The sequence below is a fragment of the Bacillota bacterium genome, from assembly GCA_013178415.1.
Taxonomy (GTDB): Bacteria; Bacillota; SHA-98; order Ch115; family Ch115; genus Ch115.
This window is the reverse complement of sequence record JABLXA010000003.1, coordinates 57,672-115,342: the sequence shown is the minus strand read 5'-3', so window position 1 is coordinate 115,342 and position 57,671 is coordinate 57,672. Positions and strand designations below refer to the sequence as shown.

The 57,671-nt window shown below is 51.1% G+C and carries 45 protein-coding genes (1 of these 45 only partly in view); 29 read left to right on the top strand and 16 right to left on the bottom strand.

Annotation, left to right across the window (positions count from 1 at the left end; all coding sequences use genetic code 11):
• The 6 genes from HPY52_03510 to HPY52_03485 form a co-directional block, all read left to right on the top strand.
• Window positions 1-1,853, top strand: partial view of a DEAD/DEAH box helicase gene (locus HPY52_03510; GenBank protein ID NPV79333.1) — the 3' portion only. It extends 124 nt beyond the left edge of the window; only the last 1,853 of its 1,977 coding nucleotides appear in the window; its start codon lies off the left edge, out of view; it ends in the stop codon at window positions 1,851-1,853.
• Complete coding sequence (locus HPY52_03505) at window positions 1,837-2,715, top strand: ComF family protein (GenBank protein ID NPV79332.1); 879 nt, start codon at window positions 1,837-1,839, stop codon at window positions 2,713-2,715. The genes HPY52_03510 and HPY52_03505 overlap by 17 nt, the downstream gene beginning before the upstream one ends.
• A gap of 124 nt (window positions 2,716-2,839) precedes the next feature.
• A complete protein-coding gene (locus HPY52_03500) occupies window positions 2,840-3,340 on the top strand; it encodes an Lrp/AsnC family transcriptional regulator (protein NPV79331.1) in 501 nt (166 codons plus the stop codon).
• A complete protein-coding gene (locus HPY52_03495; GenBank protein ID NPV79330.1) occupies window positions 3,330-4,325 on the top strand; it encodes an ABC transporter substrate-binding protein in 996 nt (331 codons plus the stop codon). The genes HPY52_03500 and HPY52_03495 overlap by 11 nt, the downstream gene beginning before the upstream one ends.
• Window positions 4,326-4,465: 140 nt before the next feature.
• Window positions 4,466-5,440, top strand: a complete 975-nt coding sequence (locus HPY52_03490) for an ABC transporter permease (protein NPV79329.1) — start codon at window positions 4,466-4,468, stop codon at window positions 5,438-5,440.
• Window positions 5,441-5,446: 6 nt separating this feature from the next.
• Complete coding sequence (locus tag HPY52_03485; protein ID NPV79328.1) at window positions 5,447-6,253, top strand: ABC transporter ATP-binding protein; 807 nt, start codon at window positions 5,447-5,449, stop codon at window positions 6,251-6,253.
• Between the two features lie 53 nt (window positions 6,254-6,306).
• On the opposite strand, the gene HPY52_03480 is transcribed toward HPY52_03485, so the two are convergent.
• Window positions 6,307-7,344, bottom strand: a complete 1,038-nt coding sequence (locus HPY52_03480) for a Gfo/Idh/MocA family oxidoreductase (protein ID NPV79327.1) — start codon at window positions 7,342-7,344, stop codon at window positions 6,307-6,309.
• A 459-nt stretch (window positions 7,345-7,803) separates the two neighbouring features.
• Here HPY52_03480 and HPY52_03475 point away from each other — a divergent pair, with 459 nt between their 5' ends.
• From HPY52_03475 to HPY52_03410, 14 genes are all read left to right on the top strand, one after another.
• Entirely contained in the window at window positions 7,804-8,085 is a 282-nt protein-coding gene (locus HPY52_03475; GenBank protein ID NPV79326.1) for a zinc-binding protein, read from the top strand.
• A 191-nt stretch (window positions 8,086-8,276) separates the two neighbouring features.
• Window positions 8,277-9,080: a basic amino acid ABC transporter substrate-binding protein gene (locus HPY52_03470; GenBank protein ID NPV79325.1), complete on the top strand. Its 804-nt coding sequence runs from the start codon at window positions 8,277-8,279 to the stop codon at window positions 9,078-9,080.
• Between the two features lie 90 nt (window positions 9,081-9,170).
• Window positions 9,171-9,875 (top strand): amino acid ABC transporter permease, encoded by a 705-nt coding sequence (locus HPY52_03465; GenBank protein ID NPV79324.1) that lies wholly within the window; start codon window positions 9,171-9,173, stop codon window positions 9,873-9,875.
• Between the two features lie 69 nt (window positions 9,876-9,944).
• Window positions 9,945-10,484 (top strand): ribosome-associated translation inhibitor RaiA, encoded by a 540-nt coding sequence (raiA, locus tag HPY52_03460; protein NPV79323.1) that lies wholly within the window; start codon window positions 9,945-9,947, stop codon window positions 10,482-10,484.
• A gap of 266 nt (window positions 10,485-10,750) precedes the next feature.
• Window positions 10,751-13,438, top strand: a complete 2,688-nt coding sequence (gene secA, locus HPY52_03455; GenBank protein ID NPV79322.1) for a preprotein translocase subunit SecA — start codon at window positions 10,751-10,753, stop codon at window positions 13,436-13,438.
• Window positions 13,439-13,494: 56 nt separating this feature from the next.
• Window positions 13,495-14,629 (top strand): peptide chain release factor 2 gene (prfB, locus tag HPY52_03450; GenBank protein NPV79321.1). Its coding sequence is split into 2 segments (ribosomal slippage): window positions 13,495-13,563 and window positions 13,565-14,629, totalling 1,134 coding nucleotides; the frame shifts between segments, so codons are not numbered across the junction.
• Window positions 14,592-15,344 carry a DUF2993 domain-containing protein gene (locus HPY52_03445; GenBank protein NPV79320.1) on the top strand — a complete coding sequence of 251 codons (753 nt, stop codon included), beginning with the start codon at window positions 14,592-14,594 and terminating at the stop codon, window positions 15,342-15,344. Before prfB ends, HPY52_03445 begins: the two co-directional genes overlap by 38 nt.
• Window positions 15,344-17,404, top strand: a complete 2,061-nt coding sequence (locus HPY52_03440; protein ID NPV79319.1) for a hypothetical protein — start codon at window positions 15,344-15,346, stop codon at window positions 17,402-17,404. Before HPY52_03445 ends, HPY52_03440 begins: the two co-directional genes overlap by 1 nt.
• Window positions 17,405-17,408: 4 nt before the next feature.
• Window positions 17,409-19,406 carry a polysaccharide pyruvyl transferase CsaB gene (csaB, locus tag HPY52_03435; GenBank protein NPV79318.1) on the top strand — a complete coding sequence of 666 codons (1,998 nt, stop codon included), beginning with the start codon at window positions 17,409-17,411 and terminating at the stop codon, window positions 19,404-19,406.
• A 291-nt stretch (window positions 19,407-19,697) separates the two neighbouring features.
• Complete coding sequence (gene ftsE / locus HPY52_03430; GenBank protein NPV79317.1) at window positions 19,698-20,378, top strand: cell division ATP-binding protein FtsE; 681 nt, start codon at window positions 19,698-19,700, stop codon at window positions 20,376-20,378.
• Window positions 20,375-21,253 carry an ABC transporter permease gene (locus HPY52_03425; protein ID NPV79316.1) on the top strand — a complete coding sequence of 293 codons (879 nt, stop codon included), beginning with the start codon at window positions 20,375-20,377 and terminating at the stop codon, window positions 21,251-21,253. Before ftsE ends, HPY52_03425 begins: the two co-directional genes overlap by 4 nt.
• 17 nt (window positions 21,254-21,270) lie before the next feature.
• Window positions 21,271-22,521, top strand: a complete 1,251-nt coding sequence (locus tag HPY52_03420; protein NPV79315.1) for a peptidoglycan DD-metalloendopeptidase family protein — start codon at window positions 21,271-21,273, stop codon at window positions 22,519-22,521.
• A gap of 102 nt (window positions 22,522-22,623) precedes the next feature.
• Complete coding sequence (locus HPY52_03415) at window positions 22,624-23,919, top strand: S41 family peptidase (GenBank protein NPV79314.1); 1,296 nt, start codon at window positions 22,624-22,626, stop codon at window positions 23,917-23,919.
• A gap of 20 nt (window positions 23,920-23,939) precedes the next feature.
• Window positions 23,940-25,202 (top strand): PDZ domain-containing protein, encoded by a 1,263-nt coding sequence (locus HPY52_03410; GenBank protein ID NPV79313.1) that lies wholly within the window; start codon window positions 23,940-23,942, stop codon window positions 25,200-25,202.
• Window positions 25,203-25,215: 13 nt separating this feature from the next.
• On the opposite strand, the gene HPY52_03405 is transcribed toward HPY52_03410, so the two are convergent.
• Window positions 25,216-25,620, bottom strand: a complete 405-nt coding sequence (locus HPY52_03405; protein NPV79312.1) for a nucleotidyltransferase domain-containing protein — start codon at window positions 25,618-25,620, stop codon at window positions 25,216-25,218.
• A gap of 344 nt (window positions 25,621-25,964) precedes the next feature.
• On the opposite strand from HPY52_03405, the gene uvrB reads away from it, so the two are divergent.
• The 5 genes from uvrB (at window position 25,965) to HPY52_03380 (ending at window position 35,325) form a co-directional block, all read left to right on the top strand.
• Entirely contained in the window at window positions 25,965-28,019 is a 2,055-nt protein-coding gene (gene uvrB / locus HPY52_03400) for an excinuclease ABC subunit UvrB (protein ID NPV79311.1), read from the top strand.
• Between the two features lie 18 nt (window positions 28,020-28,037).
• Entirely contained in the window at window positions 28,038-30,908 is a 2,871-nt protein-coding gene (gene uvrA / locus HPY52_03395) for an excinuclease ABC subunit UvrA (protein ID NPV79310.1), read from the top strand.
• Between the two features lie 12 nt (window positions 30,909-30,920).
• A complete protein-coding gene (gene uvrC, locus HPY52_03390) occupies window positions 30,921-32,858 on the top strand; it encodes an excinuclease ABC subunit UvrC (protein ID NPV79309.1) in 1,938 nt (645 codons plus the stop codon).
• Between the two features lie 229 nt (window positions 32,859-33,087).
• Window positions 33,088-34,878 (top strand): translational GTPase TypA, encoded by a 1,791-nt coding sequence (gene typA / locus HPY52_03385; GenBank protein NPV79308.1) that lies wholly within the window; start codon window positions 33,088-33,090, stop codon window positions 34,876-34,878.
• Between the two features lie 108 nt (window positions 34,879-34,986).
• The gene (locus HPY52_03380; protein NPV79307.1) at window positions 34,987-35,325 is read left to right on the top strand and encodes an alpha/beta-type small acid-soluble spore protein; all 339 of its coding nucleotides are present in this window, start codon (window positions 34,987-34,989) and stop codon (window positions 35,323-35,325) included.
• Window positions 35,326-35,417: 92 nt separating this feature from the next.
• Here the strand turns inward: HPY52_03380 and HPY52_03375 are convergent, their stop codons facing one another.
• A complete protein-coding gene (locus tag HPY52_03375; protein NPV79306.1) occupies window positions 35,418-36,260 on the bottom strand; it encodes a hypothetical protein in 843 nt (280 codons plus the stop codon).
• Between the two features lie 447 nt (window positions 36,261-36,707).
• On the opposite strand from HPY52_03375, the gene HPY52_03370 reads away from it, so the two are divergent.
• Window positions 36,708-37,910, top strand: a complete 1,203-nt coding sequence (locus tag HPY52_03370; protein ID NPV79305.1) for a pyridoxal phosphate-dependent aminotransferase — start codon at window positions 36,708-36,710, stop codon at window positions 37,908-37,910.
• Window positions 37,911-38,009: 99 nt separating this feature from the next.
• Here HPY52_03370 and HPY52_03365 read toward each other — a convergent pair whose 3' ends face one another.
• A complete protein-coding gene (locus tag HPY52_03365) occupies window positions 38,010-39,491 on the bottom strand; it encodes a glutamate--tRNA ligase (protein ID NPV79304.1) in 1,482 nt (493 codons plus the stop codon).
• Between the two features lie 309 nt (window positions 39,492-39,800).
• Here HPY52_03365 and HPY52_03360 point away from each other — a divergent pair, with 309 nt between their 5' ends.
• Window positions 39,801-41,291 (top strand): hypothetical protein, encoded by a 1,491-nt coding sequence (locus tag HPY52_03360; protein NPV79303.1) that lies wholly within the window; start codon window positions 39,801-39,803, stop codon window positions 41,289-41,291.
• Between the two features lie 106 nt (window positions 41,292-41,397).
• Here the strand turns inward: HPY52_03360 and HPY52_03355 are convergent, their stop codons facing one another.
• The 7 genes from HPY52_03355 to HPY52_03325 all read right to left on the bottom strand — a co-directional run bounded on the left by HPY52_03355 (window position 41,398) and on the right by HPY52_03325 (window position 48,294).
• A complete protein-coding gene (locus tag HPY52_03355) occupies window positions 41,398-41,775 on the bottom strand; it encodes a carbohydrate-binding protein (GenBank protein NPV79302.1) in 378 nt (125 codons plus the stop codon).
• A 274-nt stretch (window positions 41,776-42,049) separates the two neighbouring features.
• Complete coding sequence (locus HPY52_03350) at window positions 42,050-43,333, bottom strand: stage II sporulation protein P (protein ID NPV79301.1); 1,284 nt, start codon at window positions 43,331-43,333, stop codon at window positions 42,050-42,052.
• Between the two features lie 82 nt (window positions 43,334-43,415).
• Complete coding sequence (locus HPY52_03345; protein NPV79300.1) at window positions 43,416-43,961, bottom strand: LemA family protein; 546 nt, start codon at window positions 43,959-43,961, stop codon at window positions 43,416-43,418.
• A gap of 19 nt (window positions 43,962-43,980) precedes the next feature.
• Window positions 43,981-45,282 (bottom strand): amidohydrolase, encoded by a 1,302-nt coding sequence (locus HPY52_03340; protein ID NPV79299.1) that lies wholly within the window; start codon window positions 45,280-45,282, stop codon window positions 43,981-43,983.
• Complete coding sequence (mtnP, locus tag HPY52_03335; GenBank protein ID NPV79298.1) at window positions 45,275-46,060, bottom strand: S-methyl-5'-thioadenosine phosphorylase; 786 nt, start codon at window positions 46,058-46,060, stop codon at window positions 45,275-45,277. The genes HPY52_03340 and mtnP overlap by 8 nt, the downstream gene beginning before the upstream one ends.
• Window positions 46,061-46,432: 372 nt before the next feature.
• Entirely contained in the window at window positions 46,433-47,086 is a 654-nt protein-coding gene (locus HPY52_03330) for a tetratricopeptide repeat protein (GenBank protein NPV79297.1), read from the bottom strand.
• Window positions 47,086-48,294, bottom strand: coding sequence for a pyridoxal phosphate-dependent aminotransferase (locus tag HPY52_03325; GenBank protein NPV79296.1), 1,209 nt, complete (start codon window positions 48,292-48,294; stop codon window positions 47,086-47,088). Before HPY52_03325 ends, HPY52_03330 begins: the two co-directional genes overlap by 1 nt.
• A gap of 124 nt (window positions 48,295-48,418) precedes the next feature.
• Here HPY52_03325 and HPY52_03320 point away from each other — a divergent pair, with 124 nt between their 5' ends.
• Window positions 48,419-50,728, top strand: coding sequence for a copper-translocating P-type ATPase (locus tag HPY52_03320; GenBank protein ID NPV79295.1), 2,310 nt, complete (start codon window positions 48,419-48,421; stop codon window positions 50,726-50,728).
• Window positions 50,729-50,777: 49 nt separating this feature from the next.
• Here the strand turns inward: HPY52_03320 and HPY52_03315 are convergent, their stop codons facing one another.
• The 4 genes from HPY52_03315 to HPY52_03300 form a co-directional block, all read right to left on the bottom strand.
• Window positions 50,778-51,242, bottom strand: a complete 465-nt coding sequence (locus tag HPY52_03315; GenBank protein NPV79294.1) for a QueT transporter family protein — start codon at window positions 51,240-51,242, stop codon at window positions 50,778-50,780.
• Entirely contained in the window at window positions 51,242-52,255 is a 1,014-nt protein-coding gene (locus HPY52_03310; protein ID NPV79293.1) for an ATP-grasp domain-containing protein, read from the bottom strand. Before HPY52_03310 ends, HPY52_03315 begins: the two co-directional genes overlap by 1 nt.
• A gap of 199 nt (window positions 52,256-52,454) precedes the next feature.
• Window positions 52,455-52,643: a ferredoxin gene (locus HPY52_03305; GenBank protein ID NPV79292.1), complete on the bottom strand. Its 189-nt coding sequence runs from the start codon at window positions 52,641-52,643 to the stop codon at window positions 52,455-52,457.
• 199 nt (window positions 52,644-52,842) lie between these two features.
• The gene (locus HPY52_03300; protein NPV79291.1) at window positions 52,843-54,534 is read right to left on the bottom strand and encodes a nucleoside kinase; all 1,692 of its coding nucleotides are present in this window, start codon (window positions 54,532-54,534) and stop codon (window positions 52,843-52,845) included.
• 164 nt (window positions 54,535-54,698) lie between these two features.
• On the opposite strand from HPY52_03300, the gene HPY52_03295 reads away from it, so the two are divergent.
• Window positions 54,699-55,853, top strand: coding sequence for a tetraprenyl-beta-curcumene synthase family protein (locus HPY52_03295; protein ID NPV79290.1), 1,155 nt, complete (start codon window positions 54,699-54,701; stop codon window positions 55,851-55,853).
• Window positions 55,854-55,910: 57 nt separating this feature from the next.
• Here the strand turns inward: HPY52_03295 and HPY52_03290 are convergent, their stop codons facing one another.
• Window positions 55,911-56,918, bottom strand: coding sequence for a polyprenyl synthetase family protein (locus HPY52_03290; GenBank protein ID NPV79289.1), 1,008 nt, complete (start codon window positions 56,916-56,918; stop codon window positions 55,911-55,913).
• Between the last annotated feature and the right edge of the window lie 753 nt (window positions 56,919-57,671).

Sequence of the window (57,671 nt, the reverse complement as noted above, 5' to 3'; positions counted from 1 at the left end):
CCCTGGCAGGCCCCTTGCCTTTGGCTCATGCCATTTTCATTTCCGATTGCTTGAGGCCCGCAATTGAAAATGAACCCCCTGTCAAATTCTATCTGTTTATTTCCAAAATGTTGAATAAGTTGAAACTCAAGAGCAACCTTTTAGGCAATGAGGCCGGCTGCGGGGCCAGACTAAATGGCGTTGTGAGGCATATACGGAGGGATGTTCTGGGGTACCTGACACACCTGGGGTACGATCCTGGCAGGTATTTAATTCCGGCCACTCTGTGCGGTTCTCCCTTGCAGATCGGCTCCAGTCTGTCATGCTTTCATCCATCGATCCTACTCAGCGAGGATAATATCTCGGAGATTTTAGGCCCACTTGAGGGGAGGATCCTCTTTCTCCGTGAAGTGAAAGGGGCGCTTGATAGGGCCGGCCTGGTTATCAACGCCGCTGTTATAGATGCGCTTCAATTGGCATGCCTTATGGGCCTGGCGGATTTCATCCCGGCCATCAGTGTGGGGCCTGTTGGCATGGCCAGGTGTAATCGGTGTGGCGAGACTCACAGGATCATTGAAACGCAATGCGCTAGATGTGGTAATTCCCATTGTCTTATGTGTCTTGAGTGCAGCTCCATGGGCGTATCCAGGATGTGTGAACCCCTTTTCATCGTGAAACGACAGGGGGATAGTCAGGCGGGCCGCGAGAAGTGCAGCTGCAAGGAAGACCAGATGGGGACCCGGCCATCATGCGAGCTTGCGCGGTTCAAACTACCATTTAGCCTGACTGGGCCTCAGGAGGCTGCCTCTCTGGCCCTCGACGATTTCATGCGCAGCGGTAGCCTGAAAGAAAGCCTCGTATGGGCGGTTTGCGGGGCAGGGAAGACTGAGGTTGCATTCCGCGCTATATCACGGGCAATCTGTGCCGGGGGCAACGTTCTTTACTGCGTCCCAAGAAAGGATGTGGTGAGCGAACTCGCTCCCCGAATCGCAGAAGCTTTCACCAGCATTCAGGTAGCCGAGCTGCATGCCGGAGCTCATAAGGACGTAAGGGGTATCAGCCCGGTTGGCATAACAGTGGCGACCACCCATCAGGCTATTAGATTTTATCAGGCCTTCGATCTAGTAGTCTTGGACGAGGCTGACGCTTACCCATATGCAGGAAGCAGGATGCTGCATCATGCAGTCCAGAGGGCGGCGAGACCAGATGGCAAGATAATCTACATGACCGCAACTCCTTCAGCCGAGCTTCAGAAAAGGGTTATTTCCGGGGAAATATTCCTGGTGAAGATACCAGCCAGGCATCATGGCCACCCAGTGCCCGTTCCAGAGATAATATACCTTAATCTTCCAGGAGATCCCGACTCGAGAAATGATATGGCTATCTCCAAGACGATGCGGATCCCTGGCAAGGTGTTGGAGACCATAGAAGCATCTCTGCCCGCCAAACTGTTCATATTTGTCCCTACCATTCGTCTCACTGAGGCGATCGGACCCAGCCTGCAAAACGCCATCTCACGGTCACGCCTGCGCGGAAAGGCCTCCGTAGCATGGATACATAGTGGGGATGAGAGCAGAGAAGAAAAAATACGGCGCTTCAAGTGTGGTGAGATCAATATATTGGTCACTACCACAATCATGGAAAGGGGAATCACGGTGCCGGGTGTAAATGTCCTGGTCCTCTACGCTGACTATGAGCGAATCTTTGATGAGGGGACCCTGATCCAGATGGCTGGAAGGGTTGGTAGGACCATAGAATTCCCTGCGGGAAAGGTATGGTTTGCGGCAAAGGCGGTTTCGTCCGCGATGAGAAAGGCGATACACGCTATTTCATCTATGAATGAGGAGGCGCGAAAGCTTGGGCACATTTGGTAAAGATTTGTGGCGGGGCATAGTCTCATTGGTTATGCCCCAATCCTATTGCTTGTTGTGTGGAGAGCCTTTCGGCCCGATGGACTTTTCTCTGGAGGGAAGACAGATTTGCCATGCATGTCTCGAACAGATACCTTTTGTGGTGCCCCCCATGTGTCAGAAATGCGGAAGACCACTCAGGGGCAATGATGAAGGAACCAGGCTGAACAGTGATCCTGAGAAGCCTGGGCTCAGGGGCAATGATCAAGGGGCCGAGGGCGATAGAGGGAAGAAGCCGCGGCCGAGGGCGGCGTTGCTTTGTTCAGAATGCCGAAGGCATGGCCGGATCTTCCAGAAGGCGAGAGCTGTAGCCGTATATGATGGCATAGTGAAAGAGCGGATTCATGATCTGAAATATCGTGGGGCCCTTCACGTGGGAGAGGCCCTCGGACTCCTCATGGCCAGATGCCTGGAAGGGGATTTGCGGCTTCTTGCTTCGGATATGATCGTGCCGGTTCCGCTCAGTCCTGAAAGAATGAAAACGCGTGGGTACAATCAGTCTGAAATTTTGGCGCGCAGCCTTGGCAAAGTTGTGGGGATCGGGGTTGTCACAGATGCCATGGCTCGTGGTGATGGCGTGATGTCCCAGAGCCTCCTCAAAGGGAATCAGAGGAGGCGCAATCTAGGTGATGTCTTCGAGGTTGTCAGCCCTTCCCACGTGGCAGGGCGGAGCGTTTTATTGGTAGACGATGTGCTTACAACAGGAACCACAGCCAACGAGTGCTCAATGGCTTTGCTAAAGGCGGGCGCCCGTTCGGTCTCAGTTGTGGTAGCAGCTGTGGGGATTCTACAGTCCGATTGGTATGGAAAGAATTTTGTCCATTGATCTAGCAGGAGGCGTTCACATTACGTCGAAATCGAGTATAATATGTAAGAAAAGCATAAATGCAGGGGGGTATTTATGACGAAATTCGTATATGGCAATGAATGATGGTCACGGGGGGATGGGATTGAGCGAATCAGGTGCAGCGCTAGATGAGCTTGATAGGGAGATTTTAAAATTTTTGCTTAGGGATGGCCGGACCCCGTACACGATGATCGCCAGCGAGTTAGGGGTGGCTGAGGGAACAGTGCGTAAGCGCGTCGCCAGGATGATAGAAAATGGGATCGTGAAGGTGGCCGCCGTAGTTGATCCCTCTCGGCTGGGCATGAACTTCATCGCGATTGTTGGAATCAAGGTCTCCGGGGATGACCCGGAAGGGACGATAGAGGCGCTGGGGCGGCTTCCTGAGGTCAGGTATATTGCAGTTTGCACCGGTTCTCATGACCTAATCGCTGAGGTAACAGTCAAATCAAATGAGGATTTATTTTACTTTCTGACGCGCAAGTTGAGGCGCATCCCTGGTGTTGTAAGTTCAGATACCTCGCTAGTTCTAAAGATTTGCAAGCAAAGTTACACATGGAGCGGTGGCTTAGGCTTAGAAGGGGAGGCTCAAAGAAATGAATCATAAAATCATAGCGGGAAGACTAGCTGGGACAGCCATTACTATTCTAATGTTGGTCGTCAGCTTGTTATTCGTGAGTCTTGGGGCGGGCGCAGCCAAGCAAATCAAGATCGGCATTTCGCAGATCGCCGAGCATCCGGCTCTTGACGCGGCTCGCAAAGGATTCGTCGATGGGCTCGCGGAGGCGGGCTATGTAGAAGGCAAAAATCTGGTGATTGATTTCAAGAATGCTCAGGGCGACCTGTCCCTGGCTCAGACGATCGCTCAGAAGTTTGTAAGCGATAAGGTGGATTTGATTCTGGCTATTGCAACGCCATCGGCTCAGGCAGCCGCCAATGTGACCAATAAGATACCGATTCTGATAACAGCCGTTACTGACCCCTTGAAGGCTGGTCTCGTGAAGGATCTGGCGCACCCCGGGACCAATGTCACCGGCACTTCAGATCTCAACCCGGTATCTGAGCAATTTGAGCTGCTGTTAAAGATTGTGCCCAGGGCGAAACGCATTGGGATCATATACAATGCCGGTGAGGTGAATTCAGTAGTCCAGGTGGAACTCGCGGAAGCGGACGCAAAGAAGCGCGGGCTTACGATTATCAAGGCAACTGCCAGCAACACCAGTGGGGTTTATGAAGCTGCTCAATCCCTGGTCGGGCGTGTGGACGCCATCTATGTGCCGACTGATAACACTGTGGTTACCGCCCTGGAATCTGTCATCAAGGTGGCGGAGCGAAACAAGATTCCCGTGATAGCGGGGGAAGAGAACTCTGTCGACCGTGGTTGCATCGCTACGGTAGGAATAGATTACTACAGGCTCGGAAAGCAGACTGCGGCCATGGCCGTTGAGGTCTTGAAGGGAAAGAATCCGGCAGAGATGCCGATCCAGTATCAAAAGGAAATGCGATTGGTGATCAATGTTTCAGCCGCGAAGGCAATGGGCGTGAATCTTCCAGAAGCGCTTGTCAAGAGCGCCGATAAAGTCATAAAATAGGGGATAGCATTTCTCTGTAGTGTAGTGAGCGCTGGTCGCTCGACCTTGGTCTATGCCCGGATCGCGTTTGATCAATCCTTGACATCGGGTATTCGAGATTTGGGCCGAGCGGCCAGGCATGAAATGAGGTGTCTTCGACGATCGAGTTAGTTCGCACCGCGTTGGAACAGGGCCTTGTTTATGGTATCCTCGCTATAGGCGTTTATTTGACATTCCGGGTATTGGATTTTCCAGACCTTACTGTTGATGGCAGTTTTCCACTGGGGGGAGCGGTTGCGGCGACCCTCATCGTAGGGGGATCCGATCCTTTCATCGCTACATTCGTCGCGGCATCATCGGGTTTTATAGCGGGGATCACCACAGGGATTCTCAATACAAAGCTCCGGATATCAGGATTGCTCAGCGGCATTCTGACCATGACCGGACTCTATTCGGTAAACCTCAGGGTAATGGGGCGGGCTAATGTCGCCCTTCTACGCCAGAAAACGGTGCTCACCATGGTTGGTGACGCGGGGTTGCCCGAGGATGCCTGTGCGCTTGCCGTATTCCTTATAGCGGCAGCTATTCTCTCATACTTGATCGTCGTCTTTCTACATACCGAAGTAGGCCTGGCTCTCAGAGCGACCGGCGATAATGAGAGGATGATCCGCAGCCTCGGGGTTGATACAGATTCCATGAAGATCCTGGGGCTGGGCCTTTCCAACACTCTTGTGGCTCTTTCTGGCGCGCTGGTGGCGCAATTTCAAGGGTTTGCTGATGTAGGCATGGGTATCGGAATGGTGGTCGCCGGGCTGGCATCGGTGATCATCGGCGAGGTAGTCGTGCCTCCACGAACAGTCGCTAGAGCTGTGGTAGGCGCAGTGGCCGGCTCCATCGTTTATCGATTTGTCATCTCGTTTGCTCTCAGGGCTGGTTTTGCGCCCACGGATCTCAAGTTGGTGACAGCCATAATGGTCGTCATTGCTCTTGCCGCTCCTGGGTCTGCTCTCGCGCCTGCTCTGAAACGACATATCAGATTGAATAGATCAAATGCCAGGGGTGTATCAGGTTCTGGTGTTTCAGGCGTTTCCAACGCGGATAATGGTAGTGTAAGGGTAAATCAGGAGGCGCGTTAGATGTCAATGCTAGAAGTCGTGAACCTCAGCAAGGTCTTTCATACCGGTGGCAGCGACACGACAAATGGTGAGAAGGTCGCTGTCAAGAATGTGAATTTCAGTCTCGAAGAGGGCGAATTCGTTACGATAATTGGAAGCAACGGGGCTGGAAAGTCTACGCTTCTCAACATTATAGCAGGGGTCTATTACCCTGATGCTGGTGTCATGAGGCTTGACGGCGTCGATATCTCACGGGTTCCTGAATATAAGCGGGCGAGGTTCATGGCGCGGGTTTTCCAGAATCCAGGCCATGGCACCGCAGGATCCATGACGATAGAAGAAAATCTGGCAATGGCAATGAAGCGGGGTAAGCGGCGCGGGCTATCCAGGGGAGTCGTATCTGCTGACAGGAAGTTATTCCGAGAATATCTCGCCCTTCTTGGCCTGGGGCTCGAAAAGCGCCTTTCTGACCCGGTACACCTCCTTTCGGGCGGTCAGCGGCAGGCCTTGACCCTCCTGATGGCGGCCATGACCAGGCCGAAACTATTGCTGCTGGATGAGCATACCGCATCACTGGACCCAAAGACTGCCGAACAGATTTTGAATCTCACTTGCCGCATCGTGAAGGAGAACAATCTCACCGCCCTCATGGTGACCCACAATCTCCGACATGCGCTCGATGTAGGCACAAGGACATTCATGATGCATGAAGGTGAAGTGATCCTCGACGTGTCCGGGAAAGAGCGAAAGGGCATGACTGTGGAGGATCTGCTCGACCAGTTTGCCAAAGTAAGGGGAGAGCAGCTGGTAGAGGACCGATTGCTCCTGGCGTGAGGGGTACGACTCTCCGCCTCCAAGTGACGGAGGCCCCGTCACCTCCATCGGTGTTAAGATATTCGGACCTCCCGGCCTATTTCCGCGCTCTTTAGAACAGCCTCCATCATTTTCTGGACGATCAGACCATGCCGTAGCGGGGCCTCACACGGGACCCCGTCGAGGATGCAGTCGATAAAATGTGCAGCGATCGCGTCCCATGCTTCCGGGCCTTTAGGAATATTAACGGTGATGTCCTGGGGAGCTCCATTTTCAGTGCGATAGAGGGTAAGCGGTGATAATTTCGCGCCAGCTTCGGTTCCAAAGAGCACGATCTGGAATTCTTCCGGCTGGTGTGAAGCCCAGAAGCTCTCCACCTGAACGCCGATACCGCCTTCAAATAGAATAAAGCCGCCTGCATAGTCGTCTGCCGCATACTGTGTGTAGACCTCCTTGGGAGGCACCTTCCAATCCCAGTAGCCGAGGCCTCTTGGACCAAATTTCGCGCCAGATATAGCCAGGGCGCTGATAGGCTTCGGCATCCCCAGAAGCCACCAGACGGCATCAAGTACATGTACACCCATATCACGGAATGCTCCGCCGCCTGCCTGGATGAAGCCCAGATTCCAGGCTGGTATGCCGCTTCGCCTGACACTCAGGGCCCGTGCGTAATATAGCTCGCCGAAGAAACCATTCTGCGCAAGTTTCCCCAGGTAACGGCATGGGGCGTCAAATCTCGTGCTCAGCGACATCATATTTACTACCCCGGCCGCCTCAGCCGCCTCTACCAGTTCCGCAGCTGCTCTCTCCGAATCCGCCAGGGGTTTTGTCACCAGCACATGCTTTCCGTTGCGCACGGCCTCCAGAGCGATAGGAACATGCCACTGGTTCGGAGTGCCTACGAACACCGCATCAATCTCTGGATCTCTGCACATTTCCTTGTAATCAGTATACATTTTCACGGGCTCAGGAAGCTCTTTCGCAAAGTCCTTCATACGCTCTTCTACTAGATCGCAGAGCGCTACTACACGGCCTCGCGGATTTCGCGCGATGGCACGGGCATTGGGCCTGCCGATTCCCATTCCTACGATAGCTGCCCTCACTACATCCATGAGACTATCGCCCTCCCATTAGGCTGAATGTAGGACTCTCCATAAGGTGATTTCGCTCCATATAGATGTTCTCCTTCTATAGAGCTGACCATTGCTACATCCGCTCTCGCTCGAGTCAACCAAAGGAGCTCCTCATATGACCTCGAGAATACGAGAATACAAATAATTCTTGCCTTTCGGCGGGGAACGCTGTATAATAACGATGGTAAGTCTTGTTCAATCCTGCGATCTTGTTCAATCCCGCGACCGGGGCTTACATCGGTCGCGGACGGAAAGGCCAGGGTGGCGGCTGACAAGAGGTCAGAGCTATAGTTCCTGAGCCCTGCCGGCTTGAGGGCCCTGCAGTAAAACGGGCAGACTGTCCCCACGACTTCACGGATACCGTCTGCGGGCAGAAGTAAGAGCAAGACTAGCTCGGGTGAGCAAGGACCAAGATCCGGAAGCGAGGGGATAAGTCCAGTGGAGTTTAAGGATAAAGTGCTAAAGTGTCGCGATTGCGGGGCTGAGTTTGTGTTCACTGCTGGCGAACAGCAATTTTATGCAGAGAAGGGCTTCCAGAATGAGCCTACACGCTGCAGAGATTGCCGTTCAGCCAGGAAGAGAGGCCGCAGCGAGGGTGGGCCCAGGGAAATGTATACAGTCACATGCTCTGCCTGTGGCCGCGAAGCCCAGGTCCCGTTCAAGCCGCGGAATGATCGTCCTGTTTACTGCAAGGATTGCTTTGACTCGATGAGAGGGTAGTCTTCCGAGTAGTAGGCTCCAAGTGTCTGGGGACAGTCAGGCGTGACGTTCGTCACGCCTTTTCTTCTGTTTTTCATATCCGGCGTTTCTGTGGGATGCATTTTTATGGATATAATTGATAACCTTCCTCAGGGTAGTGTATAATTATGCCGCACGGTTTTTATTAATGACCTGAGGAGGTACAATAATAGATGAAACGCAATGCGATTCTCTTGATTGTGGTCGCAGCCATCGTCCTGATCGCCGTCGGCCTGGCCGTCAGGAAGCCTGCGCAGGAGCAGGCCGCGACCGGGAAAGCCGGGGCGGATTTGCCAGTCCTCAAAGTTGGCACCGATGCCGCCTTCCCTCCTTTCGAATTTCAAGACGAAAAAACAGGTGAGATCAAAGGATTTGATGTAGACCTTATCACTGCCATTGCCCAGGAAATGGGCATGAAGGCCGAGATAATCAATACCGCGTGGGATGGAATAATACCAGGTCTTTTGAATGGAAATTATGATGTCATCGCCTCTGGGATGACCATCACAGATGAACGCGCACAGAGCGTAGATTTTTCCGATCCATACTTTACCGCTGGTCTTGTTATCGCTACTCTCGCCAATAATGATAGCATCAAGACCCCGCAGGACCTTGCTGGTAAGAAGGTCTCTGTTCAGATCAACACCACAGGTGATCTCTTCGCATCCAAGATGAAGGAGCTGGGCGAAGTCAAGAGGTTCAACCTTGTGCCTGATGCTTTCCTGGAACTCAAAAATGGTGGCGTGGATGCCTGCATAATGGATCTTGCCGTAGCCAAGGATTTCGTGAAACAAGATAATTCCTTCAAGATCGTCGGTAATCCAATTACAGTTGAGTACTATGGATTTGCGATACGTAAGGGTCGTGAGGACCTCCTCAAAAATATCAACAGGGCGCTTGCCACTCTCAAGAGCACAGGCAAATATGACGAGATCTACGCCAAATATTTTGAGGCGGCCGCCGAAGAGAGCAAGTAAGAAGTTTAGTTGGCCTCATCAGGAGCGTAGCGTGTCCTCGGAGGCAAATCAGGGGTTCGCTACGCTTCGTTGTTGCCACTTGGGAGGTGTATGGCGGGGGTGTCGTCGATTCTAGATGTAATAGGCCGCCTTCTACCCGCATTTAGAGTAGATATAATACAGAGGTCATTGCTTTTCTTGCTTCAAGGCGCCTGGATGACATTGCGCCTTACCACGCTTGCGGTATTTTTCGGAATCATAATAGGTACTTTCGTAGGCATAGCAAGGGTCTCAAAAGGTCGACTCATCTCGCTCCTGGCCGCTGTCTACGTGGATTTTCTGAGAGGGACGCCCCTACTAGTGCAGATTTTCCTGATTCATATGGGGCTGCCGCAGCTTATAGGTTCTCCTGTGCCTCCCTATATTTCTGCCCTTTCTGCGCTTAGCATCAATAGCGGCGCCTACGTGGCAGAAATCATACGAGCTGGTATCCAGTCCATTCACAGAGGCCAGATGGAAGCGGCGAGGTCCCTGGGGATGTCCTACGCTCAGGCTATGCGATATGTCATCCTGCCGCAGGCCTTCAGGCGAATTATACCACCTCTTGGGAACGAGTTCATAGCCTTGCTCAAGGACTCTTCTCTCGTATCGGTGATAGCTATGGAGGAACTCGTGAGGAAGGGCCAAATTGTCATCGGGCGCACGTTCAGGCCTTTTGAAATATGGACCATGGTTGCCATCATGTATCTAGTGATGACAGTGAGCATCTCGAGACTAGTTGCCTTTACTGAGAAGAAATTACATATTCCTCACTGAACAGGATTTCTGGGTTTCATCCAGAAATACTATTAATAAATGGCATCATGCAAAGGGGACTGATGCTGAATGGAAATAATATTCAAAGGCAAGAATCTGGAACTCACTCCGGCGCTGAAGGGGTATGCCGAAAAGAAGGTTGGCAAGATCCAGAAATTCTTTGAAAAGGCGATCGTGGGGGCTAATGTGGTCTTTAGTGTCGAAAAGGGACTCCATACCGTGGATATAACCGTGCAGGTGGATGGGCTCTTGCTGAAGGGTGAAGAGACCACCGGAGACATGTATGCCTCGATCGATGGCGCCGTGGATAGCATCGAGCGACAGATTCGGAAATATAAGACGAGGATCAATCGGAAACTGCGCCAGCTTGGCACCAAATTGGTGGAATCTGCTTTGAATGAGGCGAACGAACAGGGTGAGGCAGAGGAACCGCGCATCGTGAAGACAAAACGCTTCGCCATCAAGCCGATGTCCGTGGAAGAGGCTGTAATGCAGATGGATCTCCTCGGGCATGACTTCTTCGTCTTCTCCAATGCTGAGACAGAAGAGGTGAATGTCGTATATCGTCGTAGGGACGGAAATTACGGCCTGATCGAACCGGAGTTTTAGCAAGAACCTTTTGACGGTCGCGTTGAAAGCGCCTGGTAATATTTTCAATGAAGCCTCGCTGGCTCAAGGAAGCCGCGGGGCTTCATTCTTTTGGCGATAGCATGTCAAATGCTGAATGCGGGTTCATAAAGCCAGGTTGCCGGTGTGGCATGGAACCTAGCTCCATGTTATAATGAGAAAGGTCGAGATTGGTCTTAGAATTTGAGGCCATAGACTCCACGCCCGGAGGCAGGGGCCTCTGCATGGCGAAAGGATGGTGATGGCACATGTTCGGGTTCGTCAAGAACCTTTTTGACTTTAATAGAAAAGAACTCATTCGCCTTCAGGAAAAGGTCCGGGAAATAAACGCCCTTGAGCCGGAAATCTCCCGTCTTTCTGATGAGGAGCTGGTTTCGAAGACAGATGAATTTCGGGAGAGGGTGGCGAATGGCGAATCACTTGATGATCTCCTGCCGGAGGCATTTGCCGTGGTGCGGGAGGCTTCAGTGCGTACATTGGGAATGCGCCATTTCGACGTGCAGCTCATGGGCGGCATAGTTCTCCATGAGGGTCGCATCGCTGAGATGAAAACTGGCGAAGGCAAGACCCTTGTCGCAACGCTCCCTGTTTACCTCAATGCTCTTGAGGGCAAGGGAGTTCATGTGGTCACGGTCAATGATTACCTCGCCAGACGCGATGCTGAATGGATGGGCGCCATCTACCGGTTTTTGAAACTCAAAGTAGGCGTAATTACGCACGACCTGGATGTGGAAGGGCGAAAAGAGGCATATGCAGCCGATATCACCTATGGGACGAATAACGAATTTGGTTTCGACTACCTGAGGGATAACATGGTGCTCCGCAAGGAGGACATGGTCCAGCGATCCTTGAATTATGCCATTGTTGATGAGGTAGACAGCATCTTGATTGATGAGGCCAGGACGCCGCTCATCATCTCGGGACAGGCTGAAAAGCCCACTGATCTTTATTATAAATTTGCAAGGATCGTCACCCGTTTGAGGCCTGAAGAAGACTATACCGTGGATGAAAAAGCCAAGACTGTTGCCATAACGGAGGCCGGGGTTGCCAAGGTCGAAAAGATGCTCAATGTTGACAACCTGTATGATGACGCCAATAACGACCTTGCCCATTACTTGAACCAGGCGCTCAGGGCCCATGCCCTCATGAAGCGGGACAGGGATTATGTGGTGAAGGATGGCAAGGTCATCATCGTGGATGAATTCACAGGCAGGCTCATGTTCGGGAGGAGATACAGCGATGGGCTGCACCAGGCGATCGAGGCTAAGGAAAATGTGAGGATCGAGCGGGAGAGTCAGACCCTTGCATCTATAACTTTCCAGAATTATTTTAGAATGTATCGCAAGCTTGCTGGAATGACTGGAACCGCCGCCACGGAAGAGGAAGAATTTAGGAAGATATATGGCCTGGATGTGGTTGTGATTCCGACCAACGCCCCTATGATAAGAGTAGATCATCCTGACATGGTATACAAGACGGAGCGAGCCAAGTTTGCTGCAGTAGTAAAGGAAATCGTGGAATTGCACAAGAAAGGGCAACCGGTGCTGGTTGGGACGATTTCCATCGAGAAATCGGAAAGGCTGAGCGCCCTCTTGAGCCGGGAAGGCGTGCCGCACCAGGTGTTGAACGCAAAGTACCACGAAAAAGAGGCCGAGATAATCGCGCAGGCAGGAAGACTTGGGGCCGTTACGATAGCCACGAACATGGCAGGACGCGGTACAGATATCGTCCTGGGAGGCAATCCAGAGTATATCGCCAGGCAAAAGCTTCGCAGCCTGGGGTATGACCCATCGGTGATCTTCGCTGCCACGGAGCGGGGCCCATCAAATGTCCCCGAAGTTCTCGAGGCGCGTGAAAAATACAGGGAGATCCTGGCCGAGGTCAAGAAGGAGACGGATGCGGAACATGAGAAGGTAGTGGCCCTCGGCGGGCTTCATATCATTGGCACCGAGCGCCACGAGAGCAGGCGCATAGATAATCAGCTTCGAGGCAGGGCGGGTAGGCAGGGAGACCCAGGGTCTTCAAGGTTTTATGTTTCGCTCGAGGATGACCTCATGCGCCTCTTTGGCGGAGAAATGATAACCAAGTGGATGGAGCGCCTCGGATGGGAAGAAGATGTGCCCATCGAGCATCCCAGGCTGTCGCGTAGCATAGAAATGGCGCAGAAGCGGGTTGAAGCCCGGAACTTCGATATACGTAAACAGGTACTTGAATATGACGATGTAATGAACAAGCAGAGGGAAGTCATATACAAAGAGCGGCGCCGTGTCTTGGAAGGCACGGACCTTAAGCCGGTGATCCTCGATATGATACATGAGGTAATCAAGGGCCTGGTAGATGCCTATGCCGGCGAGAAAGTTCATCCTGATGAATGGGACCTCGAGGGGCTCTTGAATCAGCTTGAAATCGTATTCGGGTTCAAGTTCAATATGAGTGAAGAGCAGCTTAGATCCAGAGGCCGTAATAGTCTCCTCGCCGACCTCTATGAGATCGCGCGAACTGCCTATGATGAAAAGGAAAAACTCATCGGGGCTGATGAGATGCGCGCCCTCGAGAGGTTCATAATGTTGAGGATCGTGGATGCTAAATGGATGGACCATCTGGAGGCCATGGATGATCTACGTGAGGGAATAGGCCTGCGGGCTTATGGCGAAAGGAACCCGCTCATTGAATATAAGATGGAAGCTTTTGATCTGTTCAATTCCATGATAGCTGGTATACGGGAGGATACAGTCCGCTGGGTGTTCAGGTTCAATCCCGCCCAGACTGCGAGACATCCTGTGGAGAAGCCCAGAATTGCAGTCGTGACCAATAGGGATGAAGATGAGGGACATCCGAAGCCGGTAAAGCGGAATGTCAAAAAGGTGGGCCGAAATGATCCATGCCCATGTGGCAGTGGTAAGAAATACAAAAAATGCTGTGGTAAGACAGCGTAGTCAAGGAGTTTATATTATTTGGAGCAAGAAGGATAAAATCAGGAGGTGGTTTGGCTATGTTGAGCGAAATCAAACCTCAGGTTGAGGAAATAGCGGACAGATTAGGAGAGATGAGGGAGTATCTTTGACATCGCGGGCAAGGAGCGCAGAGTCGCGGAGCTTGAAGAAGTGGCTTCGCGGCCGGATTTTTGGAACGATCGCGACCAGGCGCAGCGGGTGCTGCAGGAGATGAGCTCCCTCAAGGGATCCGTAGACCGTGTGAGGGGACTTGAACGCCGGGTCGAGGACCTGAAGACCCTGTTGCAGCTCGGTATCGAAGAGGGAGATGAGAGCCTGGAGCCTGAGATCCGTCAGGATCTGAGAGATCTGGCGAAAGAAGTGGATGCTCTAGAGCTGTCATCCCTCTTGAAAGGGGAATATGACGGGAACAACGCCATTTTGACCATACACCCGGGCGCCGGGGGAACAGAATCCCAGGATTGGGCGGACATGCTCCTCAGAATGTACCTTAGATGGGCAGAGCGCCGGGGATACAAGACGCAGATCGTTGATCTGCTTCCAGGTGATGAGGCTGGGATCAAGAGCGTTACAGTAGTCGTATCTGGAGAAAACGCCTATGGCTATCTGAAGGCCGAAAAGGGGATTCACCGACTGGTTAGGATATCCCCATTTGACGCAAATTCGCGGCGTCATACTTCTTTTGCGTCTGTGGAAGTCATCCCCGAGATCGATGATAATATTGAGATAGACATTAATCCTGAGGATTTACGGATAGATACCTATCGCGCTGGCGGCCATGGCGGCCAGTATGTGAATAAGACAGACTCTGCGGTGCGGATCACCCATATACCGACCGGGATTGTGGTTCAATGCCAGAATGAGCGTTCACAATACAGCAATAGGCTGACTGCGATGAAACTTCTGCGGGCTCGTCTCTTCGAGCTTCATCAGCAGGAACAAAATAAGAAGCTTTCGGAGATCCGGGGCGAGCAACGAGAGATCGCATGGGGCAATCAAATAAGATCTTATGTATTTCACCCATACTCGATGGTAAAGGACCACAGGACCGGCCTTGAGAAGGGGAATGCACAGGCTGTAATGGACGGAGAGATCGACGAATTCATTGATGCGTTTTTGAGAGGCAGGAAAAACGTTGGCACTGAATTTAGAGCATCCGAGGCGGGATCATAGGGGTCCTGGCGGACCTGTCGCGAGGTGGATAGCGATTTCCATAGCAGCAACCGTCCTTGCCTTGTGTCTCGCATCTGAGGCCCTTTTGCCTCAGATGGCCGGACGAGCCATAGAAATGGCCTTTCGGAACAACGTCAATAGAGATGCTACCATTCAAGTTGAAATAAAGACATTCCCTGCGGTCCGCATGCTTGCCGGTCATGTCGACCATCTGACAGCGGATATTTCACGTCTGGTTCTAAATGATCTGAGAATCAAACGGATATTCCTCGATGCTCAAGACATTGATCTTGATGTACAAAGGGCACTCCTGAAGAAGAAGGTTGACTTGAGGAGAATTGACCGGGCATCGGTCACGGTGGTGTTGGATCAGGACGATATCAACAGGTATATAAAATCAAGAGGGGGATTGCTGAGCCTCGTGAGGGTAGAACTCTCACGAGGCAAGGCTGAGCTCATTGGGGAGTATCCGATCCTTGGCAAGACTTTGACGGTGTCTGTCAATGGGCATTTTGCCGTAGAGGGAGCGACACGTGTGAAGTTTGTCATAGACAAAGCCCATGTAGAGAAATACCTCATACCGAAGTTTATACAAAGGGAACTCACAAAGAATCTGGATCTTTCCATAGATCTTCAGGGATTGCCCGTCCCGTTTTCTATCCATGATGTCCGGATAGAGCAGGGCGCCATCTATGTTTTTGGAGGAAAATCTTGATGAGACGCTATATATGGGTGATCGTGATCATAATCTCCCTCATGTTCGCTGGTTCGGTACTATTCAAGAGGTCGGCCATCGAGAGCGGCAACCGGACTGTGGAGCTGGTCCTCGATTTGGATAGCGCGCGCGCGTTTTGCGAGGAAAATGATTATGACCTTCAAACCTTCCTTCGAGAGGTGAAGGGGGCTGGCGTGAATTCCCTCGGATTGACGGAAGAAACGTTGGCGGATCTTGTCGACCAGGGAGATGCGGTCGTGTTGAGTGGCTCTGAGGTTATGACGTTTGAGCGGCTAGGCAGATTGGCACACCCTTTGCTCGCTTGGTTGGTCAAGAATAACAAGATAGTGGCCGCCAATACCTATGTATTCTCTGCAGATAAAGAGTCATACAACGATCTCAAGGACGCTCTTATGATTCGCCTCGAGGGAAAGCGTCTAAAATCATGGGAATCGGACGGGCTTGGCGTAATAGAAATCGCCCAGAGGAAAAATCTCTCCCTGAGGTTCAATCTAGGCTTATCCAGGGATGAAATAGAGATGGCGAAGGCCGCGGGGCTCGGGATAATCCCTAGATTTACGAATGCTCGGGGAGTAACCCCAAAGGTCATAGAAGGCTTCATAAGGCGTGCCGGACAGCTCGATCCGTTCAGTGTCGTTCTTTTCAATGGCACTCAGGTGGCAGGGTTTCCCGATCACGTCAAGGATGTGGCATCAGTTTTAATGGCAAATGGGATCGCCTTTGGCCGTATCGAGTTTGCGAAGCAGCAGGGCGATGCTGAGCTTGCATGGTTTATGACCCCGGAACACATCATCCGGGTGCACAGTATCACAGCCAATGAGATTCCTAAATACATGCCAGAGTCGGCAAGGGAGCGCTTCATCCGGGCGGCTCGTGAGAGGGGGATGCGCATCCTTTATATTCGTCCTCTTACGCAATTTCCGCCATCGATAGATCCTGTGAAAGGCAACATCGAATATTTCGGTTCCATTGCCCGGTCTCTGGAGGGTGAGGGTTTTCATATAGGGATCGCCCGGCCTTATTCTGCTTTTGACTCGCGCTTCATCATATTGTTGGCTATATCGCTTGGGGCGCTCGCGGGTGGTATCTTGCTATTGGAGGCATTCCATCCCCTTCCCGCATGGGCACAAATGCTTCTATTCGGCATAGGCATTCTGGCTTTTACAGGTATATATCTTTCTTTCTCCTCTACTCTCACCCGCAAAATCGTGGCCCTCGGCGCTGCCATCGTATACCCGAGCCTCGGAGCCATATCCGTCATAGAGGCTGGTTGCCGGGCAAATCGCCGTCATGCCGGGAATGATCCTTTCGGTGTTGGAAAGGATGGCTATTCCTTCGGGGGGGCCGTTGTGCGCGCCATCTCTATCTGGCTCTCAGCCTGCCTTATGACAGGCGTCGGGGCGCTCATCGTCGCATCCATTCTATCAAATCTGAATTTCATGCTTCAGCTGGATCAATTCGCCGGGGTAAAATTCATGCATATCCTTCCCATCTTGATCGTGGCCTTTTACATGTGGAGGAAGAAAGATGCCTTCTACGAAAGAGAGGAGCGCGGGCAATTTGGGCTAGCGGACTTTTTGAATAAGCCTATACTTATGTGGCATGTCCTGGCGGCGGCGCTCGTTTTGGTGTCCGGGGTGATATATGTGGGAAGGACAGGTAATTCCTTTATTCTTCCAATATCAGGGATCGAAGAGACGATGAGGACCACCCTCGAACGAATCTTTATTGTAAGGCCTCGAACGAAGGAGTTTCTGATCGGGCATCCAGCCATGATCCTTGCAGCTTTGTTGTTCGCGAAGGACGGCTTGCGAAAGAACTGGTTGGCGGCAGTGGCTCTGCTGGTAGGGACCATAGGGCAATTGTCTTTCGTAAATAGCTTTTCGCACTTGCATACCCCCATCATTGTCACCATCATGCGGACTTTTTGGGGAGCTTTTATAGGCTGTGCTGGTGGGGTCGTGATTTCGGTCATCTACTTGTTTCTTTCAAGAAATGTCCGGCAGGCCACATCACGAAGATTGAGACTGGAAGGGTAGAAGGATGCCAGAGGATAGGGAGAAAGGGCTGAGTATGGGGGATCATAAGTTCGTCATATCCGGTTACTATGGCTTTGGCAATTTAGGGGATGAATGTGTCCTTCAGGCTATAATCTCCCATCTCCGCGAGGCGTCACCCGGTTGCGAGATCCTAGTATTATCTGGCGATCCTGATGATACTCGGAGAGCATATGGAGTAAGATCTATCCACAGGTACGCCGTAAGGGGCATTGCTAGGGAGCTCGAGACAGCCTCGCTCTTCATCAGTGGGGGCGGGAGCCTGTTTCAAGATGTGACCAGCTTCCGTTCCATTTGGTACTATCTCGGCATGGTGGGGCTGGCACTGTCTCTTGGAGTGCCTGTAATGGTCTATGCGCAGGGGATAGGGCCATTCAGGTCCCGAATCAGCCAGATTGTGACGCGCAGGTTCTTGAATCGCTGTGATGTCATCACTGTACGTGACGAGCAATCCAGAAAGGCACTCGACGCCCTGGCCATCAATCGACCTTCGATCCATGTGGTGGCAGACCCTGTTTTCGGTCTAGATTTCAGAGAACTTCAGATCCGGGCGGATTGGCGACCGGACCGGCTGGGCGGGCGGCCGGGTTCGAAATTCAGGATAGGCATAGCGCCAAGGGAATGGAATGGGTCTGGACGTTATAGGCGCGCCATAGCTGAGGCAGCAAGTCGTCTCATTAAGGACTTTGATGCTGATTGCGTTCTCATGCCATTCCATCATGCTGTAGATGACAAGATATGCCATGAAATTTCAGCTGAAATTACGGGGAAAAGCGGTAAGCCTGCGCCGGTCAGCCAGTGCAGATCTCCGGAAGAGGTCATGGCGAAGATTCAGGAGTTGGACCTGCTCATCGGGATGCGCCTCCACTCTCTCATAATGGCCGCGAATTCGGGCACTCCTTTCATAGCGATTTCGTATGACCCCAAGATAGAAGCCTTAACAGCGGAGCTGGGCTGCGGTAAGCCTCTCAAAGTGGATGATGTCTCATCTGAACAGATATATGATGCTGCCGCAGCTGTTTTGAACCAACGGGGAAAAGAGCCAGGCGGCGCCCCCGGTTCAGCGGAACCAGAGAATGGGCGTTTTCCGCTGGCAAATGTATGCTTTCCACGTGAAGACGTGGTCCTGGCGCTCCGGGAGAAAAGTCGGAAATCTGCAGTCCTAGCCGTGGAAACTGCGCGAAAGAGAAAGCCAGGCACGGTCTATATATTGGGTTTCCCTGTTGATTCCATCGATATGCGGGAGGCGACGGAACGTGCAGGGGAGATGGCCCGGCGTGATGCCGTATCTCATGTCGTTACCATGAATGCTGAGATATGTATATTAGCCAGAGGTGATCAGGAGCTTGCCCGCATCATAAGGGCAGCTGATATGGTCACTGCAGATGGCGCGGGCGTCGTGTGGGCCGCTCGCCTTTCCGGTTGGCCGGTTCCAGAAAGGGTAGCCGGCTATGACTTGATGCTTTCCATCATGCATGCCCTGCCTCAGTGGGGAATGGGTGTGTATCTTCTTGGGAGCGCGCCAGAGGTCGTTGAATCCGCTAAAAAACGCCTAGAGGAGAATATCCCCGGCCTTCGCGTCCTAGGAGCGCATCATGGTTATTTCAAAGGAGAAGATGCAGAGGAGGATGTCTTATGTTCCATGTGGAACAGTGGCGCCAGGGTCTTCTTCGTGGCTATGGGCGCTCCGAAACAGGAGAAATGGATCGACAAGATGCGGTCCGCAGGCAAATTGCCCCCTGGCCTGTATATCGGTGTAGGTGGGGCCTTCGATGTGGTCGCCGGGATCAAAAAGAGGGCCCCATTATGGATACAAAGAGCTGGCCTGGAATGGCTCTATCGTGTCCTGTCTGAGCCCGCTAGGATACGGAGAGTATGGAATCTGCCCCGATTTATGTGGGCTGTGATGATGCATGAGGCATTGAGGCTATGCCTGGGGCTTAGACTGAGGCGCGACAAGTCAACTGGTGAAGCGCGGCGATAGTGCAAAAACTCGTTGATGGCAATTCCGCGCTGGATGCTTTCGACTTCCAACCGGGAGTTGGGCGCGAAATCCTTTCTAGTGGGGTGAGGATTCACCCAAATGCGATTTCAATCTATTGGAAGTAAGGTCATGCAGGGTTTTGTAACATGTTATCGAAGTATGCAATTTAGAGGAAAAAGCTTCAGGGAAAAGGCTGAAACTATCGCAAGCCGCTCCGGGCCCGGAGGTATGGTCCGGGCCAGATGAGAGTGGATATCGGAAAATAATCGGACAAACTGGAGTGTTAGTCTGATGATTCGCATGAATCGAGTTTCAAAAGTATATCCAAACAAGACAGCCGCACTGGTGAATGTCGATCTTTCTGTCAGGGATGGAGAATTTGTGTTCCTTGTCGGGCCCAGCGGAGCGGGGAAGACGACCTTCCTAAACCTTTTAGTTCGTCATGTACTCCCAACGACGGGACACGTGATTATAGATGGCAAGAACATTTGTCGGCTCAAACCATGGGAAGTTCCTTACTTGCGCAGGAGGATCGGAATGATCTTTCAGGATTTCAAGCTGCTTCCCAATAAGACAGTATTTGAGAATATCGCCTTTGCTTTGAGAGTGATGGAAAGACCGAATTACGAGATCTGGAAACGCGTGTCAGATGTTTTGCGCCTGGTGGGGTTACAAGATAAGGCCAAGGTGCTGCCGCAAAATCTGTCTGGAGGAGAGCAACAACGTGTCTCGATCGCCAGGGCCATTGTGAAGCGGCCTGACATTCTGCTTGCTGATGAGCCTACCGGCAACCTAGATATTGACACCTCCTTCGGCATCATGGAATTGCTCGAGGAAATAAATCGAAATGGCACTACGGTGATCATGGCTACCCATAACAAGGCTATTGTAGACAGGATGAAGAGACGCGTGGTTGAGATTGACCACGGGCGAATAGTTAGGGACGAGGATGGGGGCGCCTATAAAGGATGAGATTCCACACTTTTGGTTATTACATATCTGAGGCTTTAAAGGGCGCCCGGCGCGGCATCAGTCTTATGTCACTCAGTACAATAGTCGCTTCTTTCTTTATCCTCGGTTCACTGGCTCTGGTCTTTGTGAATCTGGATTATCTTTCCCGATCTCTGGTGTCGCGTGTTGAGATAAGGGTCTTCCTGAAAAATGGACTCAGCCCATCTCAGATCAAGAATCTTCAGTCTAAATTAGAGGCCTTGCCGGAGGTGAAGTCATTGGATTTCATCTCAAAAGATGAAGGTCTAAAGGCCCTCAAGGCGCAATTGAAAGATAAACAGTTTTTGTTTGATGTGCTAGAAGAGAATCCCCTTCCTGATGCCATCGATATTAAACTTAAGGATCCGAGAAAGGCAGCTTCCCTGGCAGGGACCATTGAAGCATTTGCCGGAGTGGAGTCAGTAAACTACGGCAAGGGATTCGCAGAGGCACTTTTTGCTGCTACCAGATTCATCGGTGTCATAGCAGTCGCATTCTTTGCCATTATGACATCACTCCTGGTATTTATCATAGGAAATGCAGTCAGATTGAGCATTTTCTCTCGTCGCCGCGAGATAGAAATAGCTCGTCTGATTGGAGCAACCGATTGGTTTATCAGATGGCCTTTCATCTTGGAGGGGATAATTATCGGAATGTCAGGCGCTGCCATATCCTGTCTTGTATTATATGCAGGTTACCAGGCATGTCTTAGATACCTTAATTCTGGAGCGCCCTTCATCCCGGTCGTTACAGATCGCCTGATCATCGGATTGACCTGCCTGGGGCTCGTGGGGATAGGGGCGTTGATGGGCGCGGTGGCCAGCTGGGGCTTTACAAGAAGATATCTTAAGGCATAAAGATTCGGAGGAAAAAGGTGTTCACCAAAAAGATACGGTTTGCAGCGAAAAGGTCTCAGGATACGGCTTTTCAATCGACCCCATTATTTGGGTCTATTCTGCCTGTCTTCATATTCCTATTACTGGTTCTCCTCTTATCTTCAAACGCTCTTGGAGCTGATGACCTTTCAAAGAAACAGAGCGAATTAAAATCCGTTAACTCTAAGATTGCCGCCACCAAAAATCTCGTCCTGAAGATAAGAAACCAAGAAAGAGGAGTGCTGGCTGAGCTTGATAGAATAGAGAAGGAGTTGGACAAGTCAGAGGCTAGCCTGAGAAAGCTCGACCTGCAGCTGGACGCTGTCAGCAAGGATATCTTTGCCGCGGAGAGGCAGCTCAAATTGGCGGAGGCGGACCTTGCATCCAAGAAACGCGCCCTATCCAAGAGGCTGTCCATATTTAGCAGCAGGCTCCGGGCATTATATATGAATGGCCCCTTGAACTATCTGGAGCTCTTGATAGGAACTCGCAGTTTCACTGATCTGATAACCCGTGTTGATATGATCTCCCGCTGTCTTGAATATGATGCGAAGATATATGGTGAAGTGCGCGCCGAGGCAGAGTCTATCAAGGTGCAGATGGCCGAGATAGACCAACGCAGGTCTGCCCTTGTGGAAAAGCGAAAGAACCTGCAAAAGATAGAGGCAAGGATCGCTCAGGAACATAAGACCCTTGAAAATCAGCGCAGGGAGCGCGCCAGGGTGTTGGCGCGAATTCAGGGAGAGAGAAAGAATTATGAGCAGGCCCTTGATGAACTTGAGGCTATGTCCAACCAGCTTGCCAGGGTCATAAAAGAATTGCAGGATCAGCGCGCCAGGTCAGGTAAGGTAGAGATAAAATGGTCCGGTGCGTTTGTCATGCCTGTGAGAGGGAGGATTTCATCAGATTTCGGCAATAGAATGCATCCAATTCTCCACCAGGCCCGCTTTCATTCAGGGATCGACATAGCGGCTCCCCAGGGTTCTCCCGTAGTGGCCGCGGCAGATGGCACAGTGATCTACAGCGGGTGGATAAGCGGCTATGGTAACACCGTGATCATTGATCATGGTGGGGGGCTCTCAACTCTATATGGGCATAATTCAGTGCTACTTGCATCTAATGGAGATTGGGTGAAAAAAGGGCAGCTGATAGCGAGGGTTGGAGCAACGGGCCTTGCAACCGGACCTCATGTGCATTTTGAGGTGCGGGAGGAGGGTGTCCCGGTGAGCCCATGGAAATGGTTGAGATAGAGAAAACGAAATGGCTGCCGCGGTAGTCAAGTTTGAAAGGTGTTGACCGCAATAATGAACCTGGTTGATAAGATGGTCGGGCGGAAAAGACGCTTTCGCCTCATGGCCCTAGCAATAGTGATCGTCATTCTTTGTATTGCTCTTCCCTCTCTAAAAGCTACTATGGCTGGAGAATCCCATGCGCCCAAGGAAAATGCTGAAAACCAGCAGGGACGGGCCTCTGATGCCACAGCTATCGAGGTGATCCTGAGTCTGGAGCGGTACTATATCGATAAGGTTGACACCGGCAAGTTGGTCAAGGCATATCTAAAGAACCATTCCATTCCTGAAATGCTGGCGACGCTAGGAGATCCCTATACTCGATACATGAATCCGCGAGAATTCCTGACTTTATTGGAGGATGCGAAGGGAGAGTTTGACGGTATAGGTATTACTGTGGGACTGCGTGACAATATGCTGACGGTGATCGCCCCTCTCGAAGGCACTCCAGGGTATAAGGCAGGGCTAAAACCCGGGGATCATATAGTCACGATCGATGGAAAATCAACAAAAGACATGGCCCTTGACTATGCAGTAAGCTTGATGAGAGGCAAGAAGGGCACGCAGGTGATTCTTGGCGTTGAACGAAAGGGCGAAAAAGGAACACTTACATTTAAAATCATACGCGACACTGTCAAGGCTCCTCCACCGGTCGAAGCCAAGATGCTGGACAATAAGATAGGATATGTGATTTTGGCCAACTTTGAAGGAAAAGATACAGCCGCGGAAATGCGAAGTGCCATCGAAAAGCTGGAGAAGGAAGGTATGCAGGGCTTGATACTTGACCTTCGATTCAATGGCGGCGGGCTCCTTGAGTTGGCAGTGCAAATAGCGCAGATGTTCATTCCCGAAGGAAAGCCGATAGTGCATACAATAGATAGGGATGGTTTGAAACAGACGACCTATGCAGGCCCTGGCAAACGATTTTCCCTCCCCATGGTGGTGTTGGTAAATGAATATTCGGCAAGCGCATCTGAGATCCTGAGCGGCGCCCTGCAGGATCTGAAGGTCGCCGATCTGGTGGGCACCAAAACCTTTGGCAAAGGAGTGGTTCAGATAATCCAGCCATTAAGTGACGGTTCTGGATTGACCATAACAGTGCAGCGTTATCTTACCCCTTTAGGCAGGTCGATTCACGGCACCGGGCTCAAGCCTGATATTTATGTTGAGCTGCCGGTCCCAGATAAGTCGTCGGATTCAGGGGGTTCATCCACTCCGAAACAGATCAAAGATACGCAACTCGAAAAGGCAAAGCAGGTCCTCCTCAAGAAGATCCAGGAGGAACGCGAAAAGCAGCCTCACCTCAAGAAGATCGAGGCGGGACATAAGGGGGTGACCAAGTCTAGGCCCGCGGCATAGATCGCTGGTCTGGCTCTTGAATGTTTCCCTTTGGAAAGATCCTGCTGGCAATGTTCATGGTGCTGCCAAGCGTAATCTTTAATTACTTTTTCTGGATTGTCATCTTTCTCGTGGGGATGCAGTATGCTCGTGTCGCGAAATTACAGGAGAGGATGCTAGGAATTACCTCTATATCACCCATGAGAATGACAATTTCCTCCCTTATTTACGGGTTTGCAGGAGGGATCATAGGCAGTTTCATTTTCATTCTCCTTGGAGTAACGCTGACTGGCGCAGGTATCTCATATGTCTGGCCATTAGCCATATTCCTCATGCTAGTGGATGTACGATTTCTTTGTTTCTCCTATGCCGGCGGCATCGTAGCCCTTTCAAACCTCGTCTTTGGCCTCCCCAAGATAGGCGTGCCGGAACTCATGGCATTGGTTGCTGTGCTGCATATGATCGAAAGCATATTGATCTGGCTTGGCGGGGATGAAAATAAGGTGCCTGTCTTCCTGAAGGATAAAAAGGGCCAAATTATGGGAGGGTTCGCGCTCCAGAGATTTTGGCCCGTGCCTATAGTCGCCATGATGGTCTTGCCCCCCGAATTGGCACAGCTTCAGGATATGGCGCGGGATATGATCAAGATGCCCGACTGGTGGCCGTTGATAAAGTCCACGATCTCGGTCCCTTCTGGACACGAATTGGTCTATGCGATGTTCGCCTTGCCTGCAGCCCTGGGATATGGGGATATCGCCCTCGCGCGCATGCCTGGCGAGCGGAGCAGGATTACGTCTTTTCATCTTCTCTTATTCAGCCTCATCCTTCTATGCCTTGCGGTGGCTTCTGTAAAATATCCTCTATTGAAGTACGCCGCAGCTATATTCTCTCCGCTGGGACATGAGGCTGTAATCCAGGTGGGAAGGCGTATGGAATTCGGTAGAGCCCCGCTCTTTTCGCAGCCAGTGAGGGGCGTGAGGATCCTAGATGTGGTGCCGGGATTGCCTGCATCCAGGGTAGGCTTTGCTCCAGGAGATATCATTCTGTCCATCAATGGAGAAAGGGTAGACTCAAGCTCCGATATAATGAAGGTAATGGGAGATCCTGTTCCCCACTATTACATCGAAGCTATCCACCGTGGCCCTGATGGGTCAGAAAAGAGAGTCACAAAGATCCTCCCCGCGGATATCGAAAAGCTCGGGATAGTCTTTGTCCCCGAGCCGGACGAGACCTTTTATATGGAAGTCATGCCGGATGGGATTTTGAAGAGGCTCATAGATCGCATTCGTGGCGGAAGGAAATGAAGCTCTCCGCCATTTATTGTGTAAGTTTATGGGTGCCTGCCCCATCAATCCCCGATGTAATGCCGCGCCAGAAGCCATTATCGGCGAGGGGAATGCCATGGGCTAACGCGTCAAGTATTAGGGGATTACGGCGTGCCTTGAGAAGAGCAACCTCGGACGGGAGGTAACCTTTAACATCAAGGAGTGGTATGGCATAACGATATAGGAATCTTGAACGTTCAAGGGGATGGGACGGGAGCTGGTCGGAGATGACAAGAATGTCGATGTCGCTATGCAAATTAAAATCCCCTCTGGCCACGGACCCGATCAAGACGGCGCAAAGTGGACCAATCTTCCCGCTAATCGTTTCTATGTATTTCCGTGCTGATTCAATCAATTCCTCGCGCTGGTTCATTCTATTCTTGAGCACCTTGTGCATCCTTAATTAACACCTCCTTCATCGCCCGGACATAATCGAGAATTAATGTCGCTGCCCGGATCGCCTCCTTATCAAGTAATATGGGCTCATCCATCTCCTGTGCCCCCAGTTTGGGTATATTTCGCAATCTCGGGATCATTTTATCATACTTAGTTTATCCTGACCAGTTGGGTGACCAAGACCTGAAGGCCGCATCTAAGCAGATTCTCAGCCAACCACCCTATTCCATATAGTGGTGCCTTATATCAGATGTTCAGCTGTGTTTCTCCTTGATCTTGAACCCGCGGATCTATAGTGGTATCCTTAATCATGGGCTATTTTGCTTTTAAATTTGGAGGACAGACATGAAGGCCGCGGGTCAGATAGGGGAATTTGCACAAGAAAGAGTCACCCTGCCTCGCCGCAGGAGCGCTCAGAATCGATTTAAGCTAGTCTCAAAATTCACACCCAAAGGGGACCAGCCTAAGGCTATTGCTGAGCTTGTCGAGGGTCTGAAGGCCGGGGAGCGGTTTCAGGTGCTGCTGGGCGCTACGGGTACCGGCAAGACATTTACCATGGCCGGGGTAATCGAGGCTGTGCAGAGGCCAACTCTTGTGATAGCTCATAATAAGACCCTGGCGGCCCAGCTGTGCAGTGAGTTCAAGGAGTTTTTCCCGGAGAATGCTGTAGAATATTTCGTCAGCTACTATGATTACTATCAGCCCGAGGCCTATATCCCACATACAGATACCTATATCGAGAAAGACGCATCCATCAATGATGAGCTGGACCGTCTGAGGCATGCCGCCACAAGCGCTTTGCTGGAGCGGCGTGATGTCATCATAGTGGCTAGCGTATCTTGCATATATGGTTTGGGTTCTCCTGAGGATTACCAGAATATGACTGTATCTGTAGCGGCAGGGGACATACTTGATCGTGACCAGCTCTTGCGGGACCTGGTTAGAATCCACTATGCCAGGAATGACATTGGCTTTGTGCGCGGCACCTTCCGGGTTCGAGGAGATACCGTTGAGATCATCCCGGCATATGGGGAGAATTCCATACGAATAGAATTTTTCGGAGATGAAATTGATCGTATAGTTGAGGCTGACATCATTACTGGCAGGGTGCTGCACAGGCTCGACCGCGTGACCATCTTCCCGGCCACACATTTTATAACCTCTGACGAGAAAATGAAGCGGGCCATTGCTGGGATCGAGGCGGAGCTCGAGGAGCGGTTAAAGGAATTGAAAGACCAGGAGAAACTCCTTGAGGCTCAGAGGCTTGAAATGCGGACAAGGTATGACCTGGAGATGCTTCAGGAGGTAGGGTATTGCCAGGGAATCGAGAACTACTCGAGGCACTTGACCGGCAGGGCGCCCGGCGAGCCCCCGGCTACCTTGCTCGATTATTTCCCGGAGGATTTTCTCATGTTCGTAGATGAGTCGCACGTCACGATTCCCCAATTGCACGCTATGTACGCAGGAGACCGTTCGCGCAAGGAAAGTCTGGTCGAATATGGTTTCAGGCTCCCATCCGCTTTCGATAATCGGCCTCTTCGATTTGAGGAATTTGAGAGGCATATAAACCAGGTCATTTTCGTGTCAGCGACTCCTGGGCCCTACGAATTATCGGTGAGTCACAGGATCGTAGAGCAGATCATCAGGCCTACCGGCCTGGTGGATCCGAAAGTGGAGGTGCGGCCTACCAAGGGCCAGATCGATGATCTTTTGAAGGAAATAAGGATGCGAACTGATAGAGGCCAGAGGGTCCTCGTCACTACACTGACAAAGAAAATGGCGGAGGATCTTACTGACTATCTGGCCGAGGTGGGAGTCAAGGTTCGCTATCTGCATTCGGATATCGAGACCATCGAAAGGGTTCAGATCCTGAGGGATCTGAGGTTGGGCAGATTCGACGTGCTTGTGGGAATAAACCTATTGAGGGAAGGGTTGGACCTTCCTGAGGTTTCTCTAGTAGCGATTCTTGATGCAGATAAAGAGGGGTACCTGCGCTCTGAGACTTCGCTCATTCAGACCATAGGGCGCGCTGCACGAAATGTTGATGGAACGGTTATAATGTACGCTGATGTCATAACCCAATCCATGCGCCGGGCTATTGACGAGACCGAAAGACGCAGGCGCATTCAAATAAGGTATAATGAAGAACACAATATCACGCCTGAGACTATACGCAAAGCGATATTCGATATGTCGAAGTTCACCGGGGGCGCAGAGGAAGAGCCTGGTGAGGCCAAGAAACCGGTTGAGGTACCCGAGAACCTCACTGATAAGCAGCTTTCCAAATACATCAAGGACTTGGAATCCGAAATGCGGAAGGCTGCTGAGGCCCTGGAATTTGAAAGGGCCGCGGAGATACGAGATCAAATTCGCGAGCTTCGCAACAGGCTGCTGCAGTAGAATCGCAAGGAGCAGATGATGAGCAAAGAGAAATTGATTATTCGAGGGGCGCGACAGCACAATCTAAAAAACATCGATTTGGAGATCCCCAGGAACAAGCTTGTGGTAATCACAGGGGTCAGCGGGTCGGGCAAGTCGTCTCTTGCCTTTGATACTATCTACGCTGAGGGCCAGAGACGCTATGTGGAATCTTTGTCGTCATATGCCCGGCAGTTTCTGGGCCAGATGGACAAGCCAGATGTCGACTATATTGAGGGGCTTTCGCCGGCGATTTCCATTGATCAGAAGAGCGGGAGCCGCAACCCGCGGTCAACGGTGGGAACAGTCACAGAAATATATGACTACCTGCGATTGCTTTTCGCTCGCATAGGGCAGCCCCATTGCCACAAATGCGGCAGGCCCATCGCGCAGCAAACCCCGGAACAGGTGGTAGACCAGGTCCTATCGCTTCCTCAGGGGACTCGGATACAAGTGCTCGCTCCCATCATCAGGGGGAAAAAGGGCGAACATAAGAAAGTCCTTGAAGACATCCGCAAGCAGGGGTTTGTCAGAGTCCGCATCAATGGCGAGATTCATGAGCTTTCAGAGGATATAAACCTTGAGCGCTATAAGATACACACGATCGAGGCTGTGGTGGACAGGTTGATAGTGCGGCCCGAGGTAGAGGCGCGGCTTGCGGATTCGGTGGAAACGGCCATGAAGCTGGGGGACGGGATCGCCATAATCAGCCTCCCTGACCAGGATCTTGTATTCAGCGAGAAGTTCGCCTGTCCGGATTGCGGAATCAGCTTTGAAGAACTTGCGCCCAGGATGTTCTCATTTAATAGTCCTTATGGGGCCTGCCCCGTTTGTGCGGGGTTGGGAAGTAAATGGGAGATGGACCCTGAGCTGGTCCTCGACTATGCCCGTTCCATCGAAGATGGGGGAATAGTTCCATGGCGGGGATCGTGGAATGGCACGCGCAGCGACTTCTTCGCTGCTCGTGTTGATGCGGTATGCCGGGAATTTGGCATAGATATGAAGAAACCCCTTGGCAAGCTGTCACAAGAAGAACGCCACATCCTGCTGCATGGCGCTGGCGATCGCAGGTTTAGGTTCCGCTATCACAACTTTGAGGGCGAATATCGGTGGTATGAAACCACCTATGAAGGTGTCATTCCCTACCTTGAGCGTAAATACCGGGAGGTGCAGTCGGACCAGGCTCGGGAGGAAATCGAGCAATTCATGGGATCCAGGCCCTGCCCTGCGTGCAATGGGGCGAGACTTAAGCCTGAGAGCCTGGCTGTGACCATAGCAGGAAAATCTATCATTGATGTAACACGGATGACCGTTGTAGATGCTAGAGATTTCTTTGTCAGTCTGAAATTGACTCCACGGGAGGAGCTAATTGCCCGTCAGATATTGAAGGAAATCCGGGAACGTCTGGGATTCTTGGTGGATGTGGGGTTGGATTACCTGACCCTTGACAGGACCGCTGGAACCCTCGCGGGGGGAGAGGCGCAGCGCATAAGGCTGGCAACCCAGATCGGCTCGAGCCTCGTCGGCGTCCTGTATATTCTAGACGAACCAAGTATAGGCCTGCATCAGAGGGACAACCGGAGATTGATCAATACCCTGTTGCGCTTGCGGGACCTGGGGAACACGGTCATAGTGGTTGAGCATGATGAAGAGACGATTCGTTCTAGTGACTACGTGATCGATATTGGACCCGGGGCAGGCAGCGAAGGCGGGAAGGTCGTTGCTGCCGGCACTGTAGATGAGATCATGAAATGTCCGGAGTCCATAACTGGTCAGTATTTGAGCGGGAAGAGGCAGATAGCGGTCCCTTCGCGGAGGAGGGCCCCCACTGGCAATTGGCTCAGGATCGTAGGAGCACGGGAGCATAATCTCAAGAACATAAATGTTGACATACCTTTGGGCGTTTTTGTGTGCGTTACCGGAGTCTCCGGTTCGGGAAAGAGCACCCTTGTGAATGAAATCCTTTACCGGAAGCTAGCTCATGATTTGAATGGAGCCACCGCCAAGGCTGGCCAGCACGATACGATCCTTGGCCTTGAGCATCTTGATAGGGTGATAGATGTTGACCAGTCCCCGATAGGGAGGACTCCCAGATCCAATCCAGCCACTTATACCGGGGCCTTTGATCCTATCAGGGAGACCTTTGCCCAGACCCCTGAGGCCAAGATCAGGGGATATACAGCTGGACGTTTTAGCTTCAATGTCAAAGGCGGAAGATGCGAGGCATGCCATGGTGATGGTATCATAAAGATAGAGATGCATTTCCTCCCGGATGTCTATGTCCCATGCGATGTCTGTAAGGGGAAGAGATATAACCGGGAGACTCTTGAAGTAAGGTATAAAGGCAAGAATATCGCGGAAGTCCTGGATATGAGGGTTGAGGAAGCGCTTGAGTTCTTCCGCAATATCCCAAAAATCCAGCGCAAGCTAGCGACATTGAATGATGTCGGGCTTGGATATATAAAGCTGGGCCAGCCTGCCACGACTCTATCGGGAGGAGAGGCCCAGAGGGTAAAGCTCGCAACTGAGCTTTCAAGGAGGAGCAACGGGAGGACTCTTTATATCCTCGATGAACCTACAACAGGCCTGCATTTCGCTGATGTGGAAAAGCTCCTGGGGGTCCTCCAGCGACTGGTTGATGCAGGTGACACAGTGGTCGTCATCGAGCATAATCTGGATGTGATAAAGACGGCTGATTATATCATCGACCTGGGGCCTGAAGGCGGAGAACGGGGAGGAACAGTGGTCGCGACCGGCACACCAGAAGAGGTCGCCATGGTTCCTGAGTCATATACAGGCCAGTTTTTGAGGCAGATGCTTCATCTCGAAGAACAAGGCGATGAAGCGAGATTATATTGTGCTGGGAGATAGATGTCTAAGGCCATGATCGAGGATATCCTCAAGAATCTCCCGGATCGCCCGGGAGTTTACCTTATGAAGGACCAGAATGGCGAGATAATCTACGTAGGTAAGGCGGTCTCGCTGAGATCGCGGGTCCGCTCGTACTTTCATGACCCGTCAGGGCTTTCTCAAAAGACCAGGGTCATGGTGTCTGCGATTCGCGATATCGAGTATATTGTGACAGATTCAGAAGTCGAGGCTCTCATCCTTGAAAACACCTTGATAAAGAAGCATCATCCCTGGTTTAACATTCGCTTGAGGGATGATAAGACATATCCGTATGTCAAGGTGACCATGGCCGAGCCTTTTCCTCGGATTTTCATCACAAGACGGGTTGTGGATGACGGATCCAGGTATTTCGGCCCATATACTGACAGCGGGGCTTTGCGGGAAACCCTGGCTTTCTTGAAACGGTTCTTCCCGGTTAGAGGCTGCAAACGGGATATCCAGGAGGGTGGTAGTTCAGGGCAGGGTCCGAATTCCAGGCCTTGCTTGAACCATCACATTGGAAGGTGTCTTGCACCTTGTTCGGGGAATATCACCAGGGAAGCCTATCGCCAATTGATCGACCAGATATGCCTATTCCTGGAAGGAAGGCAAGAAGAACTGCTTCGCTCGATGCGGAAAGAGATGCAGGCTGCTGCTACTCTCCTGGATTTTGAGCGCGCGGCGGTTCTGAGGGACAGGATTTTCAATATTGAGAGGATAATGGAGAAGCAAAAGGTGGTCTCCATTTCGCCGGTGGATGAAGATGTCGTGGCCATGGCGAGGGAGGGAGATCTCGCTATAGCGCAGGTCTTCCAGGTCCGGGCAGGGAAACTCGTGGGCAACAAGCATTTCATATTGGAGAATACGGGGGATTCGAGTGACGGAGAGATCATCGGGTCTTTCATAAAACAATACTATGGTTCCGCCTCATGGATACCTCCTTTGATCCTGCTGCAACATGAGGTTGAAGACCATGAAGCTATCGCTAGATGGCTGTCATCCGCAAAGCTGGTAGTGCCCAAGAGAGGGGATAAGAAGGCGCTGGTCGATATGGCGGCTGAGAATGCTGAAATAACTTTGCAGAACGCGCTCCGGCAGGATGCTGCGCGGCAGAGCATGGAGGAAAGGGCGGTGCTGGAACTGCAGCTTGCGATTGGTCTTCCGTCTCCTCCTATCAGAATAGAAGCCTATGATATATCCAACATCCAGGGAAGAAAAGCCGTGGGTTCCATGGTTGTGTTCGAGAATGGCCGGCCGGCCAGGTCTGAATACCGTCGCTTTAGGATCAAGACAGTGGCAGGCCCTGATGATTTCGCTATGATGAAAGAGGTCTTGACAAGGCGCCTTGCGCGTGCCCGTAAATGTGCAGGAAATTCTTCGTCCAATGCCGGGCTGGCTGAGCCCGCTGACGTGGATGCTGTAGATTCATCCATGACTGACGCCGACCTATCGGGGGGAACAGGTCGTCCAAAATCCGGATTTGCCAGGCTTCCCGACCTCATTTTGATTGATGGGGGCAAGGGACAACTGAGCTATGCCGTGGAAGCGCTGAATTCGGCAGGATTCCATCATATTCCAATTGCTGGGCTTGCAAAGGAATTTGAGGAAATATATCTTCCTGACCGATCTGACCCGATCAGGCTTCCGGCAAATTCGAAGGCCCTCTTTCTCTTGCAGCGTGTGAGGGATGAGGCTCACAGGTTTGCAGTGAGCTACCACCGCAAGCTGCGAGAGAAGGAAGGAATAGAGTCTTCTCTCTTGGAAATACCTGGCGTTGGGGCAAAGAGACTCAAGCGCCTTCTCACCAGATTTGGGTCAGTGGAAGGTATCCGCGCTGCCGCCCTGGATGACCTGATGACAGTCCCGGGCATGAATAGAAAAGTGGCTGAGGCTGTTGCGAATTATCTGAATGCCTCCCCGCCCACCGCTTGAATACCTTCCCGACTACGGCCGGATGTAAGCCCACCCCAATTCAAGGAAGGTCAAACCCAGACCCTCAACCTCGAATGGACAGTTTTGTTCTGAGAAGGGGTTTACATTTTCCTTCGCCTGGTCTATCATTATCTGCGGTCATATAGCAATACTAGTATTCGAGGTGTCGACGAGATTTGGCAGGCGGTTCGACAGGTGTGATCTGGCATACGACCCTGCAGCTACAATTATGGAAAAAGACCTTATTAGAAATATAGCTATAATTGCCCACGTTGATCATGGCAAGACGACTCTTGTGGATGGGATGCTCAAGCAAAGCGGGGTTTTTCGCGAGGGACAGGTTGTTGAGGAAAGGATCCTTGATCGTAACGCCCTCGAGCGAGAGCGCGGCATAACCATAATGTCCAAGAATACTGCAGTCTTTTATAAGGGACACAGGATCAATATCGTGGATACTCCGGGGCATGTGGATTTTGGTGGCGAAGTGGAGCGCGTGATGCAGATGGTAGATGGCGCGTTACTTCTGGTAGATGCCTTCGAGGGCCCGATGCCCCAGACGCGCTTTGTGTTGCGGAAGGCGATGGAGGCCGGCCTCAAACTCATCGTGGTCATAAATAAGATGGACAGGCCCAACGCCCGTCCGCTTGAGGTGCTCGATGAGGTCATGGATCTATTTATAGAGCTTGACGCCTCTGATGAGCAACTTGAGTTTCCAGTGATCTATACTACCGCCACGAAAGGTGTGGCATCGCTTTCGCCTGACAGTGAAGGAAAGGATCTTATTTCTCTTTTTGAAGCCATCATAAACCACATCCCGGCCCCTGAAGGTGATGACGCAAAACCTCTCCAGCTTGGCGTGGCCATGATCGACTATGATCCATATGTAGGACGACAAGCCATAGGCCGGATAGTGAACGGGACAATAAAGGCAAAGCAAAGAGTTGCAATAATCTCAAGTCATTCCCAGGAAGATACGATGGAACATCAATATGTAAGCGGACTTGCAGTCTTCGACGGACTTAAGAAGGTGCCGGTCGAGGAGGCGGGTGTCGGAGAAATAGTGGTGGTATCCGGGCTTGACCATGTGAATGTGGCTGATAGCATAGTAGACCCTGATAATCCAGTTCCCGTTGAATTCGTGAAAATTGATGAGCCTACGGTTGCTATGACTTTCCTTGTGAATAAGAGTCCATTTGCCGGGCGCGAAGGTCAGTTCGTCACTTCCCGGCATCTTCGCGAACGATTATGGCGTGAGCTTGAATCTAATGTGAGTTTGCGTGTCGAGGAGACTGACTCGCCTGATGCCTTTACTGTCTATGGTAGGGGAGAGCTTCACCTTTCCATACTGATTGAAACTATGCGCAGAGAAGGGTATGAATTCGAAGTCTCTAGGCCGAGGGTTGTCACCAAGGAAATCAATGGGGTCACCCATGAACCGGTAGAGGAGTTGGTTATAGACGTGCCAGGCGACTATGTCGGAGTCGTGATGGAGCTTCTTGGCCGGCGTAAGGGGAACCTTGTAAACATGAATAATCGCTCTGATAGTCGTGTGCTTTTAATATTTCATTTGCCAACACGTGGCATATTTGGGTTGCGTTCGGAGTTTCTAACAGAAACCAAAGGACTTGGAATCATGTACCATTCTTTCCACCATTATGCGCCATGGAGCGGGGAAATAGAAATACGTTCTCGCGGCGCCTTGGTTGCCTCAGAAACCGGCGAAACCGCGGCCTATGGGCTCGAAAACGCGCAGGAACGAGGCGATCTCTTCGTCGGACCTGGAATAAGTGTTTATAGAGGAATGATCGTTGGCGAAAATGCGCGCAGAGACGATATTTTGGTCAATGTGTGCAAGAGAAAGCGACTCACCAATATGCGAAGCTCCACTGCAGATATTGCTGTGAAGTTGACTCCTCCCCGGGAAATGAGCCTCGAGCAGTGCATAGAATTCATCTCGGAAGATGAGCTTCTTGAGGTTACGCCACTTTCTTTGAGGATGCGTAAACGGCAAATACCATAAGTAAATACCTGTTGTTTACTACCTCTCCTGCATGTTCTAGCATTTGTTTTATTGCCAGAAGCATAATAAGTGCAGAAGGCGGGGTCGAGACAACAGGAGGTGTATATAATGCCAAGGCGTGGTAACAGGGCAGTATTGCCCCAGGCAAGACAGGGGCTGGATCGGTTCAAGTATGAAATAGCTAACCAGGTTGGCGTGGATCTCAACCAGAATGGTGGCTATCTCGGGCATCTCCCATCGGCAGTTAATGGCCGTATAGGTGGCCAGATGGTGCGAAATATGATCGCTGCTGCGGAGCAGGCCCTGATCCAGCAGGCGGCAAGCGGTGTCAAGGCAGGATTCGCTCAGGCTCTTCAGCAGGCAATCCCGTCTGTGACGGCATCTTATACTAATGAGACAAACCTGACATCGCCAGCCCTCCAGAATCAGAACCTTCCTACTCAGTAATAGCCCGATGATGCCAGGGCGGATGTGAGTAGAATGACTAAGTATTTGAGGCCCGGGGGAATTTTCGGGCCTCAAATTTACTTTTGTCGATTTCAGCGAACAGCTATTGGGCGTCTTCTTATGATGTTGCCAAATTTGTCTATTACCGTTTCAATCTTGACTGTGAAATCTCCAAGGACTCTCAGTTTATCTAGCGAAGAAAGATTCATGAACTGTTGGAAAGTTATCTCCAATAATTGATAAATCTCATTCAACTCTTCTTCCCGGCGGTTCAGTCTTTCGATCCTGGCCTGCATATCCTCCTTCAGCCTATGAATTTCCTCATCTTTTGCCGCCAGTTCATCAAGGAGTTGCTGTTCTCGCTCAAACTGGCGATCAACCTCAACCAGGTGCTCTATAAAGCCTTTTAGATCTAGCATGTTGCGGGTACGTTCTTCGAGTGCCGCAACTCTCGCCGGAAGGGTGATCAGGGTTTGCAGGAATTCCTCATCTGATTTGAAAAAGGAAGGTTGCTGAGCTACCTGAGCCCCCCCATTGGGTGATTTATTTAGAGTAGGAGATCTATCCATGCTACCTCGCGCACTTTTCTGGTGGGTGACCTTTTCACGCCGGAGCAGGAAGTAGTACCTCCTTTCTACTGAAGACTGCCTCATTCCCAGAGTTTGGGCTATTTTCTTGAGGGTTTCCTTCCTTCCGCCCCTTTCGACCTCGCGTGCCTTTAGGATCATGTTATCTTCATTGTCCGTGAAGCGGTGTCTCCTACGCTTAGGAGCAGGATGGGGTTGCGGAATTTCCGGCTGCATGGTCTCGGCGGCTCTAGAAGTATCCAGGACTGTCTCCTCGCTTGTTGTGACCATTTGGGTCTCCTGACCATCCGCGTCAGTTGCAATGCCAGAATCATTTGCCTCCAAAATTTCTCTTGCCTCCTCAGGCATCTTATGCAATTCCTCCTTTCACCACTTTTTATGGCTTTTCGCCTTCAGGCAGGAGATCTCATCTCTTGCCTGGCATGCCCTAACGGCTTATAATTTATGACTATCATTAATAATTATGAAGGTACTAGAAATTATAGGCAGATTTCCTCATACACTCAGTATGTGCATATTATGTGTCTTTCTGGATGCACATATGCACACTGGTCAACCACTCCATAGCCGAAGCTAGGAGCTTGCTTATTGCAGGTCTGAGGTTAATCAGCTCAGCCACCAGTCGCAAGACCGATGGGGCTACATGAATTGATTTTTCCTCTATCAATAGAAGGATTATGCATATAGACGTCGAAGTACTATTAAATTTTTTATAATCACGGTTATACGCTAGCCAGTCCCAGTGATTTCGACTGCGGCGTGACTTTAGCAGGGAGAAGGGTGAACATTATGTCTATGCCGCTTTCCGAGGAGTTCGGAGTGCCAGGACCGGTATGGATTCCATCAAAAAGATCACAGGCCATGCCTCCGTTCATTGTCATGGATATTCTTGAAAAAGCCAGGTTGCTGGAGAAAAAAGGGATCGATGTTATTCACCTGGAGGTGGGGGAACCAGATTTTGATACCCCTAAACCTATCAAAGAGGCCGCGCAAAAGGCCATCTGGGATGGGGAGACTCATTATACCACGAGTCTGGGGCTTCCTGAATTGAGGGAAGCCATCTGCCGCCATTATTATGAGCGCTACGGGGTGAATGTATCACCCGATCAAATCCTTGTAACTTCCGGGACATCTCCGGCCATGCTCCTGGTGTTTGATGCTTTGATAAACTCGGGGGATGAGGTTATCCTTTCTGACCCAGGATATTCATGCTATAAGAATATCGTGGCCCATTCGGGCGGGGTGCCCAGGACGGTTCCCTTGAAGGAGGAAGACGGGTATAGATATCGCGTTGATGAGATAAAACGAATGATCAACCCGCGCACCAGGGCAATAGTCGTGAATTCTCCGGCCAACCCTACAGGTGCGCTGATACCTCCTGAGGATCTCGAAGCTATTTCTAATCTCCAATTACCCGTTGTTTCGGATGAGATCTATCATGGGCTGGTTTATGGCGAGAGGGAGCATTCCATACTTGAATTTACCGATAAAGCTATTGTCATAAATGGTTTCTCCAAACTTTATGCCATGACCGGTTGGAGGCTGGGTTATGTGATTGCCCCGCCGGAATTCATCCGCCCTATGCAAAAGATGCAGCAAAATTTCCTCATCTGCGCGCCTGCCTTTGCGCAAAGGGCGGCCATATCTGCGTTTACGGAATGCCAGGAACATATTCGGAACATGGTGAGGATCTATGATAAACGCCGCCGCCATATCATCAAGCGCCTCAGGGAAATTGGATTTGGGGTCCAGGTAGAGCCAAAGGGCGCATTTTACGTGCTTGCGAATGCCCGGATGTTCTGCCAGGATTCTTATCGCTTCGCCAACGAAATTCTCGAACATGCCCATGTAGCAGTGGCGCCTGGCGTCGACTTCGGCGCAAATGCTGAAGGGTACTTGCGCTTCTCATATGCAAATTCCCTCGAAAATATCGAAGAGGGGATGCGGAGACTCCACAGGTTCCTCGAAGACGGCCGTGCCTCATTCTTCCGCCTTTAGGCGGGGAATGAGGCACGATCTGGCTCTTGTGATCTAGCTCCAGCATCATGGAGCCCACACATCACCTGTATGGGCAGCCTTTCATCCGAGCATGTGCATCTACGTTTGATCTACGGCAGGCAAGTCCCTGATTTTACTCAGGGCTCCATCAATGCGCTCTATGGTCTTCTCCCTACCCAGCACATCGATGATCTCAAACAAGCCGGGACTTTCCGCCCGCCCTGTGAGAGCAACGCGCACAGGGTGGAATACTCCGCCCGCCTTGATGCCGAGTTCGTCTGCAAGTCCGCGGAGAGCCTTTTCCGTTTCCTCTTGCGAAAATGGTTCGCATTTTTGGAGACGATCCTTTACCTGGGCAAGGATTTGGTCGACCCCTGGCTTTGCAAGGAACTTGTTTACAGCAGCTTCATTGAATTCAACCTCATCTTTGAAAAAGAAGTCTCCTACAGTGGCCACATCTTTAAGCGTTTTGAGCCGTTCCTGGACGACCTTGGCCACTCTCACAATATAACCCTTTTTCTCTCGAGCCTGATCTTCTGTAATGAGTCCCGCTTCGCTGAGAAATGGTACTGATAGCTCGGCGAGACGCTCTGTGCTCGCCATCCTGATGTGCTGACCATTCATCCATTCGAGTTTCTTAACGTCGAAAATCGCTGGATTCTTCGATACCCCATCGAGGGAAAACTTCTGCACCAGCTCATCTACGGTGAAAATCTGCTGTTCGGCGTCATATGCCCATCCCAGAAGCGCCAGGTAATTTACCATGGCCTCAGGAAGGTAACCCATATCGCGGTACTGGGTGACTGACATTGCGCCATGACGCTTGCTTAGTTTTGTCCGATCAGGACCTAGTATCATAGATACATGAGCAAATTGAGGCAACTGGTAGCCGAACGCCTCATAAAGAAGCGCCTGCTTGGGCGTATTGGGCAGATGCTCTTCCGCTCGAATAATATGGGTCATCTTCATCAGGGAGTCGTCTACGACGCATGCCAGGTTATACATGGGAAAACCGTCGGATTTCATTATCACAAAATCTTCGAACGAGAAATTGTCAAACTTTACTTCTCCCCTGATCAAGTCGTGGATCGTTGTCTGTCCTTCAGGAACGCGAAATCGGAGCGCAGGTTTTCTTCCTTCACGCTCAAATTGAGCCTTTTGGGCTGAGGTGAGTTCGCGACAGCGCCCATCATAACCCGGATCTTCTCCGCGTTCAAGCCTTTCCTTGCGCCTGGCGGCGAGTTCCTGCGGCGTGCAATAGCATGGATATGCCTTGCCCGTTTCAATGAGCTTCTTCGCGTGCTCAGCATAGATCTCAAGACGTTGGGATTGGAAGTATGGGCCAAATTCGCCGCCGGACTCCGGCCCCTCGTCCCAGTCCAAACCTAGCCACCTGAGCGCCTCTATTATCGCATCAGCGGATTCTTCTGTGGAACGCTGGACGTCAGTGTCCTCAATTCTAAGGATAAATGTACCGCCCATATGACGGGCGAAAAGCCAATTAAAAAGCGCAGTACGCGCACCCCCCACATGAAGATAACCTGTGGGGCTTGGAGCAAACCTGCAACGAACTTCGTTCATCGGCCAACTGCGGCGGAGCCCCCTGATTTCAGATAGGGGGAGGAGCCGCCCCTCCTTTGCTTCATATTCTTCAGTATCCTGACAAGCGCTATTATACCATTCCAAGGATCATAATAACACCCCTGGAAGAAGAGACAGCATTCTATGAGAGATCAAAAGGGATTTTTCACGTAGAATGAGATATTTCACAAGGATAGTCAGGTTTACAGTTATGTAATATTATGGTATAGTTTCTGGGGGTTATAAATGGGAATAGCAGGCATGGGCTGATTCACGCCAAAGTATCCCGGCAGCAGACAAAATACTAAAATGGAAAGGTCGTTGATGTCGTATATGGGTTTTCTTGCACTTCTCCGGGGGATCCGGAGGATCCCCCATCTTTTGCAGCTTTTATGTATTCCCCTAATCATTGTTCCAGGCGAAGGCCCGACAGTTGAAGCAACTGAGGTAAGCATGGCTCCCAATGAGGTTTTGATCCTCATGCCCGAGAGGGATCAAGAGGGGGCAAGCGTCGAGCTAGTAAAGGCCGCAGCGGGTGTCGAGCCAGGCATGGCTGGCCTCAAGCCAACGAAGTCAAAGGTGGCAGGGGAATGGTGGTCTGAATTCAAAGGCGGTTGGGGCAACTGGGAGGGGAATCCATGGAAGCTGCAAAATGGAGTAGATTTAGATTTGGATTTTCGCTATCCTGCGGGACAGAATGCAGCCCTGGACATCTCATTTGCCACACCCGCCCCCGGAAGCGGCGTCATAGATGGAGAGGCAGGCATCCACCTGGCAGGCTCACTGGCCCGCCAATTCAAATATAAGTCCGAATTATCCATCCAACGACATTCATCATGGAGTGATATAGGTGATACAACGGCCAAATTATCAGCAGGTCTCGATCTAGCGTGGAAACCCCGCAAATCCTGGTTCGGCTTCAAAGCCGTTTGGGATGCATCGCAGACTGAATATCCTTTCCGGAAGGATAGCATGAACTTCGAGACGAAAAAGCAACTGTCTTTCCAGATTGAACCCACCTCGGCTGCTTTGAAGGGATTCAAGAGTGAAGTCGAGACTTCCATGAGCCAGAAGGTATATGTGTTCAAGCCAGAATCCAGTTCGATTACCAGCAGCTACATGGTTTCGATCCAGCCGCCGAAATTCGGTCCATTCTCCTTGGACCTGGAATTCGCCCGCGCCGAGAAGCGGTATCCCTATGACCCCTCCGGCTCCTATGAGCAGGCTTCCTCCGGCGCTGCATTATCATATAGAGGTTTCCTAGACAGGATCCATTTCGCCCAGCGCTCTTCTGCCGGAAGCTCTCCCACTAAGGATCCTCTTGTTAAAGAATCCGCAACATGGGATCTGACTCTGAAGACGGCCGTAAGGAACAGGAGTTATTCTCTGGCCCCCCTCAAAAATCGTCGGGATTCCATCATTGGCATCGATCTCTCCCTGAAACCCTCAAAGCCTGTTGAGTTCTCCTTTTCCTCAGATCTTTACGATAGAGATGTCTATGAGGATCCAGATGCTGAGTATATCCGTGTCGCCTATTCCTGGAAAGCCATATATCACTTTGCGCCCCATACAAAGCTGGCCGTAACGGTCGCCGGTTCTGATAAGACATACCAGAATGTGCCAACCTCAAGGGAGACATATGAGCAGTCTAGTGTCAATCTGGGCCTTTCCCATAGATTTTCAGATGTTTTGGGGATCTCTTTGGATTATAAGGCGGTCCGGAAGCTCTATCCACATGCTCCCTCTAAATCCGAGGAGGGCCATCAGATAGGGGTGAAGGTGACTTCCGCCATTTTATAGTGCCTCGCGGCGCGGGTACCTAATGTCAGGGAACGGACCTCCGTTCCTGCTGCCCCATTGGCCAGGATGGAGGTCCCATCCCTGCTTTGAGCTTTCAAATTGCACTCTAGAATTGCGTTGGGTTTTCGCCATTATGGATCTGGTAACTCCAGTTGGCCTTGTTAAAGTTATCCCAATTGTTGGCGCTATCATGGAAACAGAAATTAAGATTGGATGTTTCATCGATATCTATCGGCACTGTTGTGGTCCACATATTATCTACAGTTAGCGTCATGGGAATATCCCTGGGCTCTTTCCAGTTATCATTATCGCCAAATCCATAATGCAGATATATTTGGTCTGCTCCGCTTCGCGCCAGGAGGCCGTCATATTTGATAGTGACCTCGCTGCCTGCGGTAATTGGGGTCGGGCTGACGTAAACGCCATCATCCCCGCGATATTGTGCCCTGCCATGATATTGCGCCTTGCTTTGGATATTCCGCATGGCGACCGTTTCTCGCTCAGCCCCAACAATCTCTTCTGCGCGTTTTCCTTGTACGGCGGGCCCGCTCGCCTCCTTTGCGTGTTCTGACTGTATAGTTGAGCTAGTAATTCCTGTGCCAAGTTCACTAGCCAATTCCATATCCCGTGTTTTTTCGGGAGCCTTCACTTCCTTATCTTTGCGTCGTAGGAACCAAAAGACCATGACAAGAAACCCCCCTTTTGCTGGCCTCTCTATTCAGTGTTCCCAATATAAGCGGACAATCATATATGTAAATTCAGCCTCGGTTTCTTGTATCGTCAGGCGCGTGATTTTTACCTTGAGTCTCAGATTGTCCCCTGCCCTGGGATGTCATATCTCGCTTCTCTCTCCCATGCCGGGACAGCATATTTACCCCGATGAGGTGCAGAAATTCCAATTTCAACAATTTAGATAGCCTTTTCTTGACTCCGGCCCAGCTACCTTCGTTGATAAAAAGGTATGTGGCACCGATCACAAGTAGACTGACGACTATCCAGAATACTCCTACCAAGGCTCTACTTGACTCTCGAGCGGCGCGCCCCGCTTGTTCCCTTCTAGCTGCTGGCGTTCGACCCGCAGGAGGAGGTCCTGTGATCCCATATAGCAATCTCGGCAGCGCATTGGTAAGAGCTGCCACAGAACGCTCCGCGGCATATCTGCTATTCTCTTGACTTCCTACCTCAAAGAGCAGCGCTCTGGGGGAGAGATCCTGGTTGTATCCGCCTGCCCCATAGAAAATTCCCCGTATCAGGCCAGGAAATTCTCTATCTGCCACGGACTTTATCGCCCATGCAAATTGTTCATTTGCTGACATATTTGGGTTTTCTCGCCCAACTACTATCATCACTCGGGCTCCAGGGACGCCCCCAATGGTAGTGACATATTGCTCTAGAGGAGCAGCATCACGGTGGATGTCGAAAAGGGCGTCAGGGTTTGATTTGAGCAGCTGAACTGCCGTTCTCCTGGACCTTTCGTATGCGGCTCCGTCATGGGGAAGATGAATGGCATATGAATGATGGACATTCACTCCATATCGCTCGAGGGTGCTTGTCAGGGTCGCTCCGACTCTGTAGATGCCGCCCCTGGGCTCGATGGACGCGGCACCATCCGTGGGAATGTATGATTCATCGCTGTGGGTATGATATGTGGCGATCACCATCCTGGGGCTGCCCTGGGCCATCTTGGCCGCCCCGGTCTCTGCCCTGGCCTTCCATTCAGCGGCCATAGCCTTTTCAAACTCCCGGGCCTTGCTGGTCAGATCAACAACCTCAACCAGCCTTGCAAAGGCAACCTGTCCGTCGATTTTCGTGACCTCATAGAAATGGTTATCGTGGTCCAGAAACCTGTCACCTTTCCGGACCACAATACCGGTCTGCATGATGGTCTTTTCAGTTTTTATATCTTTTATAGTAAAATAACCATCTTTTAACTCTTCATGGGCAGAAATAGGAGAGCCACCGGGCAGCAGGAACAATAAGGTAAGAATAGCCAGGGACACAAGCAGCAATCCTGCGATACCTTTACATTGTGTCTTTTTCACCTTGGTCACCCCTGTTCTAGTATGCAGCGACCAAGGCTTTCATAGTCACAAATCGCTTGAGATCACAATGCACCTGCAAATCCTAAAACTTGACCTTTACTGGCTCCCTAGAACTTTCCTCTATTTCAAAGAATTCCTCTTGTTTGAATCCAAACATACCGGCAATGATATTGCTTGGGAAGGACTGGATCATGGTATTGTATTTCATCACAGTATCATTGTAGAATTGCCTGGCATACGCAATCTTGTTCTCCGTTCCGGCCAGCTCTTCCTGGAGCATCATGAAATTCTGATTGGCTTTCAGGTCCGGGTAAGCTTCCGCCACTGCAAACAGTGTCCGCAAGGCGCCGGTAATTGCATTTTGGGCTTCAGCCTGCTCAGCAACTGTTTTGGCTGACGCCATCTGGGCGCGGGCTCTGGTAACCATTTCGAAGGTTTCCTTCTCATGGGCCGCATACCCTTTTACTGTTTCAACGAGGTTAGGAATAAGGTCATACCTGCGCTTGAGCTGGACATCGATTTGAGACCAGGCATTTTTGACGCGCTGGCGCAGCGAAACGAGCCCATTGTAGATGGAAACCAAAAGTAATGCGATAGCGAGCAGAATTACCAACAATATGATACTCAATTTGGCTCCCCCTTTCCATTTAAGGACTGATCAGCCTTTTTGCTCTCCGATCCACTTCTCTTAGGATCTCCTTTTCGTCCAAGGTTAGGATCTTTCGTTCCTTCATGACAACCTCTCCATTGATGATGACCGTAGAAACATCATCGGCATGGGCGGAATAAACCAGATGAGATATTATATCATGTTCGGGATGCATGTGCGGGCGGTCTGTGTCAAAGATGATAAGGTCAGCCTTTTTCCCAGGTTCTATTGAGCCGATCTCATGCCCCAGGCCGAGCGCCATTGCGCCATATGTAATGGCCATCCTGAGCGACGTAAAGGCAGGGATCACGGTCGGATCCCCGGAAGCAGCCTTGTGAATCAAAGCAGCCAGCCTCATTTCTTCCACCATGTCAAGGTTATTGTTGCTTGCTGCCCCATCGGTCCCGATTCCGACAGATATGCCGCGTTCCAGCATTTCGGGCACAGGAGCAATCCCAGATGCCAACTTGAGGTTGCTTGTAGGATTATGAGCGACCCCTACGTGATTCCTCGCGAGGATTTCCATATCATCCTGAGATACATGGACAACGTGGGCAGCCAGGGTGGGGACCTCGAACAGGCCGATATCATCCAAAATCGCAACCGGCGATTTCCCGTATTTTTCAATGCATTCTCTTACTTCCTTCTGGGTCTCGGAGACATGGATATGAAGCCCAACATTGAGTTGCCTGGCTCTTTCTATGACCTTTTCCAGATAATCGGGCGGGCAGGTGTAGATCGCATGAGGGCCCAGCATGGTTGTGATCCTATCATTCGCCGCCCTGTGCCATGTGGCGCATAATTCACTGCCCTCATCCAGCGAAGCATCAGATCCGGGGGCAATGCCAATGAGGCCCCTGGAGAGCGCCGCTCTCATTCCGGAAAGCTTCACTGCCTCTGCCACTTGATCCATGAAGAAATACTGGTCGGCAAAGGTGGTTATGCCAGACCTGATCATCTCAATACAGCTCAAAAGCGCGCCCCAGTAAACATCCTCTTTGGTAAGGCGCGCTTCTGCCGGCCATATCCTGGTCTCCAGCCATTCAGCCAGTGGCAGGTCGTCTGCATAGCCTCTGAATAGGGTCATTGATGCATGGGTATGGGCATTGACAAAACCTGGTAGGACCACTTTGCCCCTTGCGTCGATAACGGTGGACGAATCACTGGGAGATGGCCTCGCAAGGTTTCTCCCCATCATGACTATCCTGTCCCGGGAGATCCGTATGTCGCAATCCTCGATTATGCTGTTCTGGGAGTCCAGCGTCAGCGCCGTGGCCCCGGAGATCAAAATCTCACTCACAACCCAATGCCCCCTTATGCTGACCGCATCGGCACCTTCGTTCCCGTGGCAGAGCGGCAATAGAATTTATGATGATATTTCTCAACCTGTCACCATTCTCCTTCATAACCTGGACAACCTCTTCATGGGTCAGAGGCGTGGGCGAAATCCCTGCAGCGAAATTTGTGACTATAGCCACGGTCCCGTAGCAAATGCTGGCTTCCCGCGCGAGGACGCATTCCGGTACATTTGTCATTCCTACGACATCCCCGCCCAGGATGCGAAATGCCCTGATTTCTGCGGGCGTTTCAAAACGTGGTCCTTCAGTTGCGACATAGCAACCTCTTTCATGAACCGGGATGCCAAGCGATCGGGCGGCGTTGATGAGACAGGAGCGAATCTCAGGACAATAAGGTTCAGTGAAATCTGTGTGAACTACCCCCATCTCGCCGCCTTCAAAGAACGTGCTGATCCTGCCCCTTGTGAAATCTATGAATTGGTCCAAGATTACGCTATCACCGGGCTTCATCTCAGGATTCAGGGAACCTACGGCTGATGTAGCGATGATCCTCGTCACTCCCAGCAGCCTCAAAGCCTCGATATTGGCCCGATAGTTGACAAGGTGAGGGGGAATCGTATGCCTTGCGCCATGTCTTGCCATAAATATCACTTCTTCGCCCCGGCATATCCCAGTCTTGAACTCAACCTCACCATATCTGGTGGAGACTCTCGATTCCTGCACATTCTCAAGCATTTCCGGACTTAAAACGCCCGTTCCGCCGATTACTGCAATTCTCATCAGCCTCATACTCCTTAAATGGCGTGACCTGCGCCCTAATCGGCGCTGTGAAGATGATTTATGCCCTTATCGACGCCATAAAGATAGATTGCGCCCTGCTAAATGAAGGCACGAAATTCTCTGCCATTTTCTCCAGAGGGTGTGGCTCCACATTCTCGGGTTATTTGGGCGATCAAAAGCCACAAGCTGATTATAAGATGTTAGGCGATGGAATAGCAAGGGAAAGTTCCATTAATAGAAGGGTATGGACTGGATGTTGTCGAATTATCCCTGAAACGATGGGAAATCTGCCACACGCCGGGCGAGGTGAGAAGGAACTTGGAGTGCCTCCGTCCAATAAGACGAAACTCGCTTTAAAGGAGGCTTTGGGGGCTATCTTAGAAGCTTCAGGGCCTCCCTTCGGGCATTCGGCGCCTTGAGGAATTCGAGCAGCGCCGCGATCGTCCACCCCTTTTTTTGGTAAGCGAGCCCCAGCAGCAGGTGGGTATATTCGTTCTTTGGATCGATCTCCAGCGCTTCTCGCAGGACGGAGATACCTTCATCGAGTCTTCCGACACGCGTATAAAGATATGCCAGGTAGTGCCGGATCCACACGTTCTTTGAGTCTATCCGGACGAGGCGTTCAAATTGCTCTATAGCCTTTTCATCCTGCCCCAGGGCATAATAAGAGAAGGCCATACAGTTGAGGGCAAGGATATCATCAGGGTTTGCAGCTAGCTTTGCGGAATTCTCGCGTACCACCAGGGCTGCATTTTTTTCATAATCTCCTGCGGAGAGAAGCGCAAATTCATCATTGGCCTTCAGCATCTTGCCAGTATTCGCATAGGAAATCGCCTTCAAAAGATGCCCTCTCCAGTCATCTGGTGAGGGGGAATCATTTTCCTCCAGGATCTTATTCCAATCTAAGGATGAGCCAGCGCGATCATCGTCGGGCGCCACAGACTGCCCGGCGCTCGCGATAGCCGCCATAATCAGGGATATCACAAACAAGGAGACCTTTAACACAAATCCAGATCCTCGGCGCATCAGCCATCTCCACCGGTTCTTATGAGCTTGAGGGCGTCTTTCAATCGGCGGATGCCTTCCTCAAGTTTATCCATGCTGGTTGCATAGGAAATCCTTACACATTCATCATCGCCAAAGGCCGCCCCTGGTATGAGGGCTACCCTCGCCTCATTCAGGACTGCTTCGCAGAAGCTCGCCGAATCCTTGATCTGGCGCGCCCCAAGACGTCCACCATAAAGCTTCGACACCTTGGGAAATACATAGAATGCCCCATCTGGCGCAGGGCATTCAACGTCGGGGATATCGCGCAATTTTTCCAGCAGGAAATCCCGACGGGCTTTGAACTCGGTCACCATCTGCCTCGTCCAGGCGCCGGGATCTCTCAGCGCGGCGATGGCCGCTTTTTGGGATATGGATACAGGGTTTGAGGTAGTGTGGCTTTGCACGTTTGAGATGGCCCTGATTATCTCAAGGTCTCCTGCTACATAACCTATGCGCCAGCCAGTCATTGCGTGGCTCTTAGACAGGCCGTTGACCACAAGAGTAAGGCTCTTGATTTCATCTCCGAACGATGCGATGCTGTAATGCTGGGTCCCATCATAGACGAAGTGCTCGTATATTTCATCGGAAATCACATAGACCCCATGCTTTACCGCAACCTCGGCAATCGCCTCGAGTTCCTTCTTGGTGTAAACAGCGCCTGTCGGATTGCACGGGCTATTTAGAATTATTATCTTGGTTCTTTTGGTTATGGCAGCCGCCAGGGCCTCTCCGGTAACCTTGAAACCTTGCTCGATGCCTGCCTTGACAAAGACAGGAATCCCGCCCATGAGACGCACCTGCTCAGGGTAGCTCAACCAGTAAGGAGAAGGTATTATCACCTCATCTCCTTCTTCGCAAAGGACCTGCATTATGTTGTATATGGAATGCTTTGCGCCGTTGGAGACTACGATCTGTGATGGTTGATAATCCAGGTTGTTCTCTCTTTTGAGCTTTTCGCATATCGCTTCTCTGAGTTCGATGCTTCCTGCTGCTGCCGTATATTTGGTATAGCCCTGCTTAATTGCCTCTATCCCTGCGGCTTTAACATTTTCTGGTGTATCAAAGTCGGGCTCGCCGATTCCAAATGAAATCACATCCATACCCTTTTTTCGCATATCCTGAACCATTGAATCTATTCCAAAGGTCTTGGAAGGTGAAATTGCCGACACCCGCCGCGCCAGCTTCATCGGGCTCACCTCACTATCATTATAGCCGATGGCTATTTACCCACACATTATTCTACACAGAAACAAGAAATCCTCCGGATCCTTCCACTTTTCACCGGGCTGAATTTATGGTAACACTATCTTAATGGAGGTAAGTATTATGGAAAAGATTGAAATATCAATTTCGGGAATGAGCTGCGCTTCATGCGCCGTGCGCATCGAGAAAGCCCTCAAGGAGCTGCCGGGGGTAAGGTCAGCTGCGGTAAATTTCGCCACAGAAAGGGCGACAGTTTTGTACCAACCCGAGCTCGTTTCCATATCTGCCATTGAAGAACAGATCAGGAGCGCAGGTTATGATGTCATAAGTCAGGGCGAGGACAAGGCTATTATCGAGGATCGGGAAAAAATAGAGCACGAAAAAGAGATGAAAGCCCTGAGACTCCGGCTGTATGTCAGCATCGTCCTCACGGCTATCATCTTTGCCGGGTCCATGCGTGAATGGGTACCATGGATCCCCAAGTTTTTTTCTGACAGGCGGCTCCTGTTCTTGCTTGCCACACCAGTGCAATTCTGGGTTGGATGGCGGTTTTATCATGGGGCTTATGCCGCGCTCGTTCATGGCTCTTCTGATATGAATGTACTAGTGGCCATTGGCACGACAGCGGCTTATCTTTACAGCGTGGTCGCCACTTTTGCCCCTGGCCTGCTCAAAGTAGGCGCTACTGGAGCGACGCATGTATATTACGATACGTCAGCGACGATCATAACGCTCATACTTGTAGGACGTTATCTTGAGGCCATGGCAAGAGGAAAAGCTTCTGAGGCGATGCGAAAGCTCCTCAGTCTTTCTGCAAAGACTGCTCATGTCGTGCGAGGCGGGCAGGAGGTGGAGATCCCATCGGAGGAACTGGAAGTCGGGGATATTGTGATAGTGAAGCCTGGAGAAAAGATCCCGGTAGACGGCGTGATCATCGAGGGGCATTCATCTGTGGATGAATCAATGCTGACAGGAGAAAGTATCCCCAGAGACAAGGGAGTGGGCGACGAAGTTGTAGGCGCCACCATCAATAAGACGGGCACATTCAAATTCAAGGCCACAAAGGTGGGGAGGGATACGGTCCTGTCTCAAATAGTCAAGTTGGTGGAGCAAGCCCAGGGGTCAAAAGCTCCGATACAAAGATTAGCAGACAGGGTTGCGGGGATCTTCGTGCCAGCAGTTGTATCCATCGCTGTTGCTACCTTTCTGGCATGGTACTTTTTTGGGCCTGCGCCCAGGTTGAGCTTTGCTCTTCTTAGTTTTGTGTCTGTGCTGATAATAGCCTGCCCATGTGCCCTTGGCCTTGCTACCCCTACAGCTATAATGGTGGGCACCGGCAAAGGGGCGGAATTCGGCGTCTTGTTCAAAGGAGGAGAACATCTCGAAAGAGCACATCGAATCAATGCCCTTATCTTCGATAAGACTGGGACTCTGACGACAGGGAAGCCGGAAGTCATGGATTTCGAACTGGTATCTGAAGGTGGTCCAATGACAAATGAAGCGGCGCCGGCTGGTGGGCATATGGGAGGCCCAGCCGCAGGCCGGGAACGAAAGGTCCTGCAGCTTGTGGCGGCGGTGGAGAAGGCGTCCGAACACCCGCTGGCGCAGGCGGTGGTAGCGAAGGCAGAGGCTGAAGGACTCTCTCTGCCCAGAGTGACTGATTTTGAGGCCATTCCTGGATATGGAGTGAAGGCCACGGTCGAAGGGAAAAAGGTCCTGGTTGGAAGTGAGAAGTTTTTGGAAAAGGAAGGCGTAGATGCTCGGGCATTGTCCGCCAGAGCTATGGAATTCTCCCAGCAGGGGAAGACTCCAGTGCTTGCGGCAATAGAAGGCAAACCGGCAGCGGTAGTGGCCATTGCTGATGGGATCAAACCCGGCAGTCGTGAGGCTGTGGACATGCTGCACAAAATGGGGATAGAGGTAGCCATGCTGACCGGGGATAACAGGAGGACAGCGGAAGCCATTGCCTCAAGCTTAGGAATTGACCGGGTGCTTGCTGAGGTGCTCCCGCAGGATAAGGCTCTCGAAGTCAGGCGGCTTCAACAAGAGGGCAAGGTCGTCGGTATGGTCGGCGATGGGATAAACGATGCTCCAGCCCTGGCTCAGGCAGATGTGGGGATCGCAATCGGAACAGGCACGGACATAGCCATGGAGGCTGCGGACATAACATTGATGGGGGGCGACCTCAAAGGCGTTGTCACGGCCATCGAGCTCAGCCGGCGCACCATGTCTACAATCAAACAGAATCTCTTTTGGGCCTTTGCATACAATTCGGCAGGTATTCCTATTGCAGCGGGAGTCCTTTATCCTTTCACTGGAATCTTGTTGAATCCCATGATAGCAGCGCTTGCCATGGCATTGAGTTCTGTTTCAGTAGTGACGAATAGCCTGAGGTTGAGAGGGTTCCGCAGGAGGTGACTCAGGAGAGGGTTCCGCAGGAGACAATCCAGGAAATGGGCCGGGCGGCTCAGCTCTTGCCTTTTCCCGCCCTTCCTTTGAGATAGTTGATCAACGGCATGCCGAGGCCGAAGACGACTATGGCCTCGCTTACGCTGATACTGATGGCTGTGATCCAGTAGGGGAGTTTTTCGATTATCCAGGTAAGGTACAAGCTTACCAGGAGGCCATTCAAAATCACGGGTGATAGGTAGGCAAGAATGCTGTTTCTGAATTTGTATGTCCCGATGGCGGCAAGAAGAGTGACAAGGCTGCCGCCGATGATGTCCCAGGGTCCAACGGGGCCCAGCAGATTCGCCAGCAGGCAGCCTACGAAAAGCGCGGGAACGGCTTCCACATAGAGTATGGGAAGCACAGTGAGCGCCTCAGCGATCCGGAGCTGGATTTGCCCGAAGCTGATGGGTTGAAAGATGTATACGAGGGCTACATAGAGTCCGGCGATCGCAGCCCCGCGCACGATACGCTCTGTTTTCATCACAGGACGGCTTCCTCCCTTATCCTGAGGTTTGCCCTGGCAGCAGCCAGCATCAGGATTTTGTCTATGAGTTCCTCGAATGAAATACCCGCAGCCAGCGCCGTAAGAGGAAACAGGCTCACACTCGAGAGCCCGGGAAGGGGATTGATCTCCAGGAAAAACGGGCTATCATTTCCGTCAAGCCTCACATCAACCCGGGCCATATCGCGACATTCAAGCGCCTGGAAGGCACGCACGGCAATGCTCTTTATCTTGCGTTCCAGAGCCTTTGGGATAGGAGCAGGACATAGAAATTGCTCCAGATTTTGGCTCTTGGTCTCGTAAGAATAAACGAAACCTTCTGGTGAGATATCCTTTTTGGGGCGTATCTCCATTACCGGAAAGACCTGGAGATCATCGTGATTGCCCAGGATTCCCACAGTAAACTCACGGCCCGGCAGGAATTCCTCCAGCAAAATGGGCTGATGGTAAGTGTTGAGCGCCCAATTGACCTGTTGCCGTAGCTGATCTTGATCGTCAACTTTGCAGCTATCCCTGATCCCTTTGCTGGAACCCTCATACGCCGGCTTTATAAAGATAGGGAATTTCAGGTTGATCTTGGGAAAATCATGCTCATTCCGGACTACAGCGAATTTCGGGGTGGGGATTCCCCGCGCCTTCATTACCATCTTGGCCAGAGATTTATCAAGGGCAAGGGACAGCGTCAGAGGGTCGGATCCCGTATAAGGGACTCCACAAATCTCCAAGATCGCGGGCACATGTGCCTCTCTATTACGCCCATCCCATCCTTCGGCTATATTGAAAACTATGTCAACATGAGAGCGTTTGAGCCGGCTTGGGATATCTGCCCCATAAGGCAGTCTCACCACCCTGTGGCCTTTCGCCCTCAATGCCTTTGCTATGCGGTTTACAGTAGACTGTTCCTCGTACTCCGCCGCTATGTCCTCAGGATCATTACCGGTCCTGGGGCAGTCTTTTTTAAGATTGTAGGCGAGGCCTACTACAAAAGGCATTCTCCTATCTTTCCTTTCCAGATAATCTAAAGTAGACCTTCATGCCGCTGCGGCGGCACCATCAGAAGGATGAAAACCGCGGCGCGCATTTTCAGGGTAAAGTAGAGCATAGTTGGATCAACAATACTAGATATTAAATGGAGCGACGGAACACCGTCGCCCTTTATTTTTCACCGATCCGATCACTATGTAACGCCAATCATACTTCTTTGATAGCTTCGGTAGGGCACCCCTCCATCGCCTCGCGGCACGCATCCTCTACTTCCGGGGGGACTTCATCCACTTTGGAAGAGGCCTTTTCGTCATCATTCCAGTCAAATACTTCCGGGCAGGTATCAATGCATGCGCCACAACTGATGCACAGATCCTGGTCCACTTCAACTTTCATCGCTAGATCCCTCCAAATGAGTGTACACGGTGCAGACTGTAGTCTATTGCTCATCGGCTGATTAATATATACCGCACCCAGACAGATTATACTACACGGATCAAAGATGTCTATAGCCGGACAATATTTTCTCCGCGCATCTTCTTATTCCTTCTTTTCCGTTAGACTTTTCCATGGAACGGGATCGCCCTTATCGACTCTATGACGCCTTCTCGATATCCCGATAAAAACAGCTTCCCCCGATGAATTCACGAAGGATGGAGTTCTGAGGCACTTCATCGTCGTCTATGGCGATAAAATAGTTCAAAAATTTGAGCAGCCTCTTTGCCTCGCTGTATTCTGGCATATCCTTTCCGATAGCTTCCAGCAGGGGACTGATATGTGTTTTGAGAACCGCTAATTCATATGGTAATGCTGAATTGAACATGATATCCGCTTCTTCTTGAAATGGGAATATATTCCTTTCCTCTCCGCGTCTCACCATCGGCCACATCTGGATGGTGTTGGCGGCGCTGTGTCCACGGAATTTGTTGTCCCTTACGATCCTGCGGATGAGCCGGACATCTGTGGTGGGGATCCTGTTGTGGTCATCGATATTCAATTGAGTGAGCGCGCTCACATAGATCTTGAATTTCCGACCCTTTGGAATGGATTGAGTCAGCCTGTCATTTAGCCCGTGGATACCTTCGATTATTATAGGTTGATCCCTTGAGACTCTCAGAGTTTCGCCTCGATATTCACGGCGGCCCTCAAGGAAGTTGAACCTTGGCACCTGAATTTCTTCACCCTGAATGAGTCGCGTCAGATCTTCATTGAATAAGGCGATATCTATGGCCTCCAGGGATTCAAAGTCGAGCTTCCCGTCGTTTCCTTTTTGAGTCTTTTCCCTGTCAACGAAATAATCGTCCAGTGAAATTGACACGGGATCGAGGCCATTTACCCTGAGCTCTACCATCAGTCTTTGCGCAAATGTTGTCTTGCCGGACGAAGATGGCCCTGCGATGAGGATCACTCTCAGCCTGTCCCTATCCTGTGTTATCATATCCGCTATCCTTGCTATCTTCTTCTCATGAAAAGCCTCTGCCGTCCGTATGAGCATCCCGACATCTTTAGAAAGTATAACATCATTCAACGATGCCACATTTGCGACTTTGAGAATATTACCCCATTTTTCTGCCTCGAAATATACCCCTGCAAGTTTCCCTTGTTCCACATAGGGGGGGATGGTCGTAGGGTCCTCTATCCTCGGGAACTCGATGATAAAACCTGGCAGGTAGAATCTCAGCTTAAAATATCTCAGGTATCCGCTCGACGGTACCATGTAACCATAGAAATAGTCATGCAGCCAGCCACACTTATAAATGTTTACTGTTGGCGCCTGCCTGTATTTGAGTAGATGCACCTTATCATCTTGCCCATCTTCGTGAAATAGCTTTATGGCCTCTTCCTTGGAAATCCGGCTCTTCTCAAACGGCACATCTTCTTCAACTATTTTCCACATCCTGGCTTCTATATTACTCACGTCCTTTTCCGTGAGGGGGCGCTTCCAGAAAATCTCGCCATATAACCCGTTGGCAAGAGAATGCTCGATTCTCACCCTGCATCCTGGGAGAATTTCACGGGCAGCCCTGATCAACACAAAGACGACGCTGCGCCTGTAGATTCTCATGCCATCTTCAGAGCTCATATCCACAAATTCGACCTTTGAGTCCTCATTGAGTCTTGCTGTAAGCTCGACAAGATCGTTGTTAATCTTTGCCGCTACCACTGGGACCTTTGGGGCCGGCATGTCTTGCCTGATCAGTTCCTGGATCGTTATGCCCCGTGGCACGCGGCGTTTTACTTCGCCTGGCATCATAATCGTTATCTCAATCTCATTCTGGTCGGACATCTATGAAAACCTCCTGATCCTATATAGTATGGATTAAATTTAAATGCGCGCCATAACCATGAATAAGCCTTGCTATCCCGGGGAATCTAATGTGGAGCCTGCTTAGGCTAAGCGGGCCTGCCATAGCCAGGTTTTAGGAATGTCAAGTAATGGATGGTGATATTTTGTCGGTCAGAGAGTTCCTTGCTGAGCTGGATATCATATTCACCATGGCGTTTCGCATACTTCCCGCAGTAGACCGCGAACTCAAAAGGTGGAGGACCGGGCTGAATTCCTGTCCTAATATAGTTTTACGCGATCTTGGCAGGTCCAGTATACTCCATAAACGGTTTCATGCACAAGGAGGTTCCGTATATGCAGCCTATCCTCTGTTCACCCTGGGTCATTCCAACTTTTCGTTTGCATTAGACCAGTTATACCATATTGTCAGATTTATAGTGGCCTTTCAGACCATCAGCGATTACCTGGACAATTTGTGTGATAGAGCTGGCTGCTATGATGAGAATGCTTTCAGCGCCCTCCATTGCTCCATGCTCGATGCGCTCGAGCCTGCTGATTCCATGCAGCCAGATGGCCCGAGTCTTGATAGGGACTATTATCGCCTTTATCCCCATAAGAATGATGGTGGCTATCTGGTTTCACTTGTAGAGGAATGTAAGAACCAGCTCAAGCATCTACCTTCCTATGAGAAGGTGAAACCTCAAGTTATTCAATTTACAAGGCTTTATTGTGACCTGCAGATCAAGAAACATGCTGATCTGAGCGTCCGTGAATCCCTTCTCATCCGGTGGTATGATGAATATGCAGATAGATCCATAGATGTACATCGACGAGAGTTCACCCTCAGAGACATTCGATGGTGGGAATTTGCCGCAGCGTGCGGGTCGACTCTCGGGATCTTTGCTCTGATAGCGGCCTCTGCGCTAAAAGGACTGCAAAACAGGGATGTTCAGAGTCTAATCGAAGCCTATTTCCCCTGGATAGCTGGCTTGCACATCCTGCTGGATTATTTCATTGACCAGAGGGAGGATGAAGAGGGCGGTGACCTGAATTTCGTGAGCTACTACAAAAATCAGGAGGAGTGCCGTGAGAGATTGAGTCTCTTTGTAAATGAGGGCTTTCGCCGGGCATCCCGGCTTTCTTTTGCTTCATTCCACACAACTGTTGTAAAGGGGTTGCTGGCCCTTTATCTTTCCGATAGAAAGGTCAGCGCCCAGGGGCTTGAAGAAGCGTCAGAACATTTCTTTGACCAGATAGGCCCGGAGGCGTTCATCACCAGAGCCTTTGTAAAGCTTTTCAGGACTGCCGGAGTCGTGTAGCAGGCGGTCCCCTGCGTCTGCATCTCCTTTTCCCCAGGACTATCCTGGGGTTGGCTGCTACGCATTTCTTTGTAAACTAAGCTCCGATATGGCAAATAGCTTGTTTCTCGCTTCACATGGTGGCATCAACATGAGCCTTTCCTGAGCAGACCTTATGTAAGAGCGGGCTTGTTCACGCGCATACTCTATCGCCCCGATTTCCAACAAGATCTCTCGCACCCTGTTCATCCGCTCATGATCAAACTTTCGTGAATGAATGAGTTTCGATAAAAATGGGCCTGCTTTGGGGTGACTCAGCCCTTTGATAACCGGTAGAGTGATAATGCCAGAGGGGAGATCCTGCCAAATGGTTTTCCCCATGGTCTTCTGGTCCCCGACGAGGTCCAGGGTATCATCTATTATCTGAAAGGCGATGCCCATATAATAGCCGTAGTGCCACATATGAGACATCGCTTTCTCACAGGCCCCGGCTGCCAGCAGACCTGCATAACATGATACCGCCATGAGGTGCGCCGTTTTCTTGCCGATATATTGATTATATTCAGCCTCTGTCACCTTATCATTAAAGGCCCGCAGCGATTGCTCTATTTCAGCCTCAGACATGTATGTCACAGTCTCTGCCAATATATTGATTATCTCATACTTTTTATGGCTGCTCAGAATCGCTAATGCCTTGGAAAGAAAGAGATCGCCTGCAAGAATGGCAACATGATTTCCGAATGCGGCATTTAGTGTTCGATTCTTCCGCCTATAACTGGTCCCATCTATGACATCATCATGAACGATGGACGCCATATGGATCAATTCTATGGCCGAGGCCACATCAATGGTCATCTCATGGTCACAATTGTCTTTGAAGAAATCAGACGAGATGAGGGTCAATGCGGGTCGTATTCGCTTCCCTCCGGCCTTCACCACGATGGCCGCAAGCTCACCTGCAGGGCTCTTGTCACTGCCCACTATCTCTAGCAGACGCCTTTCAACCGCTGGTAATCTAGGGTGCAACAAATGAAAGGCCAGCTTTTGGTCAAAGCTAGCTTCCTGGGGTATGGTTTGAGATGTCATTTCTGGTTTGATCCTTTCTATTCAAATAACAAATAGAGAGCATGAATCGCTGTGCTAATAATGCTTTCGAAAACTGTACTTCGGACATATAAGAGAGACATACAAGCTCAAACTTGGAATATGCGGTGCGATATTGCGTCTCATGGGCTGAGCTGGCTAGATTTTCGCCACTTGAAAGCGGAGGCTGGTAAGATCCCAGCCACCTCTGCATTCAGGCTGGCTAGAGTATCGCCACCTCCAGCCAATATATACCATAAAGTTCCTTTTTATGGATAATCATAGCCTATAATTTTCCAATCTAAGGGGAAGGTGGCGAGAAATCTGCCACCCCAGACCCGGGGCTGGCGAAATCTTGACCACATTTGAGCGAAACTTGCCTAAATTTCAGCCACCTCAAGGTGAGTTTGACCCAGACTTTGCTAAAACCATCCCGACCTGGCGAGAATATCGCCACCCCAGCGAGGAAGCTGACAGATTTTTAGCCACTTCTAAGGGGAATCTGCCTACAGTCTCGTCACCATTGGTCTAGGCTGACGGATTTTTAGTCACTTCCGCACGTAACCTGCCCAAAAACTTGCCACTCCCAGTTTAAGGTGACTAAAAACCTGCCACTCTCCCCAGAGACCTGCCTAAAAACTCACCACTCTCGGTAACCACCAACTCATCCCCGCGCTCGGACGCGGCATGGCCGGGGTATGGATTATGGATACTCCTCCCGGCGGACGCAGCATAGCCGCGCTGGGGCGCAACGGT

Bases quoted from the DNA above. Each gene is read 5' to 3' on its own strand.
- HPY52_03415 (NPV79314.1), top strand. From the start codon at position 22,624: ATGGCCCTAGCAATAGTGATCGTCATTCTTTGTATTGCTCTTCCCTCT.
- uvrC (NPV79309.1), top strand. From the start codon at position 30,921: ATGATCGAGGATATCCTCAAGAATCTCCCGGATCGCCCGGGAGTTTAC.
- HPY52_03290 (NPV79289.1), bottom strand. From the start codon at position 56,918: ATGACATCTCAAACCATACCCCAGGAAGCTAGCTTTGACCAAAAGCTG.
- raiA (NPV79323.1), top strand. From the start codon at position 9,945: ATGGAAATAATATTCAAAGGCAAGAATCTGGAACTCACTCCGGCGCTG.
- uvrB (NPV79311.1), top strand. From the start codon at position 25,965: ATGAAGGCCGCGGGTCAGATAGGGGAATTTGCACAAGAAAGAGTCACC.
- HPY52_03330 (NPV79297.1), bottom strand. From the start codon at position 47,086: ATGCGCCGAGGATCTGGATTTGTGTTAAAGGTCTCCTTGTTTGTGATA.
- HPY52_03355 (NPV79302.1), bottom strand. From the start codon at position 41,775: ATGCGGAATATCCAAAGCAAGGCGCAATATCATGGCAGGGCACAATAT.
- HPY52_03405 (NPV79312.1), bottom strand. From the start codon at position 25,620: ATGCACAAGGTGCTCAAGAATAGAATGAACCAGCGCGAGGAATTGATT.
- HPY52_03470 (NPV79325.1), top strand. From the start codon at position 8,277: ATGAAACGCAATGCGATTCTCTTGATTGTGGTCGCAGCCATCGTCCTG.
- typA (NPV79308.1), top strand. From the start codon at position 33,088: ATGGAAAAAGACCTTATTAGAAATATAGCTATAATTGCCCACGTTGAT.
- HPY52_03440 (NPV79319.1), top strand. From the start codon at position 15,344: ATGAGACGCTATATATGGGTGATCGTGATCATAATCTCCCTCATGTTC.
- HPY52_03380 (NPV79307.1), top strand. From the start codon at position 34,987: ATGCCAAGGCGTGGTAACAGGGCAGTATTGCCCCAGGCAAGACAGGGG.
- HPY52_03300 (NPV79291.1), bottom strand. From the start codon at position 54,534: ATGTCCGACCAGAATGAGATTGAGATAACGATTATGATGCCAGGCGAA.
- HPY52_03375 (NPV79306.1), bottom strand. From the start codon at position 36,260: ATGCCTGAGGAGGCAAGAGAAATTTTGGAGGCAAATGATTCTGGCATT.
- HPY52_03320 (NPV79295.1), top strand. From the start codon at position 48,419: ATGGAGGTAAGTATTATGGAAAAGATTGAAATATCAATTTCGGGAATG.
- HPY52_03315 (NPV79294.1), bottom strand. From the start codon at position 51,242: ATGAAAACAGAGCGTATCGTGCGCGGGGCTGCGATCGCCGGACTCTAT.
- secA (NPV79322.1), top strand. From the start codon at position 10,751: ATGTTCGGGTTCGTCAAGAACCTTTTTGACTTTAATAGAAAAGAACTC.
- HPY52_03410 (NPV79313.1), top strand. From the start codon at position 23,940: ATGTTTCCCTTTGGAAAGATCCTGCTGGCAATGTTCATGGTGCTGCCA.
- HPY52_03480 (NPV79327.1), bottom strand. From the start codon at position 7,344: ATGGATGTAGTGAGGGCAGCTATCGTAGGAATGGGAATCGGCAGGCCC.
- ftsE (NPV79317.1), top strand. From the start codon at position 19,698: ATGATTCGCATGAATCGAGTTTCAAAAGTATATCCAAACAAGACAGCC.
- uvrA (NPV79310.1), top strand. From the start codon at position 28,038: ATGAGCAAAGAGAAATTGATTATTCGAGGGGCGCGACAGCACAATCTA.
- HPY52_03360 (NPV79303.1), top strand. From the start codon at position 39,801: ATGGAAAGGTCGTTGATGTCGTATATGGGTTTTCTTGCACTTCTCCGG.
- HPY52_03485 (NPV79328.1), top strand. From the start codon at position 5,447: ATGCTAGAAGTCGTGAACCTCAGCAAGGTCTTTCATACCGGTGGCAGC.
- HPY52_03425 (NPV79316.1), top strand. From the start codon at position 20,375: ATGAGATTCCACACTTTTGGTTATTACATATCTGAGGCTTTAAAGGGC.
- csaB (NPV79318.1), top strand. From the start codon at position 17,409: ATGCCAGAGGATAGGGAGAAAGGGCTGAGTATGGGGGATCATAAGTTC.
- HPY52_03305 (NPV79292.1), bottom strand. From the start codon at position 52,643: ATGAAAGTTGAAGTGGACCAGGATCTGTGCATCAGTTGTGGCGCATGC.
- HPY52_03365 (NPV79304.1), bottom strand. From the start codon at position 39,491: ATGAACGAAGTTCGTTGCAGGTTTGCTCCAAGCCCCACAGGTTATCTT.
- HPY52_03495 (NPV79330.1), top strand. From the start codon at position 3,330: ATGAATCATAAAATCATAGCGGGAAGACTAGCTGGGACAGCCATTACT.
- HPY52_03325 (NPV79296.1), bottom strand. From the start codon at position 48,294: ATGAAGCTGGCGCGGCGGGTGTCGGCAATTTCACCTTCCAAGACCTTT.
- mtnP (NPV79298.1), bottom strand. From the start codon at position 46,060: ATGAGAATTGCAGTAATCGGCGGAACGGGCGTTTTAAGTCCGGAAATG.
- HPY52_03370 (NPV79305.1), top strand. From the start codon at position 36,708: ATGCCGCTTTCCGAGGAGTTCGGAGTGCCAGGACCGGTATGGATTCCA.
- HPY52_03465 (NPV79324.1), top strand. From the start codon at position 9,171: ATGGCGGGGGTGTCGTCGATTCTAGATGTAATAGGCCGCCTTCTACCC.
- HPY52_03310 (NPV79293.1), bottom strand. From the start codon at position 52,255: ATGCCTTTTGTAGTAGGCCTCGCCTACAATCTTAAAAAAGACTGCCCC.